Below are 57,671 nucleotides of genomic sequence, written 5' to 3' on the forward strand. Positions count from 1 at the left end.
GTACCGCAGGCCCTCGTTGATTGCGTCGACTCTCCGACCCGGTGGCAAGGCAACGAGAATTCCAATCTGCGAGGCGATGGCTCGGTCGGATCGCAACGTCAGGTCATGCTTCGTCTTCAAGTAGACGAACCCGAGCAGTACCACGGTAAATGCCGCAAAGATGCCGGTTACCAATATGGTCCATCGCAGCCTGTTCGATCGCAAGAACTCGGGCAATTGCATCACGTCTCGCGGAAAAATCGCAGAAATACTCGACAGTCCTGCTGGGCTTGGGCGGTAGCTGCGAAGCCTCGAAACGAGCTCGCACGAGTCCGTTGACATGGATGCATCCTTCGCATTTCGCTCGTCTCAGCCGCCGTCCGGCGCATTCTTGATTCCAGCTACGGGCGCCAGCCTAGCCCGAACAGCGCGAGCGGCTCGATCCTACGGAGGTTGTTCCGACTGTCGTCTTGGTTTGCGAGGCCCCATACCTTCGTTTTGCGTGGGAATTGCATCGAGCGTGTGCTGAAGACGGGGTAAGGCGCCGGCGCGGGCCGCATCAAGATCATGAACCGGCGCCTGTGATCTTAGCCGGCATCCCCGCCACCGATGGCGGCCTCGACATGTTTGATCAAGTCGGGCACCGTAAAGGGCTTTGCCAGGAAGCCAATGGCTCCGGCCTTCCGCGCCTGGTCCCGCACTCGGTCTTCGGGAAACGCCGTAATGAAAACGAACGGCGTACTGTGCCCTTGCGCGCGCATATGGTTGAGGAGCTCAACCCCGCTCATGCCGGTCATCTGCACATCCGCAACGACGCATGCGCAGTCGTGCAACTGGGGTGACTGCGGGAACTCTTCGGCCGACGCAAATGTGTGGACGAGGTATCCTTCTGAACTGAGTAGATTGTCGGTTGCTTCACGGACGAGTTCATCGTCGTCAACAACTGAAATCATCGAAAGCATTGACAAGACGACCTTCCAGGCGCGGGAGCAAGACGCTCGCCCTCCCCGGGCTAAGAATGGGCCGCCAATCGGGATTCTGAAATCATACTTAGGTTTGTCCGCTCGAGTACGTGGTAAGCCAACCAGGCGCCATTTGGTCTTTTGAGACACGTAACGTTGAGGTTTAATACGCGATCCTCGCCCGACGAATGCTAAGGCTTGCCGCGGCGAACTCCGAGAGTTTCGGCTTTTCGCAACAGATCGGCCAGCGATCTCGCATCCATCTTCTTCATGATGTGCCCACGGTGAATCTTGACGGTAATTTCGGCAAGTCCGAGTTCGGCAGCTATCTGCTTGTTCATGAGGCCAGACGATACCAAGGCCAGAATCTCGCGCTCGCGGGGGGTTAAGGTCTGAAAATGGGTTTGCAGGTTCGCGACGATCCTGTCGGCCTCGCGTCGCTTGCGATCCCGTTCGATCGCCAGCGTCACGGCGTCCAGCATGTCCTGATCGCGAAACGGCTTGGTCAGAAAATCGACAGCCCCGCCCTTCATGGCTCTCACGCTCATCGGAATGTCGCCATGGCCGGTCATGAAGATAATGGGAATATGAACGTTCGCCTTGGCGAGTTCACCTTGGAATTCCAGACCGCTCATTCCTGGCAGCCTGATGTCCAGGACCAGGCAGCTGGCGACATCTGGAAGTGTGCTTTGCAGCATTTCGGTTGCCGAACCGAACACCTCGACCTCCAGTCCGATCGATGCAAAGAGATTGCTGAGCGCTTCACGCATCAATTCGTCGTCTTCGACAATTAAGACGAGCGGCTCTCTCGCGCTGATAGGCTCACGCGGTGTTTTGGGACGCTCAGTCACGACGCCTCCTTTTGTCGCGAGGGCAGGACGAATTGAAACGTCGCCCCATGCCCCTGATTGGGCGATGCAGATAGACCGCCCTCATGGGCCTCCACGATCGAACGGCAGATCGAGAGCCCCATTCCCATGCCGCTGGACTTGGTGGTGAAGAAGGCGTCGAACAGCCGGCTCGCACTCTCGGCGGAGATGCCGACGCCGCAATCCGTCACACTCAGGAGTACGCGGTGCGCCTCGTCCTGGCCTGACCGGATCACCAGTTCGCGCGGCCGATCCGTGATCGGCAGCATCGCCTCGATGCCGTTCATTACGAGATTGATGATCACCTGCTGCAAGTGAACCCGATCACCAAGGATCGCAGGGAGAGCGGGCGCCAACTCGGTACGCAATGAGACTAGCTGGCTAGTCAACTCACGCTCTACCAGCACGATAACCTCCTTGACGACGTCATTGAGATCGAGCGGTACTTTTTCGAAGCCGGATTTTTTCGCGAGCGTCCGGACACGCCGGATCACCTCACTTGCCCGGTTGCCACCATTGATGACCCATTCCACCGAACGGCGCGCAGCGGGCAGGTCTGGAGTTTCGCGGTCGAGCCAGCGCAAACAGGCCCCAGCGTTAGCGATGATCGCAGCGAGCGGTTGGTTCACCTCGTGGGCGATCGAGGCTGTCAGTTCGCCCAACGTGGTCACCCGCATGACATGCGCAAGCTCCGCCTGCGCGTTATGCAGCTTCTCCTCGGCCTGTTTGGGCGCTGTAACATCCACCACCGCCCCAATGAACTCCTCCAACTGGCCCGCCTGGTCTCTGACAGCATGGGCGACGACATGGACATATTTGACCGAGCCATCCGGCATCAGCAGCCGATGCTCGTAGTCGAGATCCTCTCCGCCGCGGGCTGCACGTTCGATCGTCTCCTGGACGCGAGCCCGATCCTCCGGATGAGCGCGATCAAGGACGTTTGCAGAGGTAACAGAACCCGGCTCGTCATATCCAAGGATCCGGAAGAATTCTTTGGAGCCGACGCGTTCGTCAGTAACGACATTCCAGACGAAGCTGCCGGTTTGGCTCACTCGCTGTGCTTCGACCAATTTGGCTTCGCTTCGCCGTAACTCCTCCTCCGCCCGCTTGCGGTCCTCTATGTCGGTGGACGAGCCATACCACTTGACAATGTTGCCGTGTTCATTGCGAAGCGGCACACCCCGAAATAGGAACCAGCGATATTCACCGTCGAAACGCCGTAGGCGGGCTATAAGCTCACCGGGCGTGCCGGACGCCCGTATTGCGCTCCACTTCATCAACATGCTCTTCTTGTCCTCAGGATGAAAGGCGCGAGGCCAGCCGGTTTCGGCCTGATCCGGTGAGAGGCCCGTGTAGTCGAGCGCCGTCTGATTGAGGAAATCGGGGACCCCGTCCGGTCCTGCGCGCCAGACTAAGGTCGGGATCGTGTCGATCACAAGTCGAAGCCGATCCTCGGACTTCTTGATTTCGTCAAAGGCTTTTTGCAGCGCCTCCTTGGCGCGGTGCTGCTCCGTGACATCGATGTGCGTACCGACCAGCTCGGTCACTTCACCGTCGTGACCGACAACAGCATGTCCCACGGAGTGCACATATCTTGTCGCACCATCCGGAAGAACGATGCGATAGTCGCCTTCGAAGTCCGTTTTCTCTCGGAGAGCCTGCCGCACCATTTCGATAACCCGGCTCCTGTCTTCGCCGTGAACGCGATCCCACAAGGGCTGCTGTGGTACAGCCTCCTCACCCGGGTCGAATCCCAACATGCTGAGCGCTTCTGGGGACCGAAACACGAACTCTCGCCGACGCGCATCCCAAGCCCAACTTCCGGTGTGGCTCAAGCGCTGGGCTTCGGCCAAATAGGCCTCGCTGCGTCGCAGCTTTCGTTCCGTCTCCGTTGCTGTCGTAACATCGGTGACCGCGCCTACAAACTCGATGCTCCCCGAAGCATTTCTTTCGGCGCGCGCCAAGGCATGAACATGTTTAACCGATCCATCCGGCATCCGCAGTCGATATTCATGATCAAATTCGGTTCCCTCGCGGGTGGCGCGATCGATAGTGTTTTGCACGGCGGCGCGATCTTCGGGATGGGTCCGCTGGACAATAAGTTCCACGGTCGGCTTCGTAGTCCGATCGCATCCGAAGATTCGAAAAGTTTGTGCTGACCAGAAAATATCTCCGCTGGCGACGTTCCATCCAAAACTCCCGGTACCGCTCAATCTCTGCGCTTCGGTCAAATACATTTCGCTGTGCAGGAGCGCGGCCGCAATCCGCTTCTGATCACCTATAGCCACCTGAAGGTCGTGTGCCGAACGCCGAAGTGCTTCTGTTGCCTTCCTCTGGGCCGAGAACAGGAATGCAACGATGAGAGATGTGATGGAGAACAGGATCAGACGCGGTATCTCCGAAATGCCTACAGCGAAAAGGTCATGCTTCCAGGTAAATGAACTGCTTGGAGGCAACAGATAATAATGAAAGGCCAAGAGAGCGAGCGTAACCGCTGATAATCCCGGGCCAAGCCCGCCAACCCACGCAGAGAAAATAACTGCGCAAAGCATCGAGGACGCGATAGCCTCGGCGTTCAGCACGCGTGTGATCAGCTCCGCGGCAACGATCGCCACCGCGACCGACAGGGGGGCTGTCGCGTAGCGAGACATCGCAGAACGCGCCGACCACCGTTCACTGAGACTGGGTCTTGCCATTCAGCTCGCTCGTCCCGCTACGCGGGCGGATGTGCCGCGGGCGCCGTGTCATCGCAGGGGCGCCCGGTGCCCCGGCCTGCAAGACTAAAGCATTTTGAACAGGTTCGGCAATTCGATTGCCGCCGGTCGTCACGCGGCGCATAGCGGAACGCAAGGCAATCCCGCCAAACTTCGGTTTAGCGCAGGTATACCTCTGGTTAATGGAGCAACCGCTCGGCCCGATCTAATTATAAGCCAAGCAGCCTACCCTGGCGCGCTCTCGAATAGCTGCCCTTGCGGACGGCCTGCGCGTTGCCTCTTTCCCCCCGCGAGACAGGTGCAAGCCGTCCGCTCCTTTTTGCGATGCTATCGAAAAGACCCGCCGGGCAAATGTCGGTGTAATGCTGACCAATCCTCCCTGGTTCGCCCACATCTGTGAACCGCAACGTCCCGGGACAACGATCGAGCTGTGCGATCGCTGGTGCGGAACCACGTCAGCCACAACGTGCCAGCACCCCAAACGTCCGTATCATTCGCCAGATCCCTATTTGTGATCAAACGCTTTGCGCCCTACGCTTGAGCGAGCTGCCCCAATTCTCCTAATGTCGCTGCCGGTCCAACAGGCCCCACCCGACGCATAGTTCAAAAAGTTGGCAATCTTCCTAGATCAATCGGTCGGCTATAGCCCCTAACTTTCGCTCGCTTCGGTCTGCGCTTCGCTGTCACGTTGAGGATTGAACGTCCATGTCGAAGCCATGTGTATGACCGCTGACGGCAATATGATCACGAGGTTTGCGGCGCCGAGCTGGTTTGTCGGCAGACCGTGCAAATTCGTTCTGGTTGGCAGCTAAGCCGTCACGCAGTCGGATCGGCCTAAACGCCATTCTCTTGGGCTGGCGGCACGGCCTGCGACGACCGCGCGAATGGTAGCGGTTATGACCTTGAAGCCGAGTTGGGCGACAATAGCGCACTTGCTCGCTTACTCGATTTGTCACCATGTCAGTACTGGAGCGGTCCCGAACACGTACAGGACCGCTACCGGAGCGCTGTGAGAGAAGTACCGAGCCGGGCCGGCAGTCCCGTACTGTTGCCACAATCACTAATCACACGCGTCGTCCCAGTTGCGCGGGACTCGTCGCAGATACTTCGATACTTCCTCCCCTAAATCGCCTTGATAGCGTTCGCTCTTTTGCGGCTCAGCTTGGAAGCTACGGTTGAAATCTACAGAGCTGGGTCGCCAAGCAGGGCTCCCGCGTCGAGCGGCGCCGGAATGTCGGCGTTCCGGCCGGGAGCGGACCAAGGTCTCACGCCGCGATGCCCGCTTGTGACGGCCCCTAGCGGGCATCCTGTGTGAGTGGCGTCCCCACGCTGGTGTTCTCGCTACTGCACTAAATCCTTGTGCATCTGTTGGATAGCGCGTCAAACTTGCCAGCAGCCCAATCCCGCCAGCGACAGCTGGTCATCGCGGTTGTCACGAGCCTTCTACCCACTCGATGCCGGACCACTAGGTCAATGCATATCAAAAGGGAGGACGCACACGTCGTCAACGGGCCTCACCGGCGGGAGTGCATTGGGCGGACTAAGCTGAATGATGCTTGCACTCACCGGCTTTGGTGCGCGGCGGCGCACAACGAACACCACGCCCGAAATAGTGGCTCGCCTCCATACCACTCGACAAGCAACCGTCTTCCGAAGCCCGCTGAACAACAGATCAAACTCGCTGGCGAATATATAATGGGGCGCGGAAAGGCATGCGCCAAAGGCATTGATGTCGCGCACCACGCACGGATGCACCCCCATAATTCCATCGAAGGAAATCAAGGCCGGCACATTAACGATCTCGCGCGGCAGAGCGCGACGTTCCATTAACCTTTCAATCATGGCGAGAACTCCGCACAAGCTTCTTTGCTTCAGTTGCCGGTCCCGCCGGACCTCGTCAAACAAGATACTTCGCGCACTCCGCCAAACAAGCAGTTGCGCTGACTAATTAGAGTTGACTCTAATTCTTCCATAAATGCGGAGAATGGACGGTTCGAAAACTTAGCGCGATCCACGAAAACGCGCACATCAAGGCTGGCTAGGCGGATGCATTGAGAAGCACTTTTGGCAGCTTTTGGCCGTTCTGCGAAGTGGCGACACCCCTAACTCGCGCGCTGAATCGGCGGGGGTTGGCATGACTCGATTGGATTAAGGGGGTATCGTGGGGCAATTTACTTTGTTGCCGGAATGGCTCGACAAGCGGCTTGTAGATGACAACCCGGATCGCTTGATCGACGCCTTCGTTGCAGCCCTCGACCACTTATTCACGAGGTCCGCTCACCTAGGTATGGCAGACCAGATGTGCTCGCGTTGAGTTCTTCGCATTTTGACCCGCAGCGGTCCTTTGCGCTGGTCGAAGACGTAATAGCCTCTCCTCTCTTTTTGCGGTCATGTAGTCGAGGGTCGGGTCACTATGCGCTTTGTGCGGCGAGCCGATCGCGCTGCTGTATGTCACAGATCAGCCGCCGCCAAACTTGGATGGATCATTGTAGGAAGGAGGGTCGTCGTGGTCGGTCCGCAGACCACCCGGAACGGAGTCGTCGCGATAGATCCGTACACCACCTGGAGTGACATAGGCTCGTGAGCGAGTTCCTGGAGGTAGTGTTCTAAGGCCTGATCGTCCGGGGGCCAGGATCGTGACGCCTCTAACAGCAGGGCGAGCAATGGGAAGGTTGTAGTTCAATGTGCCTTCTGCAAGGACAAAGGGACTTGGGACAGCGAGGAGAATTGCTATTCCGATTGTCGTAAGTTTCATAGTGGATCCGCGCATTGTGTCGCTCGGTCGAACAGATAAGACACACCCGCACCCGTTCCATTGAATTCTTCTTCAACAATACAAGCCGCCAAGCCGTTCACCTGCGTGGAGAGCGTTGATCTTCTGAGCACTCGTTCCGCTTAAAGAACCGGTTCGGAATTGCCATCACTTCCACTGTTGCCCATCTCTGACCTCCCGCAGCGCCGACGATGCCCGTTCCCGGTGCTCAACCGCGAAGTAAGCAGCCGGAGATACCGAAAGGCCGCTCGTGGCCCATGCCGGACTCAGGTGCCTTGAGGCAAACTCCTCGAGCGTTGACCAAAGGCCTCGCGGCACCATGGATATCGGCACCCGCCTGATCGAAACCGAAGCCCCGCACCTGGTCGTCACCGTCTCAGCCGGCAGTCCCTCCATTGAGGCGCCGACGGAGCTTCCCGATGATCTCACGCAGGCTGTCCGCATATTCCTCGATGATGCGTCGAGCCTCCTCCGCGCGCGAAGGCTTGGGCTTTGGCGCTTCTTTACCCGGGCTTGGCTCGTCAGGCCGGTTCATGGCCCATCCTCGCGGAGACTCAAACGCGGCCGTTGAGATGAATCGAAGGGCCGGCGGCCAGTAATTCCCGTCTCACGGCGCACAGGTCGAGTCAGTCTCTCGGTGTTCATGACAAAATAAAGCCCGGCCGGAGATCGAGTCCCCGGCCGGGCCTTGTTGAACACTGGGCTGGTGGAGAAGGCCGGCCCAGTGATCAATACAATGAACAGGCTCGCCCGCGCCTCCCTTGATCTAGGTCAAGGCACGCGTATCAGAAGGCGCGCTCGATCACCCGCAAGAAGAAGCCAGACTCGGCATTGTGCGCCACGGTTTAACGCAAGGGAGGAAGCCATGATAAATCTGAAAGTTCTTGGCGCGGTCGTTATTGCGACATCCGCCCTGTCCAGCTCTGCTGCACTGGCGCAGGCGGCTCTCTCCAATCCGGACGAATGCCAGGCTGAATTCGCCAACTGCACCGGTCTTGGAACCGGGACGACCCCCGTGTATCGATATCGGCGAACGGCGTATCACCAGCCCGTGGCAGCGGCCGCTACCGTCCGCGGCTGGAGTAATTCCTACGCCATGTCCGGCGGGATCGGGTCCGGCGGCAGGGGCTACGGCCCCAACGGCTGGTACGGCAACTGGAGCACGTATGCTGCCCGCAACGGCATCACCTGCAGGCCCGGCACCTCGTTCACGGGTGCTGACGGTCTCCCGCATCTCTGCCAATAGGTCATCCGCTCTGAGGCTAATCAGGCGGCCCCAAAGGCCGTCTGATTCATGCCGGACTGTGGTTCTCGTCCTGAGTGGGCCAGCGCGGACGGTGCTAAGCGCTTGTCTGCTAACTGGTGGCCGCTTCGAGCTATCGCTAAATTTTGGTGACGGCCTAGCCGGTCAGGCGGCGGCGGTTATGGACTGACGGTCAGTCGGTTTGGCGATGACCTCGATCCCGTCGTTGAATGTCACACCGAGAATGAGTTTTGGCAACTGGTTGTGGCCATCGAGACGACGCCAGCTTTTCTGCGCGGCCTCGAGCAATTTGAAGACCATCGCGAGCGCCGTCCTGTTGGACAGGCAACCCTTTGTTGCGGTGGCGCACGGTAGCGAAGGTGCTTTCAATGGGATTGGTCGTCCGCAGGTGTTTCCAGTGCTCGGCCGGGAAGTCGTAGAACGCCAGTAGCGTGTCCCGATCCTTGCTCAGGCAGTCGGCCGCCTTCTCGTATTTTGGCGTGTAGCTCTCGATGAAGGCGTCGAACGCCAGTTCGGCGGCGGCCTTGGTTTCGGCCATCCAGATCTCCTGCAACGCGCACTTGGCCTTCGGCTGCTGGCTCTTCGGCAAGTTGGCGAGCACGTTCGCGGTCTTGTGCACCCAGCAGCGCTGCTCGCGCGTTGTCGGCCAGACCTCGCCGGCGGCCTTCCAGAACCCAAGCGCTCCATCGGCGATGGCGAGCCACGGCGGCACCTCGAGCCCGCGCCGCTTCAGGTCGAGCAGCAGATCGCGCCAGTCGTGTGCGCTCTCGCGGGCGCCATCGGTAAAGCCGACCAGTTCCTTGCGGCCTTCCGGCGTCGCGCCGATCAGCACCAGGATGCACTGCTTTTCGTCTTCGAGGCGCGCCTGAAGATGGATGCCATCAGCCCAGATGTAGACATAGCGCTTCGCCGACAGATCGCGCCTCTGCCACGCGGTATGCTCGTCGAGCCAGCCGTCCTTCAGGCGGCCGATGGCGGATGCCGACAACCCGGCTGCATCCTTGCCGAGCAGCGCTGCCAGCGCCTCGGAGAAGTCGCCGGTCGAGATACCCTTCAGGTAAAGGATCGGCAGCAGCGTCTCGATCGACTTCGATCGGCGCATGTAGGGCGGCAGGATCGACGGAGAGAACCGGATGCGGTCGGGGTCGGTCGCGTCCGCCTCGCGATCACGTACACGCGGCTGGCGGACGGCGACTGGACCGATACCGGTCATCACCTCCCGTTCCGGCAGGTGACCGTGGCGCACGACCCGCTGGTGGCCGTCCGCAGTCTTCAAATCGGCATGCTTGCCGAGAAAGTCCGCGACCTCGGCCTCGACCGCAACAGAACACGCGCCCCATTGCGCAAAATTTCGGTGAGTTGATCCTCGACGTTTCCTGGTTGAATCAGCTTGATGATGTTATCTTTGGACACGGCATATCGCTCCTTCGGTGGAGAAGTGGAGGCGTCAAGCACCCCCACGATATGCCGCCTTTCCGATTCCCGCCGTCACCAACTTTCAGCGATAGCTCTGGCCGCTTCTGGCCCGGAGCTGGCCGTAAGAGATGGGCAGAGCATGTCCGCTCCGCCCAGTAGTTCAGACATTCACCTGCTCCTGCTATTGCGAGCGCATCGTCGACTTCAATTTCCAGGTAGCGGACAGTGCTCCCGATCTTCGTGTGCCCCAGAAGCAGCTGCACAGCTCGCAGATTGCCTGTGCGTCGATAGATGAGATTGCCTTGTTGACGCTGCGAGCGCGTTCCGACCTGGTGAAGATCTAACCCTATACCGAAATGCTGCCCCGATAACAGCCGTACATATTGCCGAGTGGTCATGCTGCGTCGCGCGCTTCGATGTCCGGTGAATAGGGAGTCGCCGCGAGAAGACCACGTTTTCCAATCCCTTCGCGTTGGCCGATCAGCTTGCCGACGTCTCCCAATCAAGGTTTTGTTGGACGCCGCCGACCTTCCAATAGCGTAATAACCCCAGCAGCCACCACCGCAATAACGACAACAATGGCGAGCGCCTCGACCGAAACCAAGGTATCGTACCATTTGTTCCAATGCTCAAGCATGCGCTGGCCTCTATTGAGAGCGCACCTACGATCAATAAAACTCACTCTCTAAGAGAAACGTGCCTTTGCGATAAAAATAACAATGCTACCCATCGTCGCGTGCGTTTTGATCGCACGGCGAAATGACTCCCAAATATCGAACGAGATAGAGTACGATGGCCGCGCAGTGAGATCGCCCGCGGCTATGTCGAAGATGTTGGCTGACTGTGAAGTAGTTTACATTCCTGCGTTCTTGCCCGGGCTAATGTGGCAAAGGCTTCTTACTTTGAAGGATGCATTCAATGCTCGCGGCAATCAAATGGAACTCTCGATATAGCGCTCGCGAATGGGTGATGATGGCTGGGCTACTCGTCCTCCAACTCCGCACACTGAATGCAAACCGACACAACGGTGAAAGCAAGCCAAGGCGGCCACTCTGGAAGGACTTCGACGACACCCATCATTGGGACTCAACCGCGGAGGAATGGGTCCCCAACAAGATCGGTGACAGTGCAACGTGGGGTCTCGCAGCCCGAATTCCGAGACACACTTTCGTAATGGGCGCGTTGAGCGGTCGGGTCCCGAACAAGTAGCGCGATCGGGATGTGCGTGCGCCGGCCGCTTGATAACGGTCGAGCAATTGTTTGGGCCGTTCGTCGTCCGCTTTGGTAAACGATTTGGATGGCCGATCCTGGCACCTTTACGGGATCATGGGTTGATATCGTTGGCGGCGCCAAAGGGACGTGCTGGGATGCCGTCGGGATCGACGCGATTGACCCGTGGCGGATATGGCTGTGTTGAGCTATAGAGGCGCAGGATCGACCGTCCTTTTGGCATCATCTGATGGGTCAGCAGGTCAGTGGAGGTCGCTGGTAGTGCGCCCGAAGTCTACGAACGGGAGTTGGTCCCGGCTGTGTTTGGGCCATGGGCTCCCATCCTGATAGACCTCGCCCGACCGAAGCATGGCGAACGCGTAGTCGATTGCTTGCGGCACTGGAACAGTGGCGCGCCTCGCGGCGGTGAAGGTGGGCGCAACCGTGGTCGTGACGGGCGTCAATCAATCCGGGCATGTTGAACGTGGCACGATCTCTTGGGAAGGCCAATGACGCTGCCTCGGTTCAGTGGCAGGAGGCCAGTGCAGACAAACTGCCGTTACCCGACAGCGCGTTCGATGTTGCGTACGGCCAGTTCGGCCCCAGTTCTTCGCCGACCAGCCAGCTGCTTTGCGCGAAATGCGCAGGGTTCTATCTCCAAGGGGAAGGCTCGCCGTCATGGTGTGGTGCGGCATCGATCAAAGTCCCCGGTTTGAATCATTAGCCAAAATACTGGAGCGCCACATTCCCGTTCTCGCGGGCGGGGATCCTTCCAGCGGCGATTACGCCTCGCTGATCCGGAAGTTCGGCGACGTGCCGGACGACCTCAGCGCCCTGTGAAACTCCACTGGGTCCGCAACGACACTCACCTCGATTTGTCACCTGAACGCTACGTCTTGAAATCCTTCGGTGGCCGACCCCGCCGAGCAGCAACCCGCCGTCGACAAAGCTGCCGAGCTGGAGGCTGCCGTACGCGACGCCATCGAGACGTGCGGCGGCGATCCCGTCGATGCGGTGCGCGCGCTGATCTTGATGAACACCGCGCTCGAGCAGGAGCTCGCGCATGTCTATGCGCGGGCGAGCTGCCGATGCGCAAGGACTGATGCGCGTCGAAAAAGTGTTGCTTCGGTCGAAAAACCGTTAGATCGATGGCTTCCTGTCGAAAAACCGTTACATCCGCTCTCGCAGAAAAAGCCGTACTCCCGCAGAAAAAGCCGCATTCGGAGGGCCTCAGGCAGAGAAAGCCTGATTCACGGTCTCCGGCAGAAATCGGATTAGGCCCGCAGAATGCGCGTTGGCCGCAGGGCCCGCGGCAGAAATCGCATTACGTCGGGAAGCGCGCGCGGCGCAAGGGCTCCGGGAGCGTGAAGATGCGCCGGCGGCGGAAGGCGATCGGACTCTCGAAGAACATGTAGGCCCGCAGCGCCGACGACGCCGGCAGAAATGCGGGCTCCGCAAGACCGAAGTGCTGCGGCCGCTGCGTCCATGCGGGCAACGCGAGACCCCACCGCCGCGCCAGGTGCTCGCCGACGGCGCCGAGCCAAGCGTCCTGCAGCACCTCTCCCGTTTCCGGAGGCGCGGTATCGATGCGGGCCTGCCGGGTCGGCGGGTTCAGATAGAAGTCGTCGAGGAATTCATCGACAGCGTGCGCGAACTCCTTGTCGCCGGACAGCGTTGCGGCGACGGCTTCGGCCAGGGTCTGCGGACGAGACATGCCGCGAGCGTAGCACGGACCTCAGGTGTAGGAATCTTCAACGCGGTGTAAATATCTTCAATCCGACGCCCCCGAGTGCGCAATTTTTCAAAGACTCGAAGGTCTTTTGAACTTTGGACGAAATCTGCCCCCTGCCCTCCGGGGCAGAAATCAGGGTCATTTGAAAACGGCTAAGCCGTTTATATCGTTGGTGGGGGAGGCAGGACTCGAACCTGCCAAGCCATAAGGCGGCTGATTTACAGCAAGCTCCCTTGCCATCGAGACCGTCCCCTACCCGACGGCGCATAATCGCACTGAACCGTGCTCGGCGTTGCATCGACAGAGTGGCACCGAGGTGCCAGCTTGAGAGAGGACCACTCGTTCCTCGCGCCACCCGACCCGGAAGAAACTCGTCACGACTGAGAAGTTTTCCGATACCAACGCGGCGCTCGGCGGGTGGCCTGATGGGATAAGCGTTATCAACGGAATGCCGTTGAGCTCACCTCGCGAGGGACGCAAAAAGAAGCGAGCGGATTCGCGAGCAGCCACCGCACAGCGGAGATAGTGGGACTCCCTTCCCCGATGCCGCAAATGCGCGAAAAAACGCCGAAAAACTAGGATTCCAGTAAAGAGCCGACGCGTTTTGTGACCACCGCTGTGTACCATCGAGTCGGCCGCTCAGACCGTCAATCTCGGGCGATTTCGAGGCGCTACGGGAAGCGGCGAACTTCACGGGTGGATTCGTCGGTTTCTTCGCGGCCGTGGTCCTCTGGGAAGAAGCCGGCCGCGAGATCGCTGCGAAGCGGGAACCTATACCGCCGAGGTCTCCACGAAATGCCGATCGTCCTCCGTCAGCATTCCCTCCATCACCGTCAAAAATCCCCTCACGGCGGCGGGGCCGGCCAGATCGAATGCTTTCGCCAAACGGCCGTGTTGGCGGCTGGAGAGCCGAGCGACCAAAGCCTCTCCTTTCGAAGTGATGAACAGACATCGCTTTCGCCGGTCATTACTTGAGTATCGCTGTTCGATATACCCCCTTTGGTTCAGCTGTCTCATGGGTGACTGAACCGCCTGCGGGGTCGGGCGAAAGGGTGCTGATGAGATCGCCGACTGTCGTCCCGGCGTGTCGGGCGACCAGGTAAAGGATTCGATGGTGGGTTCGATGAAAGCCGAGAGAAGCAAGCTCTGCCTCGGCATCGGTGGCCAGGTTCAGATGGACGAACAGAGGTTCGAGCGCCCGCTGGACCTCCGATGTATCGCTTCTTTCCTTGGCGGTACCTTTCTTCAGACGTTTGACCCCTATCCCAGCCCTTGGCCGTCGATGAACCGAAGCTTGGCTGCGGCGGTTTCAGATCCCATTGTAAATTCCTAGCGAGCCTTGGGTGGATCGACGGTCGCAGGGATTATCCCGCGCGCGGCGTTCTGGGTGTTGACACATCAGGTATGATCTCAACGTGCAACTTACGGAGACCATCGATCTCGGCTTCGATTTGGTCTCCTGTACGCAAGTAAGTATCGGAAGCCAAGCCCACGCCTTCCGGCCTACCCGTAAGCAGGATGTCTCCAGGTTCCAATGCAACGTGTTCGGGAAGGAGGGAAACCAGCTCGGTCACGGACCAGATCATGTCTCCGGTGTTGGACTGCTGCTTCACCTCGCCGTTGACGGACAGCCGAAGACCGAAGTTCTTCGGATCGACGAAGCGAGCCGGCACAAGCTTGGGTCCCAACGGGCAGCTGTCGTCGAATCCCTTGCCGGGACCGACGACGAAAACTCAAGGATCGCGGCTGTCAGCGAGGCTGCCAGCGCCGTGCCCCTGCTACGCGACCGCCTTCGCAGGGACGAACTGGTGCAGACCCAGTTCATGCTGGTCTTCGACAACGAGCTCTATGAACCGCACGCGACCCGGCGCTGGCGCGACCTGGCGCAGATGCCGCGTGCGGACTTCGAGGCGGAAGTCGAGGCGTGCCTCAAGCCCGGCGGCACCTTCGCAGCGCTGCGGGCGATCATGGAAACTGGATTCGGTCGGGCTCGGCTCGGATAGCCTCGCGCTGTCGGTCGAGGGGAGGTGGGGCGACCGGGTAGGCGGCGAGCGACCACCAGGCCGGACGTGCCGCCGGAATGTGGACTCGACCTGCCCAGGACGAGTTTGTTCTAGCCGCCGCCCAGAATCTGAGGCGGTTCGTAGGAGCGTTGGCTAATCTCTCCAGCTCTGATCGCTCTGCACTCAAACGCTTCTCAATGAACATGCGACCTTGCGGGCGCTCAATCGGAGCCGACAAGCTTCACTTCCGGTATATTCGGAACCCCAAACATCTTGCTACATAAGAATATCTGACGCTTTGTGCCCATCCGAATCCAACGAGGCCGCCAATTGCGGCGGCGCTCACTGGCCGCCTAGTTGTAGGAAACGCCAGAGCCGAGATCTGCGTCGCATTTTGATACCGGTTTGCGCGATCTCAGTGATCGGCGAGATGTTGATAAGCTCGATCGAACCGCGGTGGCCGCACGATGGTTGTGACTTACTTGATGGCCCGCCAGCGGCGCGCTGCTGCTCGCCAGAGAGCATTGGCTAACCGACACGGGTGGGCGTGAGGGGACCCGCTTTCCAACGGAGGCCGCTTCTATCTGATAAGCAAAATGCTTTCGACATTTGGTCCTCGACGCGCTTAGAGCGTGCACTTATTCAGCTGTCCATTCAGTCCGGGCTTTTTTAAGGATCCTACTCGCGAGACGACGTCTATCGCCTCGCCCCCCTGCACCGCCAGGATCGCGCTCGGTCTTAAGAACGTTAAGAACGCCAGGAACAATAGGGCCCAGACCACAATCGTAATGAAACTACCAAGTTCCTTCACCCCCGCCGCTCTCGATCTACAAGGCGACCGCTTGCGGTAGGGCTTGTCTGCGGTCTCATTTCCCGAAGTACGAGGCGGCGATCAGCTCGCAAATGTAGCTGCGGGACGTTCACCGACATGAAGAGGCGATCCTTTGCTTCCCAAGAGCTGGTGGAGGCTGTCGCACTCGACCGTCGATCCCTATGGTCCTCGCAGCTATAGTTTCAAGCAGCGGAATCCGCGGATCATTGATGCATCCCACTATGCATCTTCAACGAGACTCGCTCTTGTACGCAGCTGTTCGGATTTGGACGTATCTGACGCGCGAGCGCGACACATGCCGCCTCAACTAGCAAGTCGAGCCAGCAACACCTGCCCGAGTGTTCTTCGACGATCAATCCGTTTTGTTGCGCGGGGGTTTAGCGATCGAGGTTGTCGAGATTACGAGGGACACGGGGAATTCGGAGGGATCGCGCCGTTCAGGCACATTTCGACAAGCGGACTTATCAGAAGCGACGCATAGATCCGATGGAATGTAATGACCCTGATTGGAGCTGGTTCCGCATCGGTACAGGTGCTGGACCTCATCGGTCCGGGTAATTCGGTTTCCGTAAACCTAGGTAGTCGGTCAGCGCCTTCGTGGCAAAAGCAGCGCATTTGAGTATCGCAGTAAGAGCCAGCTCCTGAGCCGTTGTCGTCCACGCGGGAAAGGGCCGTGTGTCACCACGTGCGGCAGAAACAACACCCGTCCTCGTGGATGGCGTTCGACCTAACCGTAGGCACTACTATGAAATTGCGAAAGTTGGCATTCGCGGGAGCTTGCTGATGTTGGAAACGAGACTCATCGTGTCGTGATTTTGTCGACCTTCGTGCCTTCGCCGGAGGCGACTGCCAAATCGAATGAAACACCGCACGCGCTAGACGGACACAATTCCGAACTTGAAAGGACGATTGGTCGTGAGCTGGAGGTGTTCCGCAACGCGCAAGTATCCCTGCAGCAGGCAGTGCTGATTGCCGAGAGATTACACACCGAATCGAGAGTTGTTGACATCAGCTTCGATGGCAGGTCGAACCCGCCGGTCTATAGGGTGAAGAACATTCAAAAGGAGCACATTTGGCAGATTTCTGCTTAATCTGAAAAGCGGCTGATAACACGCGCATCTCCAATCACCAGCGCAACAAGCGGTCGCGGCCCCAACGACCCCCCGCTGAATTCGAGCGCCCGTTGAAAGCGACAAGCCCGCCCACCGTGGCGGGCTTTCGTCTACCTCAATGCGGTGGTCGGCTGTAAGGACGAGCGCCATAAACCTTCGTATCGTTCCGTGGCCCCTTTAGTTGCCCGAAGTTTACCTACGTGCAATTGCGCCGCTGACTGCGATCGTCTTAGCTAGGGTATGCGGTAGTGCTCCCGCTATCGCTGCCCCCTTTGGGCGTTTCCTCCCTCAACTTGGGCCGCTTGCGGCAACGCAGGCGGCCTTTTGTGTATGCCGTCACATCCGCAGCAATGCCGCGGCAGTACAGATTTCGATCCACAATCCAGCGGTCGTGCCTGTTTCCGTTCTTGGACATGTGCATTGGGGAAGACATATGGCCAAGACCAGCTATCAGCCGACTTTCCACGGCAACTCGTCGGCATCCGCAAGCGACGGCCTCTAACGTACGCGGTGCTGGTGCACGACGAGGTCGGTGTCCCCTGGGCCCACAGCTAAGTGCCCAATGAGACCAAAGCAACGTCCTCGGCACCCTTGAGCCTGGTTGTGCTCAGCCCATGCTGGTTCTTCTCTGCCAGTGCAGGCTGCAGCCACCATGCTTGCTATTGGCTCACGGTGCCGCTTCTCTGCTTGTCGATTGCGCCTCTCATCTAGCTTGTTGCGCCGGAGCGCTCACCTGATCGGTATTCGCTTAGCCCGGAGGCGATCAGGCGTCGCCAGACATCCGGCAATGTATTCAACATGCCGGCGCAGAACTACGCCGACTTCGGCATGCTCTTCCAGCTTTTCGAGTGCATATGCCCGCGTCGTGTCCAGCAATCGATACCGTGCCTGCGCTTCGTCGGTCCGAGTTGCCGCCAGGTGATTATCCCGAATTTGCCTGCGACATACCGCGCGTCCTCAAGCGTGAATTGACCATCAAAGGGGCTATGCGTCGAGAACAATCCTCTCCCCGCACTGAAGGGCTGCACCTGCTTGCGGGCCAGACTAATCAACCCGACTATCTCATCATCTTTGAGCAACGGCACAAACAGGCTCGTTCGATTACCTGCGTTCTCCACCGAGATCAAAAAATCATCACGATGGTCGCCGTCAACTGCTGTGAAGTCGCTGATGTGGGTGGGCAGCCTGCTTGTGGCCACCCGATCCGGAAGGCTCGCGGCCTGCTGGACGAGCTCCGTGCCCAGATTGCACTGAAGTATCTGCGCACGACCAGGCTTTCCAACGACGACACTGCGTTGGCGCTCGGATTCAGCGGCGCCACGAATTCCGCCGCGCGTTCCATCGCTGGACGAACAAGGCGCCAAGCGACATCAGGGCGGAATAGACCCTTTGGCGATCCCTCGGGTTCTCTCAACCTGCCACTGCGACGACCGGCTTGGCCTTCGGCGCCTTGTCGGCGTTCTTCGACCAGGACCGGTAGTACGCCAGCGCGGTCATCATCAGTATCCCGACAATGCTGACCACGATCTGCATCCAGATCGCGCCGGAAATCTCGACCAACACGACTTGTGCGGCAAAGGAAAGGAATATCCCGGCGCAAAACACTTCGAGCGACTGTTGACCGCATTTGATTGCGGGCCGAAAGATTCGCCATTCCAGCCCCGGCCAATCGCGTGGCAGCAGACGAACGACGAAGAACGCGAACACGACGAAGTGCAGCAGGCGATAAGGTGCGAGGTTGGTCTTATCGTTCGGATTGAAGGCGCCGTAGATCTCCGGCGGGATCAGTGACCGCAGTTCGTCAAACCGGGCCGCCATTGTCATTACCAGAGCGAACAAAAGATAGCCGATGCCGAGCACCAACGCAGTACGCGACCGGATGAACGGCATCGCCTGCGCCGCTCCGCCGAGCGCAAACCAGGCCCCAAACGTGAACAGAAATTGCCATGCGAATGGATTGAAGTACCAGAGGCCAGTTGGATAGGCCACAAGGTTCCAGCCGAAGTACCTGACCGCCAAATAGAGCCCCCCCGAAGCGGCCAGGGTCATGTTGGGCCTGCGCAGCATCAGCCAGAGTATCGGCGGGAAGACGCCCATCAACACGATGTAAAGCGGCAGCACGTCCATGTTCACCGGTTTGAAGCGCAGGATCAGCCCCTCGAACAGGAACTGCGCGGGATTGTCGAGGAAGCCTCGTATGTTGAAGTCATCGGTGAAACCGGAGTTACCAGACCTCTGCGCGACATATCCGATTTCGGCGAGATAGAGCACGAAAAGTAAGACGTGGGCGACGTAGATCTGCCAAACCCGCTTCACAAGCCTGGTTGCGCCGATGATAAACCCGCGTTCGAGCATCATCCGTGCGAAGACGAAGGCGACAGTGTAGCCGGAAATGAAGATGAAGAGATCCGCGGCATCGCTGAAGCCGTAGTTTCGCGTCGTCACCCAGTTCACGATATTGTTGGGAATATGGTCGAGGAAGATTCCCCAATTTGCCACGCCTCGGAACAGGTCCAGCCGGAGATCCCGGCCCTTCGTCGGGAGCGTCGCGAGAATCTTCATCGTCAATGCACCGAAGCTCTAACGCACGGTATCTCTTCCGTCGGTTGCTCGCCTGCGCAGTGCCCCATTTGCAGCGTCTAGAGCCTGCGCCGGCATTTCGACGTGATCGCCCCTAGCATAACTGCCCATAACTGCTCGTATTGTACAATCGTGCGCATGCTGGATGTGCGCTCACTGGAAGACAAGAGACGACGCTGGCAGATCAGCCCCGACTTTCAATTTGCCTCCGGCAATTGCCAGCCTGTCCATGAATCACGACGCGCGACGTGATTGCGCGAGGCAGGTCTCGACGTTGCGCGCCTGTCTATCGGCTCGAACCAGCAGCACGCCTCGACCGAGCTCTGGAGCTCAGCGGGACCGCGGCCTCTTGCCACATGAGTCGATTGAGCCACCCTGGTCGTCTTATGCCTGGCTCGCATGGGTGGATGATAGGCAGCGATCGGCCGGGCATCTGCTTTTGACTTCGCCACGGAATTGGCCACGGGGGCGACGCTCGCTTTATCCGTCGTTTCATCGGGCAGTTGAGCGACCTGATCCCGGGCCGGCGCTGCGTCGATGGATGCCGGCGCGAATGTCGGCTGGCCGGTATCCAGGACAACCTTCTCCGGCCATTTGCGCGCGGATTCGATCCGGATAGTCGCCCCATCGATGTTGTCCCGCCGAACGGGAAACCGATCCGGCAGCTCCGGCAAAGTCCAGCCGGCTATCAGCAGAAGAGCGGCGAGTGCGCCGCCGACGACTGCGAAATACCTTGCCACGGGCAACGCCACAAGCTCCGGCGATTTGAGCAATCTCGATCTACCCATGGCAGCCATACTTGGCCGCACTCATGCCGTGCGGCGAATGGATCAGGCTGCCACACCGCTGCTGCAGCAAAGCGGCCTCGGCTAGAGGAAATTCTGTCTTACCGACACCCACTCGATGTCGCTTTTTCGAGCCAGCCACGCGATCCGACTGAGTGTGTCGCCCACCACGCCGTAACAATGCTTGACGCCTGCGTTCTGCAAGGTTTGACAATGATGTCCGCGAGCAGCTTGCCCATTTCATTCAAACCCGCTGTCAATATTTGCAGTCACAACATGCGCCCAACTGCAGGTTCGGGCTTGTATCGGAATGCGAGGACTTGAACCGGCCTGCGCAGACAGTGACGGTCCGCCGAGGAGACCGATCTAGCCGATTGACCTGGCGCCGAATTGGAGCTGGTCGAGGAGCTCCAGGGCGCGCCTGTGAGAGGGAGATTCAGTTCCCCCTGGCGCTCGCTCAAAGGCCACGCTGAGATGTTTGTAGGCTTCGAGCAAGCGATCCTGTTTCAGCAACAGCCGGCAAGGCTCGTTGCAGTCTTCAGTTCGAATAGCGCGGCGGACTGGCGCTTCGCCCAGTCGATTGCCAACAGCAGGCTTCCTTCGGCTTCAAGACAATCTTCGGCCGATCGGCAGGCCAAGATGAGTCCTTTCATCCTTAACAAAGCGGGCATATGCAGAAGCTTGCCCGCGCGCTGCTGTTGCTCGATTGCATTCACGATCAGGGTTAGCGCTTGTTCGTGCTCACCAAGGTCCGCAAGAGCCGCAGCCAGATCGCAGGTAAAATCCATATTCAGCATCTCCTGATGCTGGGCGTGAAGCCCCTCCAGCGCTCCCTTGAGCAATTGGACTGCGTCGACGCGGTTGGCCTGAAGGAGCAACCATTGCCCCTTCAGGCCGATCGCTATGGCTCGATACGGCGTCAGGGAATGAGCGGCGGAGAGATCACTTAGTTCACCAATGTACCGATCCGATTGCCTCAAGTCTGCCATGGTCAGAAACACCGGAAGGACCAAGGCCAGGGATCGGCAAAACGTGGTGGGGTGGCCTGACCTCTTGCCTTCCTCTCTGGCGCGGTTTGCATAATGCACTGCTTGGTCGAGCAGGCCTTTGTACAGGAGAGAACGTGCCATGCCGACGAGCAGGAAGCTCGTATAATGAAAAAGATACGGTTCCGTTCGAGAGCGTGGTCCGGACGCCAGGTGCCGGAGGCCGGATTCGCAATGCAATTGGGCTGCGAGGTGATTTCCCAACAGATGTTCGGAGGCCGCCAACATGGCTTCCGCCAGCGCCATGTCGTCGTGCTCCCCCGTCCTCAACGCCAGCTTCTTGCTTCGGACGGTCGCGCCTCGAATGTCCATGGTCCAGTGCGAATACATGAAGAGACCGCTTAGAATCCTCAGCTCATAAGCGAGATCTTCCTGTTCGATCGCAATCTCCAGCGCATTCGCAAAAGCGGTCCGGACGTGTTGATCGTTACCTTCCGTATGCATCAAGGTCAGAGGTATTGATGCAGAGATTTGAATTGCGCGGCGAGGATCTTGAAGCGGATTGCCAAGGCTTGCCATCGCGCGTTCCGCCCATGCGTGGCACTCGATCAGCAGTGACAATTCCAGAAACACCTGCGTGGAAGCGGCGGCCAGTCTCGTTGTCGTCTCGGCATCCCCGTGCGGGCCAAAGCTCCATTCGAGCGCCGCACGGACATTGCTCAATTGGTCCGAATAGGCTGCAACTCTTTCAGCACCGGGCAGGGCTGACAGATTCTGCCTCAGCGATTCGAGGTGTCCAGCGAGGTATTCTGCATGCTGGCCGAAGACCATGTCGACTTCGGCATGTTCCTCCAGTTTTGCGAGTGCATACGCCCGGGTCGTGTTCGACAACCGATACTGCGCCTGCGCCGCATCGATCCGGGTTGCTATCAACGACTTCTCAACCAGGCCTGCGACCGCGTCGAAGATTTGCTGAGCGCCGACGCCGGCTTCACCCGCTACAAACCGCGCGCCATCCAGGGTGAAATGGCCGACGAAGGAAGCGATGCGTCGGAAGACGATCCTGTCTGCGTCGGTCAGCAGATCGTAGCTCCAATCCAATGTCGCCTTGAGCGTCCGATGTCTGGCAACTGCCGTCCGATGGCTTAGTTTCAGCAATTCCAACCGGGACACCAGGAGGTCAACCGTGTTCTTGAGGCCAAGGGCCGCCACCTGACCCGCCGCCAACTCGATTGCCAACGGAATCCCGTCCAGCTTTCGGCACATTTCCGCGACGAATGGAGCTTCCTTGTCGGTGAGAACCACACCACCTGCTCTCGCGGCCACACGCCGTACGAACAGCTGCACTGCCGGATATCGCAGCACCGCATTTGCCGTTTGCTCTGAGCCGTCTGGCGGACAATCAAGTGGGAGAACCCGGCAGCAATACTCACCCTCGACTTTCAACAATTCTCGGCTCGTGGTCAGGACATGAACCTCTTCCGTTTGCCGGTAGAGTTGTTCGGCAAGCGAGGCGACCGCCTCGATCACATGCTCACAGCTATCGAGTATGACGAGAAGCTTTCGCGACCGAATGAGGTCGACCAGCTCCAGGCTTGGATCTTTCGATTCGAGTGCAAGTCCCAGGGAGGTCGCGACGGCCACAGCGACATGGTTCGGATCGGTGAGGCTTTCAAGATCGACAAAATAGATCTCGCTGCCGAACCCCTCAGCGACGGCGCGGCCGACGGCCAAGGCAATGGTCGTCTTACCGATGCCACCGGGACCGAGCAGCGTCACAAACCGATCATTTCGAAGCTTGTCGCTGACCTCCCTGACCACCGTCTCGCGTCCGATCATCGTGATTGGTCGCACCGGAAGCCTGCCTTGGTGCGGAGATCTGGCGCTCCCGCTTTCCGTGGCGCCTCCGAGGGGAATCACCGTGCCGGCGAACGAGTAGCCCCGTCCCTTGATGTTTGCGATGAAGCGGTTGCCGAACTGGCCGTCACCCAGCGCCTTGCGGATCGCGGCCACGTGGACCCGGATGCTCCCCTCCTCGACGGTCACGTCCGGCCAGACGTGATCGATCAACTCCTGCTTTGCGATCACCTCACCGGACGCTCGACAAGGTAGATCAGGATGTCCAGGGCCCTGCTGCCGAGGGGCAGCACCACGCCGTCGCGCCGAAGTTCCCTCTTCCTGCTCGAAAGCTCAAAGTGGCCAAACAGTAGATTTCCACGAAGCTCATCGTCAGCCATGGCTTTTGGTACAGGCTTGAGGTGCTTTTCCCGGATGTTCAATGATCCGCTCGAAACCCAAGCGTGCGTTCTTGATAGACATCGGCTTGCCTTCGGCCCCACGCGCGGATTTGAAGGGATCAGCACGTGGCGACCGGCATGCGGACTGCATACAACCAACGATGCCCGGCGCTTCCCTCTCGCTAACAGAGATCGTACACTTTCACCATTATGTGCATCGCCCGAATGGGGGGAGGACCGATGTGGGTAGGGCGAGCCTTTGATCCAGCCGCGCTCCAGCCATCCGACACGTGCAACGGGCACTTTGCCCGCGGAGGGCAGCTGCCATTCCTTGCGACCAAGATCCTGCCGGCACGGTTCGGGGGGCTGGTCGCACGACCCCGGCTTCTCGCCATCTTGTCCGAGCTCCCAGCCAAGCGACTCGGCGTCATCAAGGCGCCTGCGGGTTTCGGCAAGAGCTCACTGGCGGCCACCTGGGCCGAGACGCTCGAGCAAAACGGCGATGCCGTTGCGTGGGTGACGATCGATTCAGACGACGATGAGGCCACGCGGTTTCTATTCTACGTCTCGCAAGCGCTGCACCAGGCCTGTCCCGACGTCGGTGCCGGCGCGATCGGGCTGATCCTCGAGAACAATTTGATCGACCCTATGGCGATCCTGTCGAGCCTGATCAACGATCTGGCGGAGATCGAGGATGATGTTTGCCTGTTTCTCGAGGACTATCACTGGGTCAGCGCTCCCTGCATCCATCAGACCGTCGCGTATTTTCTGAAGCACTCACCGTCCCACTGTCACGTGGTGCTGACGACGCGCACCGAACCTCCGCTGCCGCTCGCGACCATGCGCGCCCAGAACCAGCTGATCGAGATCGATGCCGAAGCCCTGCGGTTCGACATGCAGGAGACAACGGCATTTCTGGACGGCACCAAACCCGGAGTTCTGGAATTCCCCGACGTCCAACTCTTGCAGCGCAAGACCGAAGGGTGGCCCGCGGCGCTGCGGATTATCTCATCCATGCCTTCGCAGTCCGGATCCGGCCTGAGGGAGTATGTCCACAATCTCTCGGGTTCGCAGCGCCCGGTTGGCGCCTACCTGACGGAGATGCTCGACGCGCTTCCGGTCGAACTGGTCGACTTCATGCTGCGAACGGCCGTTCTTGATCGGCTCTCCGGTCCTCTGTGCGAGGCTGTCACAGGCTTGAGCGCGAGCCGTGCAATCCTGGCATCGCTCGCCCAGCGCCAGATGCTGCTCACGCCGCTCGACAATGATGGTGTCTGGTTTCGCTATCACACGCTGCTTGCTGAATATCTGAGACGGCAGCTGGAGGCAGACCGCGGGTGAAGTTCCTGAACACGGGCGTGCGGCCCTTTGGTATGCCTCCCACGAATTGTGGACCGAGGCGGTCCAGCACGCGATTACAGCTGGCGCTCCTGATCGCGCGATCGGCTGGATCAACAATTGCGCGATGGCGTTGATTAAGAGAGGCGATCTCTTCACCTTGCTGGAATGGCAGCGGCAGTTTCCCGACGAACTCATGCGAGGTCAGTGCGACGTCCGATTGGCGATCGCCTGGGGATTGGCGCTCGCGCTTCATTTTGACGAGGCCCTGAAGCTCGCAACCGACATCGAAGGCGATATCGCCAAAACGCTTCTACCGAACAGCAACCTGCTGTGCGAATGCCAGGCGATCCGCTCGGTCGCCATCGCGCTTAAGGATGACAGCGAAAGCGCGCTGCCTCTGGCGCAGGATTGCGTGAACCGTTCATCCGATCCTTGGACCGCGAACGTTGCTTCAAACGTCGTGCGCTTCAGCCATATGAAGGCGGGCGACCTTAAGCAATTTCATGCGACGCCGTGGATTCCCTATTCGGTCGAGGAGGATCGCAGAAATGTCTTTGCCTCGGTGTATCGGCACTGCCTGAACGGGCTTGCTGAGGAGCGGCAGCTACGTCTCACGCCGGCGGACGAGCACTACCGCGAGGGCTTGCGGATTGCCGAGCAGGATGTCGGCCCGAACTCAATTGCCGCGGCCTTGCCAGCAAGTCTGATCGCGCGAATCAAATACGAGCAAGGCGAGCTCGATGAGGCGGAAGCCTGGGTCATCGATCGCATCCCGCTGATCAACTCAGGGACAATGCTCGACTGCGGGTGGAGCACCTATTTCGTGATCTCCAGGGTCGCCGCGGCTCGGATGAACTTCGAGCGAGCCCGCACCCTCCTGGAGCGGGCAGAAAATCTGGGCGTCGGGCGGAATTGGGGCAGGCTCTCGGGCGGCGTGATCGCGGAGCAAGCACGGCTCTACCTGAAGGATGGCCGGCTGGACGAAGCCGCCGCATGCGTCGATCGCCTGGAACGCCTTTCGCGAAAATACCCTGCGCCGAGGCCTGGCGCCTGGTCGGAGATTGAATGGTACCACAAATTGACCCGCGCTCATTTGCTGGGCCAGCAAGCTCATCCCGAAGAGGCCATTTCAATGCTGCAACAATTGCAGCACCAGTCGAAGCAATGGAAAACCGTCAATTCCTGATCTGCATTGCGATCCGCCAGTCGGCCGTCCAGCTCAGCGCGGGCAACCGCGGAGGCCGTGAGCCGCTTCCGCCGCGTCCTTGTCGCGTCTGGGGCGGCCGGCCTTTATCAGACCGTTCTGGACGAGGGACCGGTCATTTCCGAGCTTCTTCGAGCCACCCGAGAGGGGGGAAACCTCAGAACGGATCTGATCCCATACGCCGATCGGCTCGCGGCGGGTCTGCAGCGAGCACGACAAGATCGTTCGGCGCCGAGCTCAAACGCACGGATTCTCGGCGGATTGAGCAGTCGCGAGACTGACATTCTCACGCTGATCGCGGATGGATTGTCCAACAAGCAAATCGCCCGAAGCCTTGATATCGGCCCCGAAACCGTGAAGTCGCACCTCAAGAGCGTTTTCACCAAGCTCGGCGTGGAGAAGCGCGCGCAGGCCGTATCACGCGCACAGACCCTTGGCATTGTCACCACACAATGACGCTTCGCCCCTTCATCCGGCTTGCCGCGCAAGAACACTCGTCTGTTCGAGGACTAGCCTCGCCAACACGAGATCCGGCGTTTCGAAGCCCTCGATAAACCGGCTGTAGATGGCTCGGATGAGCTCATGTGCCCTTCGGATTTGACCCCGATCAACCCAAATCCGCGCAAGCTCCAATCCTGCCCGCAGTTCAAACGAAAGCGCCGATTGTCGCGCTGCCAGCGTCATTGCGTCCTTGAAACACCCCACAGCCAAATCAAGCTGCTGGGATTCTCCGCACGCAAGGGCCAAGCCCTTGGCCAAGAACAGAGCCGGAACGTGAAGAGGCCTGTTCGATCCAAGCTGCGTTGCGATCGACTCATCAATGAGAGCCAGCGCTTCCGCGCGTTGGTTTTGATTTGCCAGAGCCACGGCCAATTCGGAGACAAAATCCGTTACAAGCATTTCGTATCGCAGGCCCCGCAGCTTTTCCAAGCTGTCCCGCAGATGACACATGCCATCCTCTGCCTGGCCGACGCGGACCAGATAGCGCCCCTTAAGTCCCACGGCGACAGCGCGAAATGGCTCCAGTGAATATTTCTCGGCGGTGAGCTCGAGCGCAGAGAGGTTCCGCGCGGCCTGTCCCAGCTCGTCAGTCCAGAAATAGAGAGGCATCGTCAGAATCAGGGCTCGACACAGCGCGATCGGATGGTCCGATCTCTCTGCTTCCTCGATGGTTCTTTTGGCATGACTGGCGGCCCTGTCGAGATTGCCGGCGAACCAGTGCGATCGGGTCAGGTTGAACAACGAGGTTGTGCGTAGATCAAACAGATACTGAGTTGCGTTGAATCGTCGGGAAGCCGGCGCTCCGCTCAGGGCCCGTTCGAGGTATTTTGGCGCGCGAACGTGGTCCGCAAGCATATAGTACGCAGCTCCCAGCATCGAATCCACAAGCGCCGCATCCTCCGGATTTCCGGTCTTGTTCGCGACGGCCTCTGCACGTCGCGCAACCTCAAGGCTGCCCGCCGCGTCGATCGTACGATGAAGATACATCGACAGCCCGCTGAGAAGACGCAGCTGCTGGTAGGCATCCTCGAGCTGTTCCGCGAGCGTCAACGCGGTATTGAAGGCATCGCGAACCCGTTCGCTGTTGCCGGCGGTGAACATCAGCGACAAGGCGAGCGAAGCGTGGATTTCCATTTGGTCATGCGGGTCGTCGTCCGCAGCAATCCGATCGATCGCCTTCTCCATCCAATCCCGGCACTCTATGAAAAGCGACCTGGCGAGAAGCAAGCGCGAGGCTGCCGCTGCCATTCGTGTGGCCGCGCGATCGTTTCCATTGGGACCAAAACTCGATTCGAGCGCGGCACGGATGTCTCCAAGATTGTGCTGCGTCGCGTCTGTCAGAGCTTGTCCGGGCTCCAGATCGAAGAGATTCCCGCGGTTGTCCTGCAACGATCGGCTCAGATGGCTCGCGTGGCGCGCCGCCATGGAATGATGCTCACCGTTCTCGGCCAATTTATCCGAGGCATAGGAGCGTGTGGTGTCGAGCAATCGATAAAGCATCCGCCGGTAGCTGGGCCACGCCACAATGAGCGATTTGTTAACAAGGCTTTCGACCGCGGCCTCGATCTCGGACCGGTCAACTCCTCCCTGCTCCGCAACCGCGCACGCCGCTTCCAATGAGAAGTGCCCGATGAAGATTGCGACACGTCGCAGCACAATTCGTTCGACCTCGGAGAGGTGATCGTAGCTCCAGTCCAGCGTTGCCTTGAGCGTCTGATGCCGCGGATTCGCCGTGCGGCGACCAAACTTCAGAAGATCGAGGCGCGAACCCAACCTCGCCACGGTATTCCCGACACCGAAGACAGCGGCTCTTCCGGCGGCGAGCTCGATGGCGAGCGCAATGCCGTCGAGCTTGCGACAAATCTCGGCAACCAAGGGAGCTTCGTCGTCACTGAGCGAAAAGTTGCCGCGGCGAGCACCGAGGCGTTCGGCGAACAACCGTGCTGCCGGATAGGCAAGCACCTCTGACGCGGTCGGTCGCGGCTGCTCTGGCGGGCAGTCCAGTGGACAAAGACGCAATACGCGTTCACCGGGAACGCGCAAGTTCTCCCTACTGGTCGCCAGTATGTAGATTTCGGGGGCATTCCTGAAGATATAGTCGGCGATCTCCGCGGTTCTCTTAATGACATGCTCGCAACTATCGAGAATGACAAGCGCCCTGCGCGCGCGCAGAAAATTGAGCAATGCCTCCCTTGGATCGACCAATTGCGGGGCGAGCCCGACCGCGGAAGCGAAGGCGCCAACGACCTGCTCATTATCGCTTGACGTTGAAAGATCGACAAAGAATACCGCCCCGGAGAAGTCGGCCAGCGCCCCGTGCCCGACTGACAGGGCAACGGTTGTCTTGCCTATGCCCCCAGCACCCAAAACTGTAATCAGGCGCTGTTCCGTCCGAAGCATCCGCTGGATCTCAAGAACCACGTTGTTGCGACCAACCATTCGGCCCAGCGCGGGCGGCAGGTTGGATGATCCCGAAAATGCACTTCCCCTGCCGCGGTCCGCGGGGAGTCGCAAGACCGGCGCGATGAAGCTATAGCCGCGGCCCTGGATGTTCGCGATGTACTTGTTGCCGAACTGGCCGTCGCCCAGTGCCTTGCGCAGCGCCGACAGATGGACGCGTAGGCTGCCCTCCTCAACCGTTACGTCAGGCCAAGCCTTCGCGATCAGATCGGACTTCGGGACGACTTCACCGGCGTTTTCCAGCAAAGCGATCAGGATGTCGTACGCCCTGCCACCCAGTGGAATGACCTGGTTCGCCTTGCTGAGAGAGCGCTCGGCGACACTCAGCTCAAATGGGCCAAACCAGATCCGCACTGCACTCGGTGAACCAACTTGTTGGACCGACATTTATTTTTCCGCCAAGACCGACGATTTGGTTGCACCATTCGCCGTCAGTCTCGTGCAAACGCACTCCCAGCCCCTAAGTGGTATCCGAAACCACCTTTTGCAACAAGCCTGTCACTGCATCGACTTGGCGGTGCCATCGTGCGAATGCGAAACGGTCAATACCTGCTTAGCAAGCCGTAGATCGCGGCTCTCAAGATCGTCCCGAAACTTCCCGAAAGTGGCTTGCAAAGTGCGCCACGCAGCTTCCTTTCGTCCGGTTGACCGTTCGGCAATGGCGAGGCTGGTCGCTGCCCTGAGCGCCCACGACAGGCTTGCTTGCTCGTTTGCAAGCTCGAACGCTCGCTGAAAGTATTGCCTGCCAGCCGCCAATCCCTCGCCGCTGCTCAGCGCCAATTCGCCCCTGATGCGGTACAGCTCCGGGCCATACCATCGGCTTTCGCCGAGATCGATCGTCGCACGCTCGAAAATATCAAGCCCTTCGCTCGGCCGGCCCACGAGGGCCATACCCATCGCAAACTCCGCCTGCAAGAACCAATCGAAAATTCCATAGCGGGCCGCAGACAGCTTCTCGAGGCCTGCGTAGAGCATTGCGCAGGCCGCACTGATCTGCTCTCCTCGTCTGATTTTGTAAATGGCCTGCATGCCGAGACCAAAGCCCTGGTAGTTATGCAGAGCGTATTTCCCGGCATAGGTGACGAGTTCGTCCACCAGTGCCTCGGCTTCGCCGTCATCCGGATTGGTCAAATATGCGATGAAGCCCGCAAAGGTGAGCGCCCCGCAAAGATTCACAGTCCGATTGGATTGGCGCGCCTCGGCGACGGCCATCCGGTTGAACCTGCGGGCTTGATCCGGAGAGCCTCGCAACCACGCCAAGGTCGCAAGACCGGCCAGGTTGTCGACCTTGCGATCATAGCCAAACCGCTTGATCAGCAATTGTCGTGCAGCCTCATCATCACGATGGAGCGACAATTCCAGCAGGCTTTGGGCTTCCACAATTCGGCCGGCATGGTAGTAAACTATACCGCGCATATAGTTGGCCGTCGCGATGGCGCCGATCCGACCTGCTCCTTCCGAAACCTCGCCGCCGCGGTCCGCCAACCTGATCGCTTCTGCGTAATTCGGAACGCGCAACTCGTGAGCCCACAGCACGAGCAGCGCGTCCATCTGATAGTCGATATCGTTCAGGCCCTCTGCGAGAAGCAACGCCTTGGCCCAGGTCGCGTATGATTTTTCTGTCATACCACCGGTGAACATCACACAGCTGGCGAGGGCCGACTGAAGAACCATCTCCTGTCGTGTACCCGAATTCTCGTCATCGAGATGACTAATGGCCCTCCTCATCCATTCCACGCATTCGTTGAGCAGCGCCATGCCCATCCAGGCGCTTGCCGATGCCGCGGCGAGTTCGACGCCGATTTTCGCATCGCCGTTGGCTGAAAACGCCCAATTCAGAGCAGCCCTGAGATTATCGACCTCGATTCCGAGGGCCTTGGGCCAGCCCGATGTGTCAGCCGCCGCGCCCTGCCTAAACAGGTCGGTGAAATAAAGGGCGTGACGGCAGCGAAAAAGGTCCGGCTCGTCAGTCCTCGCCAATCGCTGCAAGGCAAATGCGCGGGTGGGGTCAAGCAAGCGAAGTCGGCCCTCCTGTCCCTGGGCGGCAATCATCGACTTCGAACGAAGCTCCCAGATGCAATCCGATACACTTGCTTCATCGACCATCTCATCGGCGACAACGGCAACCGCCGCTTCGAACGTGAATCCGCCGCCAAATACGCTCAGTCGATTCAATATGCGCTTCTCTGCCTCGCCGAGCAGATCGTAGCTCCACTCTAGTGTGGCGTTCAACGTCTGGTGCCTCGACGGGGCGGTCCTGCGCCCCACCCATGACAGGTTCAGTCGTTCGTCGAGCAGGCTTGCGGTCTTGCCAAGGCCGAATATGTCGACCCTGCAGGCTGCGAGTTCGATTGCCAAGGGAATACCATCAAGCCGCCGGCAGATTCTTGCGGCAATCGGCGCATCCGCGTCCGTCAGCTCGAAGTCACTTCGCACGGCCCGCACGCGATCAACCAGCAGCTGAACAGAAGGGTATTTCAGCGTATCCCGCGCCGACAAGTCACTATCTTCCGGAGGGCATTCAAGCCCACCGAGTTCGTAGACATGCTCACCCTCGACGCGCATCGCCTCCCGGCTGGTCGCGAGCAAATGCAATGTCGGAACACGGCGAATCAGTTCCTCGGCGACGGCGGAGGCGCCACTGATCCGATGCTCGCAGCAGTCGAGAACGATGAGCGTTGGCCTTTCCTGCAAACGATCGATCAAAGCCGGCACGACATTGCTCGTTTGCACCGACATGCCGAGTGACGTTGCGATGGCCGGCGCGACGAGTGAATCGTTGGCGAGCGCACTCAGATCGATGAAAAGAACATGGCTGTCGAAAGCTGCACACATTTCGTGGGCGACCGCGACCGCCACCGTGGTCTTGCCGACGCCGCCAGGCCCGACGATCGTGACAAACTTCTGCCCGGCTAGCTTCGCTTGGATCTCGGCCACGGCGTGTTCTCGTCCGAGCATCCGCATCAGGCGCGCGGGCACTCGGGGCCTCGGAGGCAGCTTGGCATTCTCTGACACTTGTGAGGCACATGAGGTAACTGGTACGATGAAGCTGTACCCCCGCCCGGGTATGTTCGCGATGTATCGCCTGCCGGGGTCGCTCTGATTGAGCGCCTTCCGCAGCGCCGAAATATGGACACGCAGGCTGACTTGTTCGGCTCCCTTCTCGGGCCAAACGCGTTCGATCAGAGTTCTTCCGCCGACGACCTTGTTTGCCTGCTCCACCAGGACGATGAGAATATCTATGGCACGCGCGCCGAGCGGCACGATTTTCGCTTCATTCGTCAGGAGCCTGTTTGCGATCGATAGTTCGAAGGGACCGAAGCTGAGGACTGTCCCCTGCTGACCGCTCATGAGATATTCTCGTCCATGTCGGCTCTCGGAGTGGGCTCGCAGGGGATTACGAGCTTGCGTCGCCAGTTGGCCGGGCTTTGACCAAAGGCGTGCCTGAAGAGCCTGCATAGATGTGCTTGATCGGAAAAGCCCACGCTCAGGGCTATCTCGCTCAGTGACGCCGCGCTGGTCATCATCAGGTGGCAGGCTCTTTCCAGGCGCCTTCTCACCACGTAGGCATGCGGCGAATCACCAACGGCCTGTTTGAACTTTCGGGAAAAATGCGCCGGGCTTCGACGTGCGACCGCACTGAGATCCCGAATGTGAATGGTGCGGTGCAGATTGCTGTCGATGTAAGCTCGCACGCGCAGGATCTGCCACGCCGCCAGACCGCCCCTCGTTGAGCCGTTAGCGCCCGAAAAGCGCTCGATCTCCGCTTGCAGGATGTGGGATGCAGTGGCCAGTGACACCTTGGCCGCATCTCGATCACGTTCCAGCTCTCGCCTTGCTGTTTCAAGCAGCATGGCGAGGCTGTTCGCAACCAGATTGAACTGTTGGTCGGATGCCAAAGAAGATCCTGGTGCGGTAACCGAAAGTCCTGCCATAGTCATTCCCTCGACGATCAGCCCCACAGCCTGGATCGGCGAAAGAGTGCAGCACGGGGAGCTTCCTGGCTTGTTAAGTAGTGTTCTGAACTGTTAAATGCGGGCAAATGCTCTGTTGCTGGGCAACCATTCGAAAAATGAGCAAAAGTCTTTCATTTCCAGATAGATCGCTTACGAGCCCCGGTCTTCAAGAACCTTCAGATCGCTAATCGAGTAGGAGAGTGAATAGCGGAATCCCGCCTCGATCCGCCTCGGCGCGAGCGTGTGGAGCTCTTCGCCTTTCGTTTCCGGAAAGTTGAGCTCTCCCGTCCCGATCCATGGGCCGGCAACGATGAGATTGTCGGTGACCGACATCGTCAGCTCGTCGACCGCAGGCTTGTCCTGAGATCCAGCCACCAGTCGCGGGAAATATCGCAGCAAAACCGTCGGGCGGCTGAACAGAGACAATCCGTCCTCAACCGGCTTGCGCAGGGTAACGCATGCCTCCGCAAGACGCTGGCCATGCGTCGAGAGGCTGGCGCCGAACCGGCTTCCGGGCGCGATCGGCGCCGCCGCGGGCCCTGAGGCCACAAAGGAGCGCGTCTGAAAGATGCTGCCCATCTTCTTCGGAAATCCCTGCGTCCACCCGCGCGCGAGCGCAGCGTCGTTATCGACGTAGATGTACGGACACCACATGACCGGCACGTCGCGATACATTGCATCGACCAGGACAAACGCCTCGCGATATTGATAACGGGCCGGCTCGAGATATTCGTCGTCCTGGGCGGTGAATTGCCAATCCACGAACATCATGACGGCGTGGCCGTTTGACTTCGGATCGGGAGAAAGACCGCTCGGCAATGTGGCTGCCGTCGCGTCGGGGTCGGTCCAGAACTCGACTCCCATAGCATCTCCGGCATAGTGCCAGGGTGGCGGTGGAGTTAGAGCTGCCTGGCCGAATGGCGACTTTGGAACTGTAAAGCCCTTGAGCATTCCCGCGTCCTGAGTGCATCGCTTTCGACGCAGAGGCTATCGGAACCTGCGTCGCTGGATTTGATTGAAATGCGTCGACTTGTCTATTCCTGCCGCAATCCGGAACACCTGTTGGCATCGACCCATTGCTAGGCAGTCAGGTCTGCCAAAACCTCGATATCGGTGACGGAATAGGAAAACGAGAACCGGTATCCGCGCCCCACCTTGAGCGGCCCCAGCATATCCAACTCCTCGCCATAGGCTTCCGGAAAATTGAGCTCGCCCTCGCCAATCCAGACGTTCGTGATCAGGAGGTGGTCCAAAACGCATCGCACGAGCTCATCGACGGCAGGCTTGTCGTGCAGGCCCGCGGAAAGCCGCGGAAAATGGCGCCGTCCGACAATCCGCCGATCGAGCAAGCCGACGAGATGGTCGGCCTTTTCGCGCAAAGTGACGCCCGCCTGCACCAGCATGCGGCCATGTGCGGACATGCAGGCCGAAAATCTGCCATCCTGGACGACGGCCGCCGACGCCATGCTCGCAGCGGCGAAAGTCCGGGTCTGGTGTATAGCGCCGAACTTCCTGGGGTAGCCTTGAATCCAGCCTCTCATCAATGCGGCGTCGTTGTCCACATAGCAGTATGGGCACCACGCTATTCTCGTCCCGTTCCACATCGCGTCGAGGAGAACGCTGAATCCGCGACACTGATATCTGGCCGGGTCCAGATGCTCATCGTTCTGCGCGGTGAACTGATAGTCTGTGAAGACCGCAACAGAATGGCCCCGGCATTGCTCATCAAGCTCCACACCCGTGGGAAGGATATGGACTGATACATCGGGATCATTCCAGAACTCCACCGCGAGCACGTCACCCGCGAAGTGCCAGGGTGGCGACGGGACCAGCGCAGCAGCCCCGAGCGGCGACCGAGGAGCAGTGAATCCTTGCAGCATTGTCCTCGCCCCGCCACCAGTCCGTATCAGGCGTGTCATTCCAACATAGAACGTTAGCGTTGGTGTCAACCTCAACGCTTGGACAAACGTGTAATGACTTGGTGATTTCTGCGTGTCCGACGTTGGCACAAACCGGTCGAACCAAACAACCTCCGCGTCTGCGAGCCCACTCTCCAGGCAGGGCCGCATCAGGATCGGAAGCTACAAACGATGACGTTTGGCGACAAGCCCCTGCTCCAACGATCGCGTATCGATGTCTGCGTGATGAGGTCTAGTGTTGGCTTCGATTAACCACGCGAGACATCTAATGAAACCGAAAGGCCAATATAGATGACACCGTCGTGGTCGAGATCTTTGGTGCGTCATGCCTGTCCCTGTGCTTGCTGCTCGCAACGACTTGGCCCACCCGCTCGTCCTCGCAAGGGACAGCGGAACAGCGCCAGGTATGCACGCCCGACGTGTTCAGACTTTGCAGCTCGTTCATCCCCAATGCCGATGGCATAGCGGCCTGTCTCAGAGAGCGCGGGTCCGAACTAAGCGATGCATGCAGGCAGGTGATCCAGGTGGACATCACGCAAATGCCCCGCGCGAGAGATGGCAATAGCACTCGCAAGCGTACAACAAGATAGACGGATCGAGCAGATGGCCATTCCGACAATGAAGTTTGTGGTCGTGAACAACATGGCGCCGCGCAGTTCAGCTGTTTGCGCGGCGTGTTCGCGACCGCTGGAACGGGCCTACTTTCACGATCTTTCCAGCTCAAAGCACTATTGCGGGATCAAGTGTTACCCCAGACGGACGACGGTGTGCAGCTTCGCCGGATCGATCGCTACAATGAACCTGTATGAGCTCGCGATCGCCTGGCCGACGCTGACCGTCGACGTCGCCTCAGCCCTGTTCGACAGCGCATGGGGCATCAATCGCGTCTGACGCTTAAGACGCAATTCAACCCACTCTGCCCTGAAACGACGGTCGCGCCGCCAAGACCGGCGGGGCCGCCAAAACTATCGCAAACGCGCTGCGTAGGGACGGCATGCCCGATTGGCAGCAGCCACCCTGCGACGCTCTTCAATGTTGCATCCTCATGCTCATCGGCGCGCCCGACGGCATCATCATGTTCGTATTCATATCCGCCACGATCCACATCGTACCGGCGATCACGACGAATACGATGAGAACGCCAAAGGCGAGCGCGAGCACGTTGTTGGTGCTTTCCGGCCCGCTGCTGATGTGCAGGAAAAACACTAGGTGAATACCCATTTGGGCAATAGCGAGGACAGCGAGCCCGAGGAATACGCCGCCCGGCCAGAGCAGCGTCGTGTTTGCAGCCCAGAACGACGTGGCGGTGAGAAGAATTGCTAGAAATAGGCCGATCGAATAGACCAGAAACTCGGAGGGAGACGATGCGGGCATCTCGCGGCTCGGCCTGTCTCCGGGCGCGCGTTCGTGTCGAGCTTCAGTCATGAACTCACTCCCATCAGATAAACCACCGTGAATACCCCGACCCATACGATGTCGAGCGCGTGCCAAAACAAGGAGAAGCAGAGCAGGCGATGCTGCTCCCTCGCAGCGAATCCAAATACCGCCACCTGCACCATCATCACGATCAGCCAGATCAGCCCTAGCGCGACGTGCAGCCCGTGGCATCCGACCAGCGTGAAGAATGCAGACAGAAACGCGCTTCGCTGCGGCCCCGCACCGATGGCGATCATGCCCAGGAATTCGCGGATCTCGAGGCTAAGAAATATGGCTCCGAGTGCCAAGGTGATCAGAGCCCCTACATAGGTCCCGAGGTAGCGGCGCGAATTGATGGCCAAGGACATCAATCCGCAAGTGTAGCTCGAAAAGAGAAGGCAAGCAGTTTCGATCGCGACCGTCGTCTGGTTGAACAACTGGGCGCCAGTCGGTCCACCTGCCGTGGAGTGCACGAGCACCGCGTAGCTCGCGAACAACGCTGCAAACATGACCATGTCACTCAGCAGGAAGATCCAGAAGCCATAGGTGACCACAATCCTCTTTGCAGCAGGTCCCGCTTCACTCGCACCTGGCAGTGCGTCTGGCGGACTCTGATCAATTGCGACGGCGATATTCATACTGCGGCTCCTGCCTGGTGGGATCGTACGAACCGGGCGATCTCCTCGGCTGACACCTCAGTTTCATTGTGGCGGCGGAACGAGAAGGCAAGCAAGGTCGCGAATGCGCCCATCACTCCGACGATGGCCAGCCACCAAATGTGCCAGATGAGCGCAAAGCCGACGACCACAGCAAAGAAGGCAGTAACAAAGCCGGTGGCGCTGTTCTTCGGCATTTCGACGGGCTCATATTTGCGCGTCGGCGTCGGCTCGCGCGTTGTCGCTTGCGCGAGGTTCTTGCTGCTCCAGAAAGCGTCCAGTCCGGCGACCTTGGGCTGGAACGCAAAGTTCCATGCAGGCGGCGGCGACGCCGTCGCCCATTCGAGCGTACGACCGTTCCAGGGATCACCGGTCACGTCGCGCAGCTCCTCGCGATGACGGATCGACACAACGAGTTGCACGACTTGGCAAACGACCCCAACAAGGATGATAGCAGTGCCGACGGCCGCCGCTATCAACCATGGCTGCCAGGACAAATTGTCGTAATGTTGCATGCGCCGGGTCATGCCCATCAGGCCCAGCACGTAGAGGGGCATGAAGGCGACATAGAAGCCGACGAGCCAGCACCAGAACGAGGCTCTGCCCCAGCGTTCGTCGAGCTTGAACCCGAATGCCTTGGGGAACCAATAATTGTACCCCGCCATCACGCCGAACACGACGCCGCCGATCGCGACGTTGTGGAAATGCGCGACCAGGAACACGCTGTTGTGCAGCTGGAAGTCGGCCGGAGGTACCGCCATGAGCACGCCGGTCATGCCGCCGATGACGAAGGTCACCATGAAGCCCATCGACCACAGCACTGGCACCGAAAACCGAACCCGGCCGCCGTACATCGTGAACAGCCAGTTAAAGACCTTCGCGCCCGTCGGCAAAGCGATAATCATGCTCATTACGCCGAAGAAGCCGTTGACGTTTGCGCTGGCACCCATTGTGAAGAAGTGGTGCAGCCAGACCAGGAAGGAGAGGATGCAGATGGTCATCGTCGCGGCTACCATCGAGCGATAGCCGAACAGCGGCTTGCCGGAGAAGGTCGCCATCACTTCCGAGAACACGCCGAACGCTGGCAGGATCAGGATGTAGACTTCGGGGTGCCCCCATACCCAGAAAAGGTTGGAGTATAGCATCTGATTGCCCTGGCCTTCGAGCGTGAAGAAGTGAAAGCCGAGATAGCGATCGAGTGCCAGCATCGCGAGCGTCGCGGTCAGCACCGGAAAGGCCGCGACAATGAGCAGGTTAGCGGCAAGCGCGGTCCAGCAGAAGACCGGCATGCGCATATAGCTCATCCCTGGCGCGCGCAGTTTGAGGATTGTCGTGACGAAGTTGATGCCCGCCAGCAGGGTGCCGATACCGGAGATTTGCAGCGACCAAAGATAGTAGTCGACACCGACGCCTGGCGAGTATTGCATTTCGCTCAGGGGAGGATAGCCCCACCAAGTGGCTTTGGAGAACTCACCGACCGCCAACGATATGTTGACCAACAACGCGCCCGAGGCAGTCAGCCAGAAACTAACGGAGTTGAGCGTTGGGAACGCGACATCGCGGACACCAAGTTGCAGCGGGACCGCAAAGTTCATGAGCCCCACCACGAACGGCATTGCCATGAACAAAATCATGATCGTGCCGTGGGCCGAGAAAATCTGATTGAAATGCTCCGGCGGCAGATAGCCTTGTGCACCGCCGGCTGCCAGCGCCTGCTGCGCGCGGATCATGATCGCATCGCTGAAACCGCGCAGCATCATGACAAGCGCCAGTATGCAATACATGGCGCCTATCCGCTTGTGGTCGACCGAGGTCAACCATTCGCGCCACAGGTAGAGCCAGGCTCCCTTCGCCGTGACGAACCCGAGAACAACCACAACGACCAGGACCATGAAGCCCGTTGCGCCCATGATGATCGGCTCATGGAGGGGAATTGCGTTCCAATCGAGCTTGCCAAGGAGATTCATCGCTCTGCCCTCTGCGAGGTTGAACAAATTGAGAGAGAAGATTCTTGGGTGCCCGTGCCAGCGCTTACGATGCCGCTGAACAGATCGGGGACGACGCTACGATAGGTGAACGGCGCGACCGCCTTGGTCGGCTTGACTAGATCGGCATAAGCCGGCCTATCGAGTACCGAACCAGTTAGGCCAGTCTGCCGAACCCATTGCGCAAATCCGTCGTCGGTCACAGCATCGACAGTGAAGTGCATGTCGGGAAAGCCGTCACCGCTGAACATGGCGGATATCCCCGCATAGGTTCCGAGATGGTCCGCCTGCAGATGAAGGCGCGTGGCCATTCCGGACATGGTGTAGATCTGACTCCCGAGCTGAGGCACGAAGAAGCTGTTCATGACGCTCGATGAGGTCAGTTCGAAGCTGATCGGCGTACCAACCGGAACGACCAACTTGTTAACGCTGGCGATCCCCTGTTCTGGATAGATGAACAGCCATTTCCAGTCGAGTGAGACAACCTGAACGTTGACAGACTTGACCGCTGAGCTGATCGGCTTGCCCGGATCAAGGTCGTGTGCACCGATCCAAGCGACGCCGCCGACCAGGAGCACCGTCATCGCGGGGATGGACCAAACCAGCAACTCCAGGCGTCCCGAATATGTGAAATCCGGCCGATAGTGCGCACGCTCATTTGATGCACGAAACCAGAAAGCAAAGCCGAGTATCGCAGCGATCACTGGGATCACGATCGCCAGCATGATACCTAGGGCGTTGAATAGAATTTGGCGCTCTGCCAGCGCAATCGGTCCTTTCGGATCGAGCACGCCTTCGCAGCCGCCGAGGGTCGCGGCACCGATCATGACGATTGCAAGTAAACCATAGCGCATGTCAGGCCTCTCTGAAGTTGACGATGCCATTCTGCGATGCGTGCACGAAAGACAAAGACTCGCCTCGATGGTCGACCAGGAGAGCCGCGAACAGCACGAATAGATAGGCAATAGAGAATACAAATAGTCTTGGAGCGGCGTGGCGATCGGCCTCGACGCTCCGGTTCAAGCGAACCGCGAGCAGAAGGAAGATCGCTCCACCGATGGCGGCGATCGCGCAATACATCGTGCCTGCAGATCCGATCGCCCAGGGCAGCTCCGAGGCGAGAGCCAGAAGGCTGCTGTAGAACAGAATCCAACGCGTTGTCGCAGCGCGTCCCGCGACAACCGGCAGCATCGGCACGCCCGCACGCGCGTAGTCGTCGGTGCGGTTGAGCGCCAACGCCCAAAAATGCGGCGGCGTCCACAGGAAGATGATGAGGAAGAGCGTCAGCGGCTCCAACCCAATTTGTCCGGTTGCCGCGGCCCACCCAACCAAGGGCGGAAGCGCACCTGCGGCGCCGCCGATGACTATGTTCTGTGGCGTCGACCGCTTCAGCCACGCCGTGTACACGACGACGTAAAAGAGGATCGTGCCAGCCAACAATGCGGCTGCTGTGAGGTTCGTCGCCCAGGCGAGAACCACCACAGCCAGACCACCAAGAACGAACCCAAGGATAAGCGCCTCCAACCTGGAGATCTTGCCGAGGGGAATTGGCCGCATGGCAGTGCGGCTCATGACTGCGTCGATATCTGCGTCGTACCACATGTTGAGGACGCCGGCGGACCCGGCCCCGGCGGCGATGGCAATAACCGCGGCAAAAGCGGTGAGCGCATCGGGGCGAGCCGGCGCGACACTCATTCCGACGAGCGCGGTGAAGACGGCAAGCACCATCACCCGCGGCTTGGCGAGCGCGGCGAAGTCGGATGCGCTGCGATGTCCAGCCTGCGGACGAGAGGTAGGCGATGACGCAAAGCGCCCCCGTCTCTCCTCAGCCTGGACAGCGGTGGATTTGAAGTTCATCTCGCTGCTCCGTGTTCTCTCACGAGTGTTGCCCACGTGTTCGGTTCGAACGGCTGTCAATGCGTGGGGGCAATATGCATTCGCCCCCTCAGTGGCGATTGAACGCGGCTGCTCGATTGGGGCTAATCATGCTCAAAATGGTCCGCCGACGAATTCCGACATGGCGACACGCGTTGCGATGTACAGTTCAGGACAATCTGAGCACGTTTCAACAAGCACCGGGCGTCGGCTTTTTCTAAATCAGATCATCGTTCGGATACCCGCAATGCACGACTTGGAGGACCATCGATGAAGATGTCGCCGATCTGGATGATTGCACCCGTCTGCCTCATGGCCGTTGCACCGGCCGCGCAAGCGCGATCCGCCTATGACGGCTCCTGGGATCTCGTCTTCGTGACGCAGAGGGGCGCATGCGATCCCAGCTACAACTTCACCGTCAATATTTCCGACGGCATCGTGACCCATCCCAATCTGGTGAAGTTCAGGGGATACGTTGCGCGATCCGGTTCGGTTCGAGCGTCAGTGACGGTTCACGAGAAATTCGCGTCCGGCACGGGTAGGCTTGCGGGGACCTCGGGCGGCGGCAGATGGAGCGGTCACACGGCAAGTGAGCGATGCTCCGGCTTCTGGACCGCGCAGCGCAATTAACCAATCTGAAAAGGGATACACCGTATCCCGAGCCGCCGGCCTGCGAGGCGGCATCGGAGATGACCGCGCTGGCGGCCACGCTTCTGTTTACTCACGGTCAGACCACGGAACGGACGGTTGGCGCCGCCGAGCGCCTTGCGCGCGTGCTCGGCGTGGCGGTGAAGGTGTTGCCATATTGGGGCGATCTCATCGTCAAGGTCGACGGCGCGCCCGTCTCACACATCGTTCCTGCCAAGCCACTCGGTGTCGACATGGGCAGGGCCCTTGCGGTCACGCGCGTGATTGATCAGATCTGCCATGGCAAGCTGCCGGTCGCGGCTGCTCAATCCGCACTCGAGTCGACTGGCCGGCTGCCGACGGCGTCCACGCCGCGCTTTACCTTATTCGAAGCGATCGGCGCGGCATTGCTGGGTGTCATATTCGGCACGCTCGATACGACGGGCCTTCTGCTGATCGCATCGAGCGCCGCCATCGGGGCGCTTGTCCGCCGCTGGTTGTCCGGCTTCAGCCACAATCCGCTCATCCAGCCGCTTTGTGCTGCGCTGATCGCCGGAGTCGTGGCTGCTGCAGTCGGCCGTTTCCAGCTATCGAATGCAGCAACTATGGTCGGCTTCTGTCCCTGCATGGTGCTGGTCCCCGGTCCGCATATCCTCAACGGCGCGATCAACCTTGCTCGTACGCGTATCGCGCTGGGGCTCGCTCGCTTAGCCTATGCCGGCATCATCGTGCTCCTGATCTGCGCCGGCGGCCTGTTCAGGTTCACCGCCGCCGGCGGCGACCTCGCGATCGCTGGACCGTCTCCGCCTGTTCCCCTGGTCATCGACGTGATCGCGGCAGGATGCGCCGTCGCTTCCTTCGGCACGTTCTTCTCGATGCCATGGCGTCTGCTGGCATTCCCGATCGCGGTCGGCATGCTGGCGCATGCGGCCCGCTGGGCGCTGATCTTTCTCGCCGGGGGAAGTGCTCCAAGCGGGGCGCTCGTCGCCTGCATACTCGTCAGCATTCTCAAGACGCCGCTCGTCGACCGCCTGCATCCGCCCTTCGCAGCTGTCGCCTTCTCCTCCGTCGTCTCGTTGATGCCGGGCTTCTTCCTGTTCAATACCGCGACGGGCCTTGTCGAATTGGTCTCAATCGGTCCGGACGCGCCGGCGGCTCCGCTGATCAGTATCGTAGCGAGCGGTGCCACGGCATTTCTGATCATCATGGCCATGGCCTTCGGGCTGGTCCTCCCGCGCATGCTGTACGAACGCCTTTCGCCCTCCCCCGCATGATGAGGCACGGCCGTTCAATGCAGCGCAGCGCCATCCAAGAATAATCTGCAGCTCCCCAGTATCCATCCTAACGGGCCGCTGGCCCAAGAGAGTCGGTACACCCATGACGACAGTTCTGACCAAATCGTTCCCGCAGGAAAAGCAGCCGTCGACACAGGCGGCGCCGGGCAAAAAGCGCGTCTTGATCGTCGGCGGCGGCTTTGCCGGTATCGCGGCGGCGCGGGCCCTGAAACGGGCCGATGTCGACATCACGCTGATCGACCGGCGCAATCACCACATCTTTCAGCCGCTGCTGTACCAGGTCGCCACCGCTGTTCTGGCGCCATCCGAGATCGCGGCGCCGATCCGGCAGCTCGAGGCGAAACAGAAAAATCTCAGCGTGTTGCTGGCCGAAGTCAAGGGCATCAACCTGGGAGCGCGTACCGTCGAGGCCATCTGCCCGGAGATTGGCAGTCGAAAGCTCGCGTACGAGTTCCTAGTGATCGCGACTGGAATGCGTCCGAGCTATTTCGGTCATGGTGAGTTCGCGCGGTTCGCACCGGGCCTCAAGAGCCTGAACGACGCCGAAACGATCCGGACCAAGATCCTGAGCGCGTTTGAATTGGCGGAAGCAACCGATGACGAGCAGGAACGCGCTCGCCAAATGACTTTCCTTTTGGTGGGTGCTGGGCCGACCGGCGTCGAGCTTGCCGCTTCGATCGCTCAACTGGTCTCGGTGACCCTGCGCAACAACTTCCGCAAGATCGACCCGGCCAAGAGCCGAATTGTCTTGCTGGATGGCGGCACGCGCATTCTGCCGACCTTTGCGGAATCGCTGTCGCGAAAGGCCGCCAAGCGACTTGCGAAACTCGGCGTCGAGGTGTCGACGGGGGTCAAGGTCGAGAAGGTCGACGACCAGGGCGTGATCGCGGCCGGCGTCCGCATTCCCAGCGCCACCGTGCTGTGGACGGCAGGCGTCAGCGCCTCGCCGGTCGTGAAAATGCTCGGAACGCAGACGGACCGCGCCGGGCGCGCATTCGTTGGCGCCTTCATGGACATCGCGGAGGACCCCAACGTCTTTGTAGCGGGAGATGCTGCCACGATGACCCAGGATGGTCACCCCGTCCCCGGCGTGGCGCAGGCAGCTATTCAGCAGGGACGATTCGTCGGGCATGTCATCGCCAACCGTGTCAGCGGACACACGGATGGTCGTCCGTTTCGGTATCGCAACAAGGGCAATATGGCGGTGGTCGGCAAGAACTTCGCCATCCTCGAGGCCGGTCATTTGCGCACCAGCGGCTTTTTGACCTGGCTGGTGTGGGCCGGTCTGCACGTGCTCGCGCTGCCGCAGCTTCAGAACAGGTTTCGAGTTCAGACACAGTGGTTCTGGTCGTATCTGTCGGGGCAACGGAGCTCACGGCTGATTTCCGAAGGGCCGCGGTCGTCTGCGTCATAGTCGAAAGCCAGGCCCGATAACCGTTACTGCCGGCCTCTCCAGCCGGTTGGAGATAGCACCTGTGGACGCCTCAATCATCTCCGCGCTCGCCGCTCTCACGGGAGCAGCCGTGGGCGGCTTGACGAGCGGAATAGCGAATTGGCGGAGCCAACGAAGCCAGGTCCGCGCCCAGTGGGTTCTTCACGAGGAGACTCGCCGACAGACCCTGTACAGGGATTTCATCGAAGACGCCGCCAAAAGTTACATCGATGCGCTCCAGCACGATAAAGCCGACATTCCCAACCTGGTCAGTCTTTACGCCAAATTGAGCGCGATGCGGGCGATATCATCAAAGCCGGTGGTCCATCAAGCCGAAGACGTCGCCCGAAAAATCCTGGACACCTATCTGGAGCCGGACAAGAGCTTCGTCGAGCTGCGTGAAATGGCCATCGATGGCACGATCGATCTGCTGCATGACTTCAGCCACGCATGCCGCGCCGAATTCGAACAAATGCGGCCATTCCATTTCTGACGGTTTCCCTGTGGTTTCAGCTTGCTATTGCCCCACCGCGTCAGACGCGCTGCCCCTGAGATCGGATCGTGTCAGCCCAGTTCGCGAACGCCTGCATGAATCCTTCGAGAAATTTGCGGATGCTGTCGCCGGCGAGCTTGCCGTGCTCATCGAAGAGCTTGTCGACATGGCCAAGGTAGGCCTCAGGCTGTTGCAGCGTCGGCACATTCAGGAACACGAGCGACTGCCTGAGATGATGGTTGGCGCCGAAGCCTCCGATCGCCCCGGGCGAGCCGCTGACGATCGCGCCGGGCTTGCCGTCCCAGACGCTGCTTCCGTACGGCCTGGAGCCGACATCCAGCGCATTTTTGAGGACCGCAGGGACAGACCGGTTGTACTCAGGCGTGACAAACAGAACTGCGTCGGCGGCCTTGATCCGCTGGCGGAACGCGGTCCATTGCGCCGGCGGAGCTGCGGTCTCGAGATCCTCATTGTAAAATGGCAATCCTCCGATCTCGACGATGTCGAGCTTCATTGAGGATGGCGCGAGCGAGATCAGTGCATTCGCCAGCATCCCGTTGAACGAAGCCTTCCGCAGGCTTCCAATCAATACGCATACATTCATCGGGTTATCCATGGTCATGCAGTCGCTGCAGATTTGACGGTCCTAGCGAAGTCAGGCTTGCGCTTTTCCGCGAAGGCCGTGAACGCCTCTCTTGCGTCTTCGGAGCGGACTTGCGTGCTGAACTCTTCGTTCTCGGCCTTCATCGCGGCCTTAATCTGCTCGCGAAACGGTTGCTTCATGAGCCTCTTGCTGGCCTGCAACGCAGCGGCCGGCTTCGTTGCCAATTTCCGGGCCGTGTCGGTTGCTCTCGCCCGAAGATCGCTGTCGGGAACGACTTCGGTGGCCAGACCCAACTCCACCGCGCGCCTGGCATCAAAGGGAGTTCCCAACAGAATCAGCTCGGCCGCACGGACGTGACCAATCCGCGCCGGCACAGAGCAGCTCGATCCGAACTCCGGAACGACAGCCAGATTGATAAAGGGCATCTGGAATTTCGTGCTCTCGCCCGCGTAGATGAAGTCGCAGTGCGTCAGCATGGTCGTGCCGCCGCCGATCGCGGCGCCGTGTACTGCGGCGACCAGCGGCTTGCCGAAGTTGAGCAGCGCGTCCATCAGCCGGGCCTGCGGCGATTCTCCCGGGCCCGGTGGATTTTTCAGAAAGTCCTCGATATCGTTGCCGGCACAGAACGAATCCCCCGCGCCATGCCAGAGGACGACACGCGCACTCTGGTCATTCGCCGCCGCGTTGAAAATATCTGCGAGAGCCACGTACATGGCTGACGTCATAGCGTTCCGTTTTGTCGGGCGGTTCAACTGGATGCGCAGAATGCCCGCGGCTTGTTCGGTAACGATTTCATCCATGGTCAAAATCCTGGTCTCTCTGGTGAATTTCACTGTAGGTTCGAGGCGGCTTGCCGCCCCGATCATGCCGTCGCGCTAGGCCGCGTGTTCCTTTGCCTTCGGAATGGCACCGCTCGCACGCAGACCATCGATTTCGGCCGCGCTGAATCCCAGTTGCCGGAGAACTTCGTCGTTGTGTTCTCCGATCTTCGGGGCGCGCTTCGCCGACACCTTCGCGACGCCATGCACCTGAAGCGGGCTGGAGATCGTGGATGTCAGCTTGCCGCCGGCGCCCTCGAGCGGAACGATGATATCGTTCGCCCGGAGCTGGGGGTCGTTGATCACCTCCTGTGGCCCCCGCACCGCTCCGAATGTCACGTGCACGCCGTTGAACACCTCGTACCAATGTGCCATCGGCTCGGAACAGAAGGTCTGGTCGAGAATCGCCGTGAGCTCCGTCATGTTCGCCGTCAGCTTGGCCGGGTCGGAGAATCGCGGATCAGTCAGGAGATCGGGGCGGCCAATCGCCTTCGCTACGGCCTCCACCTTGTCGGGCGTGATGATGAGAACGAACCAGGTATCATCCTTGGCGCGATACACGTTCATGGCCGCATTTGCTGGGTGCATACGATCATGCAGCCCGAAGAAATTCGCATCGCAGAGTGCTGCCTGGATCGAGACGCTGGCGGACCACACGCCTTCGGCGAGCAGTGAGGTCGTGACATGCGCCCCCTCCCCCGTGCGCTCGCGACGATACAGGGCGGTGACGATCGCCGAATAGAGCCCGACGGCGGTGGCATTGTCGCCGCTTCCGGCCACCGGCCAGGTCGGCGGCGCACCGGCATCGCGCGTCATCGACAGCAAGCCGCTGCGCGCCCAGTATGACGTGATATCGAAGCCGGGAAGATTCGCATCCGGTCCCTTGTCGCCGAAGCCCGTGAGGTCCGCGTAGATCAGCCGCGGGTTCCACCCCACCACATCTTCATACTCGAGCTTCAATTTCTTGCGCGCGGGATGCGGCGTGTTGACGATGAGAACGTCGGCCCATTTGACGAGCTTCTCGAGAACCTGATGGGCGCCCGGAGTTTTCAGATCAAGCGCCATGCCGCGCTTGTTGCGATTGGCCAGATGCCAGGGATAGGCATCGTCAGCGACCGGCTGCGGTGGCATATGGTTCGCGTGTCGCCACAGCTCGCCGCTCGGCGGCTCGACCTTGATCACGTCGGCGCCGAAATCGGACAAGATCACGGCGGCGCTGGGACCCGCGATGAAGCTCGCGAGGTCGACCACCTTCAGCCCGGAGAAAATGTTGTCGTTTGCCATGGGCATCCTTTCCAACTCCTCGTAGAGAGCGGCCTTGTTTTAGTGTCCGCGAAACTGCGGCGCACGTTTCTCGAGGAAGGCGGCGGTGCCTTCCTTCTTGTCTTCGGTGGCGGCGCAAATGCCGAAGAAGGAGGCTTCCAGCACAAGGCCTTCGCTCTGGCTCGTCTCCATCCCCTTGTTGGCGGCTTCCAGCGAGAACTTCACGGCGATCGGCGCGTTGGCCATGATCTGCTTCAGAATTGTCTCGGCACGATCGATCAGGCTGGCTGCGGCAACGACTTCGTTGACGAGGCCGATGCGATAGGCTTCCTGCGCGGAGATCGTCTCGCCGGTGAGGATCAGCTGCAACGCACGACCCTTTCCCACCAGGCGGGGCAAACGCTGCGTACCGCCACCGCCGGGCAACAAGCCCAGCTTGACCTCGGGTTGCCCGAACTTGGCATGTTCGACGGCGATCCTGATGGTGCAAGCCATCGCCGTCTCGCAGCCGCCGCCAAGCGCAAAGCCATTGATGGCTGCGATCACCGGCTTGCCGAGATTTTCGATGAGATCCAGCACGCCTTGCCCGAACCGGCTGGACTCCTCCGCCTCGTAGGCGTCGACATGCGCGAGTTCACTGATGTCGGCGCCAGCGATGAAGGCCTTGTCGCCCGCGCCGGTGAGGATGACGCCGCGCACGGACGCGTCGGCCTTTGCGTCCTCGAATGCGGCGTGCAGATCGGTCCAGGTCGGCGTGTTGAGCGCGTTGAGCACTTTGGGTCGATTGACCGTGACGTAGGCGATCGGACCTTTTTTCTCGTACTGGACGTTTGCAAGGGCCAGCGCCGCTCTGGGTAGAGAGTTTGGTGCTGTTGTAGGCGAAGGGGTGAACGGTGCAGTTCCCGAAACCATAGTCGTGTCTCCTGGGTGGGGGAGCCGGCGCTGGTGCGCCGGCCCGCTGAGAGGTCAGAGGAAAGCGCCGTGACCGGTGATGGCCTTGCCCACGATCAGATTCTGCATCTGATAGGTGCCTTCGTAGGAGTAGAGCGCCTCGGCATCGGCGAAGAAGCGCGCGAGATTGTAGTCGGCGACGATGCCGTTGCCGCCCAGCACCTCGCGGCCCCATGAAACCGTCTCGCGCGATTTCGAGGTGCAGAACGCCTTCGCCAGTGCGGCATGATGGTCGCCAAGCTTGCCTTCGTCATCGAGCTGCGCCAAGCGGAGCATTAGGCACTGACACGCGGTCAGATTGCCAAGCATCTTGGCGAGTAGATCCTGGATCAGCTGGAACGAGGCGATCGGCTTGCCGAATTGCAGTCGCTCCTGGGCGTATTTGAGGGTGGCTTCGTATGCGCCCATCTGGATGCCGGTCGACGCCCAGCCCACCATGTATCGCGTCATCCGCAGCACGCGCGCGGTATCGCGGAACGAATTGCCCCCCTGGAGGCGGTTCGCCTCAGACACCCGTACGTCCTTCAGCGTGATCTGGCCGTTCTGGACCACCTTGAGCGCGATCTTGTGCTCGATCTTCTCAACACTGAAGCCGGGCGTCGACTTGTTCTCGACGATGAAGCCCTTGACCTGATTGTCGGCGAGATCGCGCGCCCAAATGATGGAGATGTCGCACCACGGCGCGTTGCCGATCCACCGCTTCTGTCCGTTGAGGATCCAGGTATCACCTTCACGCTTGGCCGTCGTGGTCAGACCGCCGCTCGTTCCGGAACCGACCAGCGGCTCGGTGAGGCCGAAGCAGCCGATCTTTTCCCAACGCGCCATCGCCGGCAGCCATTTCTGCTTCTGCTCTTCGGAGCCGTCGAGATAGATCGAGCCCATGGCGAGGCCGCTGTGCACGCCGAAGAACGTGCAGAACGAGGCGTCGGTGCGCGCCAGTTCCATCGCGACGAAGCCGAACAGCTTCTGGCTCCCGCCCGCGCAGCCGTAGCCCTCGAAGCCGAGTCCGCCGAGGCCGAGCTCCTTGAACGACGGCAGCAGCTCGAACGGGAACGCATCGTCGGACCAGTACTTGTTGATGAGCGGCTGAACCTTGGTCTCCATGTAGGCCCGCACCTTATGGACGAGCGCTCTCTCCTCACCGGTGAGAAGGTCGGCCAGCTGGTAGAAGTCGCCATTGGGTGCGGGCGCCGGCTTTGTCGCGGCGCTTTTGCTTGCTGGGGTTGCGGTAGACATTTGCGATCTCTCCTCGCTGCGGCTCGGAAGCCTGAAAAGTGATGGACGGTTCGTGTGATTCATTTTGCTGAGGCCACCGATTTCGTTAGGTTTGCTTGGTAGCTTTCTTGCGCAGCTCGATCAGGCCCAGCAGAATTTCGTCGCGCTCCGCCTCCAGCTCCGCGATGGTGCGCGATCCGGCCTCGGCATGGACGCTGTCGATGAGCTTCTTTTGCACGTCCGGAGTCAGCACCGGCGAGCCGAGGGTCTTCCACCAGGCCGTCATCGGACCGGTGAACTGCTGGAAGAAGTGCTCGATGCCACCCGGACCGCCACCGAGATGGTTGAGCATCAGGCCGCCCATGACGCCCCAGCGCAGGCCTGGACCCCAGGACAGGGCGGTGTCGACGTCGGCGGCGCTCACCACCCCCTCGGCGACGAGGTAATAGATCTCGCGGCTCAGCGCCGCTTGGAGCCGGTTGGCGACATGGCCCGGCATTTCCTTGTTGACGCGCACCGTCCGTTGCCCGATCGACGTGTAGAATTCTGATGCTCGGCGGATCGTGGCTTCCGATGTCTTTGCTCCGCCGACGATCTCCGTCAGCGGAATCAAATGGGGCGGGTTGAACGGGTGGGCGATGACGCAACGTTCCGGATGGGATGCCGCGCCCTTCTGGATCTCACTCATGGTGAGACCCGACGAGCTTGATGCGATGATCACATCGGACGGCAGCAGCTCGTCGAGCTGACCATAGAGCTTCTGCTTGAATTCGATCCGCTCCGGCCCGTTCTCCTGGACAAGGTCGGCGCCGGCGAGTGCCTTGGGAAGATCGGCCGTGAACATCAGGTTCGACTGTGACGCTCCAGGCGACAGGCCCAAGCGCTTCAGCGCCGGCCAGGCGGTGTCCACGAACTTCCTTAATGCGGTTTCAGCGTTCGGTGCGGGGTCCGTTGCGACGACCTGCAGTCCTTTGGCGAGAAAGAGCGCGCTCCAGCTCGCACCGATCACACCGGTGCCGATGATGGCGATGCGGCGAATGGGCTTGGTGTCGGTCATGTCATTCTCTCCAATGCGTTGTTAGACTTCGGCGTAGGCGATGCCGGTGAGGTTTCCCTGGGCGAAGAGGAAGTTACGCTCGCCGGAACCATCGAGTTTTGCGGAGTAGATCGAGCCGGCGAAATCGGTCACGAACATGCGATCGTTCGAGACGTTGAGCGCGATGCCGATCCCCTCCATGAGGTGGGTCACCACGATCTCGGACTCGGCAGGCTTGTCGTCGATCGAAGCCCGGTTCACCGTGTTGCCGCGCGGCGGGTCGCCGCGATCGGTCCAGTAGAGAATCCGATTCTTGTGATCGATCTCCAGGTCGATCGGCTCCGGCAGACCGTCATAGAAAATCTCGATGTCGGATCTGGTGGCTGCGGTCTGGCCTGCGGGAATTTCGACATTCGCGCGGAAGATACGGCCGAGCCCGGCATTATCGGGGCCCTTTTGCGTCCAGTAGATGCGCCCAAATTTCGGGTCGATCGCCAGCCCAACGCACCATCGCGTCTGGTCCTTGCTATCGGCTTCGCCATGCCCCGCCTCGACCAGCGTCTCCAGCCGCGAACCGTCGAGGTTGCAGCGCATGACGCGCATGCCCTCGCGATCGCACCAATAGAGCTTGCCGGCCTTGTTATCGAGGATGATCTGTTTCGGCGTGTGGGTATGTCCCTGCGGGACGATTGTCTTGCGGTTCTTGCCGTCGATGTCGGCGCGCTCGATCGACCCGTCGTCCAGGCTCGGGATACCCATGTTGGTCCAGTAGATGTGACCTGCCTCGACATCCACGACGATGCCGTCCGGAAGGTGGCAGCCGGTCACAATGGTCGTTCGTTCGGAGCCATCCGTGTTCATGGCGTGAATGCAGCCCGCATTCAGCTCGAGAACGAAGAGACGAGGGACTGTGGGGTTTGATTTCGTGACGGCGTTTGGCATGTCGCACCTGCATCCTGGCCCGACCACGGACCGGGTCAGGTGACGCGACTATGACGCGATCGCCGTCATTGATCTTGGACAGGAATGTCACCGCTGGAATGGGTCTGCTGTTTGATCCCTCGCTGTCCCTCCCGCTGCATCGAGACGACCACCGATGCGAGAGCAGCAGCTTTCAACAAGTAACGGCATCAAATGTCCAAGCGCGGGCAACGGACAGGCCACATGGTCGGCTGTGGTTCAAAAAATTCAGTGCCGCGCGATTGCGGTTGGGCTGGACAACCGAACAAAGTAAAAGGCCATCCGGTCATGAGAAAGGGAGTCAGGCATGGACGTGCCGAGCTCTGACAAGGACATTCAAGCGATGCCCGAAGCGTCGTGTGACGGACAGACGAAAGCTGTGCGCAGCCCGACACGCACGCCCTCCATCATCGTCGGTGTCGTTGCGGCTGCCGCGGTCGGGCTTTCCGTCTTCTATCTGTTGCGGCCTCAACCCTTGCTCGTCCAGGGCGAGGTCGATGCAACGCGGCTCGATATCGCGGCGCGCGTGGACGGACGAGTCGGCAAGATTCCCGTCGAGCGCGGCCAGAACGTTGCTGCGGGCGCAGTGCTCGTCCAGATCGACAATCCCGAGACACTGGCCAAGCACGAGCAGATGAAGGCCGCCAAGGCTGTTGCGGATGCGCAGCTTGCCAACGTGCTGGTCGGAACGCGGGTGGAAGTGATCGCGGCACGGAAGGCGGAAATGGAGCGGGCCCAGGCCGCACTTGTGCTGGCGCAGAAGACGTACGACCGCACGCACACTTTGACCGATCAGGGCAACGCGCCGCAGGCCCGCCTCGACCAGGCCACCGATGCTCTGCATGAAAGCGAGCACGCGGTCGATCAGGCCAAATCGGCCTATGAGCAAGCGGTCAACGGCTACACCAAGGAGGAACGGGCCATTGCCGGGAGCAACGTCGAAAAGGCCAGCGCCGACATCCAGAGCGTCCATGCGATCATCGATCAGCTGGTCGTCTACGCGCCCATCGCCTCCCAGGTCTACCAGCGCAACGTGGAGCCCGGCGAATACGTGTCGCCGGGCGTCCCGCTCGTCACCTTGATCGATCTGGCCGACCTCTGGGTCCACTTCGATCTTCGCGAGGATCTCGTCAAAGGCCTGAAGGTCGGCGATCGCTTCGATGTCCGCATTCCGGCACTCGGCGACCGCTCCGTCACGGTCGAGGTCAAGCTGATCGCCACCAAGGGCGAATATGCAAGCTGGCGGGCGACGCGCGCGACCGGCGATTTCGACCTGCGGACGTTTTCGATCCGCGCCTATCCGGTGCAGCCGGTGCCCGAGCTGCGACCGGGAATGAGCGCCTATCTTGACTGGAAGTCGCGGCCATGAGGCCAGCGCCAAAGCCCGGATTCTGGCTAGTCGCACGGCGTGAGTGCCGCTGGCTGTTTCGCGATCGCGTGGCGCTGCTACTGATCTTCGGCGTGCCTCTGTTTGCGTTCGTGGTTCTCACGACGGTCTTCAGCCATCCGGTCATCCGCGGTCTTGGCGTGACTATTGTCGACGAAGACAAGTCGGACGCCTCGCGTGCGCTGGTGGAATACGTCGCGGCCTCGCCGAGCCTGAAGATCGTCGACCGCTCCGGGACGCTGTCCACTGCCGTGCAGGACATCCGCTCCGGCAAGGCGATCTCGGCCATTCACATCCCGCCGGATTTCGAGCGCGATCTGAAGGCTCAGCGCCGACCGCAGGTCGTCGGGTTCTATAACCAGCAATTCCTGACGGCGGCCGGCATCGCCTCGTCGGGTCTGAGCGATGCGCTGTCCGCCGCGGCGGCCGTGGCCGCGCCCGCCAGGCGCGCCGCGCCCGCGGCGGCTTCGATCGGGACGCTCTCGACCGAGACCATTGCGCTGGTCAATCCGCAGAAAAACTATGCGCAGTTCCTGCTGCGCGCGCTGCTGCCGACGATCATCCATGTGGTGATCACGCTGGCCGCGGGCTATTCGGTCGGCTCCGAATTCCGCCGCCGCGATGCGCGGGCTTGGCTCGCGAGCGCCGGCGGCGATCCGGTCGCAGCGCTCGCCGGCAAGCTTGCGCCGCTGTTTTGCATCTTCTTCCTGATCATGCTGGCCGCGGCGCTTGTCATCGAAGGCGTGCTGCAAGTCCCCTTTAGGGGAGACTTGCCGCTGATGGTCGCCGCCGGTTCGCTCCTGATCATCGCCTATCTGTCGCTGGGCGCCCTGCTCCAGCTCCTGGTCCGCGACCTCGCGACCGGGCTCGGGCTTGCCGGTCTCATTGCATCGCCCGCCTTCGGCTACGCCGGCGTCGGCTTTCCCACCATCGGCATGAACGCGTTTGCGCAGGGCTGGGGTGCGATCCTGCCTCTGCGCTGGTACATGGCCGTTTTGCTCGGACAAGCCGCGCGGGGGCTGCCGGTCTCGGATTCCGCCATTCCTTTCGCGGCGCTCGCGGGGCTGGCGGTGCTGTTTGCCGGTCTGGCATGGCTGCGCATGGCGAGCCTGACGCGCAAGGGCTGGTTCGAGACGGCGCAACCTGCCGAGTCCCCCGCGATCGAGCCCACGCCGCGCGGCATCGGCCGCGCCTTCACCGCGGAGTGGCGGCGTGTGCTGGGAACGCGGAGCGCTTTCAGCGTGCTGTTCCTGGCGCCGCTGGTTTACGGCATTTACTATCCGCAACCCTATCTGAACCAGATCCTTCGCAAGCTGCCTATCGCGGTCGTCGACAACGACCTCAGCGATCTCAGCCGCCGGATGGTCGAGACGCTGGATGCGAGCGGCGCATTGAGCGTTGCGGTTCGCGCGCGCACGCTCGCGGAGGCGCGCACCGCCGTCAATCGCGGGCACGCTTTTGCCGCCGTCGAGATTCCGCCTGACACCGAGCGCGACGTGCTCAAGGGCATCACCGCGCACATCCCGGTCTACGCCGACGCCACCTATCTGTTTTTGTTCAGATCGACCGCAAGCGGCGTGGCCACGGCCGTCGGCGCATTGACGTCCGAGCTGGTCTCGCGCGGCGGACGCTCGGACGGGAGCCTGGTCAAGGCAAAGCTCGCGAGCTCGAGCCCAGCCGACGTTCTGCTGCAACCGATCTTCAACCCGGTGGGCGGTTATGCGAGCTATGTCGTACCGGCAGCGTTCGTGCTGATCCTCCAGCAGACCCTGCTGATCGGCGCGGCGATGCTGACCGGCTCGGCGCTGGCGGGTGCAGGCGGCGCCTTTGCCGGCGTGCTCGGCCGCGGCGTCGCGCACCTGACCATCTACCTGCCGGTGGTCGCGCTCTATCTCATCGTGCTGCCGCGGATCTACGGTTTTTCGACGCTCGGCCATCTGCCGCAAGTCCTCGCGGTCGCGACCATCTTCCTGCTGGCAACGAGCTTCATGGGACAGGCGATCGGGGCCTGGTTCACGCGGCCGGAGAACGCAACCATCCTGCTGCTGGCGACCAGCCTGCCGCAGTTTTTCATGGCCGGCTTTGCCTGGCCGCGCGAGGCTATTCCTGACGAGGCCCTCGCGTTCGGTCGGATTTTTCCCGCCGACTCCGCGATCGACGGCCTCGTCCGCATCAACCAGCTTGGCGCCGGCATCTGGGAGGTCACGCATGACTGGCTCGGCCTCTGGCTGCTGGCGCTGGTCTATTTCGCGCTCGCCGTGATCTCGGCTTTTGTTGTCAAGAGAGGACAGCGACATGCACAAAGCTAGGCTTGCCGCCGCCGTGGCGATCCCGCTTGTCCTCGTCGCGGGCGCCCTCATCTATTCCGCAAATCGTTCCGGATCGCCGCCTGTACTCTTCGGTGTCGTGCGCACGACGGAAATCAGGGTAGAGCCGGAGGTGACCGGACAACTCCAGTCGATTGCGGTCGAGAAGGGCGCCACTGTGCGCGCCGGCGATATTCTGGCGCGGCTCTCCGCGGTGGAGTTGACGGCACAGGCGGACCAGGCACGCGCTGCGCTGGCGTCGGCAACCGCCAACCGCAACAACGTCTATGCCGGCGTCCGCCGCGAGCAGGTCGATTCGCTGAAGGCCGCCATCGCCAAGGCCAGTGCCCGCCTCGACTTCGTGCAGGCCCAGCTCACCAGGACCAGCACACTGGCGCGCCAGAGCTTTGAATCGCAGCAATCGCTCGACCAGGCCGAGAACGACGTAGCCAGTGCACGCGCCGGCGTGGCGGAGGCCCAGGCCAATTACGATGCGGCCGTGGCGGGACCGACCCGGGAGGAGCGCGCAATCGCCGACGCGCAGGTGCAGGCCGCGGCCGCCGCGGTCGCCGTGCTCCAGCGCCGCCTTGACAAGATGGCCTTGCGTGCGCCGGCCGACGGAGTGGTTAGCGTCGTCGCCGCCGAAGTCGGCGAAAACGTTCGCGCGGGTCAACCAATCCTGATGGTCGAGGCGGCGGGCAAGCAATGGCTTTCGTTCAATGTGCGCGAGGATCGTCTCGATCGTCTCGCGATGGGAGAAACGGCAAACGTGATGCGGCACGGTGCCGATACCGCAACCAAGGCGGTCATCACCGAGCTGCGGCCGCTCGGCGCCTTCGCCACCTGGCAAGCCGAGCGGGTGATGGGCGATCATGACCGCAACACGCTACGCCTGCGCCTCGACCCAGAGGCAGAGGTGGCAGGCCTCGAGCCGGGCATGACGGTCTCGATTGAGAAGTAGAACCGAGCGTCGAAATCATTCGGATCGCAGTCGCGACATCGCGATCTCGCGGCGCATTTTCGCCCAAGCTTTGCTTCGTCGCTCCACCCTCTCAAAGCCAAAGGGGCGCAGGGAAGGCCGGGTGCCGGCTGGCACCCGCGGTCCCGCCCCGTCTCTCCGGATGCTCTCGATGACCTCGGCAAGTTCGACCAAATGTGGCGCAGCCTTGATCATTGCGGCGATCGCAACCGCGAGAATCGCCAGGTCAGTTTGAACTTACGAGAGAAGTGCGCCGCGCTTCGGCGCACGATAGCGCTGAGATCCCGGACGTGGATCGTGCGATGTAAATTGCTATCAATGTAAGCTCGCACGCGAAAGATCTGCCAAGGCGACAGACCGCCCATGGTGGGGCTGGCGCCCGAACAGCGCCCGATCTCTGCCTGCAGGATGTACGATGCTGCGGCCAGCGGCGCCTCGGCCGCCTCCTGATCACGCCCAACTCTCGCCTAGCAGTCTCCACCAGCTTGGCCAAGCTGCTCGCAACCAGGTGGAACTGCTTATCGGCCGGAACGACGGGCTCTGGTGTGGTGTTGCGAAGTCCTTCCATAGTCACTCCCTAGACAAGGTATCCCAGGCTTCAGGTTCGCGGGAGCGTGCAGCAGGGGACTCCTTCTGCCTTGTTAATCAACGTTATGGAAGGTTAGTTGCTCAGCACGACGCAGCGAATTGAGCGTTGAATATTCGCGCCTTTGCTTCCGGAGAGTTGAGTACGCCCCACCCGATCCATGCGCGGCCACCGAGAGATTGTCGGTGACCGACATCGCGCGCTGTTTGACATCGAAACCCGCCGCAATTGATTTGATCGACGTGCGCCGAGTAGTACATGCTTCGGAAATGTTGTGGATCGCAGCATTCCATTCACGACGCAGCGGCCGAATGAGCCGGCGCAGTGAAACGAAAGATCGCGCCACGTGGCACATTGGGGCTCGCCCACAATTGTCCGTTGTGCGCTTCGATGATCGACCGGCAGATCGACAGCCCAAGCCCCAAACCGCCTGGCTTCGTGGTATAGAACGCCTCGAACACCCGTTCGAGAGCCCCCGGCGCGAAGCCCGGACCTGAATCCCGTACCTCGACCGACACGCCTTCTGGTTCGTTACGGCTGCTGATGAGCAATTCCCGCTCCTCTTCGCCGACGTCGCGCATCGCTTCGATTGCATTGATGATCAGGTTAAGCAGTACCTGTTGCAGCTGGACCCGATCTCCCCGGATATGCGGCAGGCCTTCCGCCAGTTGCGTCCGCACCGAGGCGTTATTGTCTGCGGCTCCGGTACGGGTGAGAGCAATAACCTCGAGAATCGCGTCGTTGATCGCTACGGCGTCCCTTCGTGGGGGCGCCTTCCTGATGAGCGCGCGGATTCGCCCGACGACCTCACCTGCCCGATTCCCCTCCCTCACAATAAGAGAGAGCGCGTCATCGACCTCGCGAAGGTTTGGTGGCTCAGCGCTTAGGAAACGCCGAGCAGCTAACGCGTACGTGACCGCCGCGGCGATCGGCTGATTCACTTCATGCGCGAT

At 60.4% G+C, this 57,671-nt stretch carries 46 protein-coding genes and 2 pseudogenes (1 of these 48 running past the window's edge); 16 read left to right on the plus strand and 32 right to left on the minus strand.

Annotated elements, in window-relative coordinates:
* The 5 genes and pseudogenes from ABIB66_RS35330 to ABIB66_RS35350 all read right to left on the minus strand — a co-directional run.
* Positions 1-222, minus strand: a pseudogene (locus ABIB66_RS35330) (two-component sensor histidine kinase); the annotation flags it as partial.
* A gap of 344 nt (positions 223-566) precedes the next feature.
* On the minus strand, positions 567-941 hold the full coding sequence (locus ABIB66_RS35335) for a response regulator transcription factor (RefSeq protein WP_354211642.1): 375 nt from the start codon (positions 939-941) through the stop codon (positions 567-569).
* Between the two features lie 191 nt (positions 942-1,132).
* Positions 1,133-1,792, minus strand: a complete 660-nt coding sequence (locus ABIB66_RS35340) for a response regulator transcription factor (protein ID WP_354214132.1) — start codon at positions 1,790-1,792, stop codon at positions 1,133-1,135.
* Entirely contained in the window at positions 1,789-4,461 is a 2,673-nt protein-coding gene (locus ABIB66_RS35345) for a PAS domain-containing protein (RefSeq protein WP_354210779.1), read from the minus strand. Before ABIB66_RS35345 ends, ABIB66_RS35340 begins: the two co-directional genes overlap by 4 nt.
* A gap of 1,533 nt (positions 4,462-5,994) precedes the next feature.
* Positions 5,995-6,429 carry a hypothetical protein gene (locus ABIB66_RS35350; RefSeq protein WP_354257837.1) on the minus strand — a complete coding sequence of 145 codons (435 nt, stop codon included), beginning with the start codon at positions 6,427-6,429 and terminating at the stop codon, positions 5,995-5,997.
* Between the two features lie 1,733 nt (positions 6,430-8,162).
* Between ABIB66_RS35350 and ABIB66_RS35355 the strand changes: the two genes are divergently transcribed.
* The gene (locus ABIB66_RS35355) at positions 8,163-8,543 is read left to right on the plus strand and encodes a hypothetical protein (protein WP_354210781.1); all 381 of its coding nucleotides are present in this window, start codon (positions 8,163-8,165) and stop codon (positions 8,541-8,543) included.
* Between the two features lie 162 nt (positions 8,544-8,705).
* Here the strand turns inward: ABIB66_RS35355 and ABIB66_RS35360 are convergent.
* Together ABIB66_RS35360 and ABIB66_RS35365 are read right to left on the minus strand one after the other, a co-directional pair.
* Positions 8,706-9,974 (minus strand): annotated as a pseudogene (locus tag ABIB66_RS35360) (IS256 family transposase).
* Positions 9,975-10,479: 505 nt separating this feature from the next.
* On the minus strand, positions 10,480-10,614 hold the full coding sequence (locus tag ABIB66_RS35365) for a hypothetical protein (protein WP_354210782.1): 135 nt from the start codon (positions 10,612-10,614) through the stop codon (positions 10,480-10,482).
* Between the two features lie 1,047 nt (positions 10,615-11,661).
* Between ABIB66_RS35365 and ABIB66_RS35370 the strand changes: the two genes are divergently transcribed.
* The 3 genes from ABIB66_RS35370 to ABIB66_RS35380 all read left to right on the plus strand — a co-directional run bounded on the left by ABIB66_RS35370 (position 11,662) and on the right by ABIB66_RS35380 (position 12,464).
* Positions 11,662-11,910, plus strand: coding sequence for a hypothetical protein (locus ABIB66_RS35370; RefSeq protein ID WP_354210783.1), 249 nt, complete (start codon positions 11,662-11,664; stop codon positions 11,908-11,910).
* Positions 11,865-12,026 (plus strand): hypothetical protein, encoded by a 162-nt coding sequence (locus ABIB66_RS35375; protein ID WP_354210850.1) that lies wholly within the window; start codon positions 11,865-11,867, stop codon positions 12,024-12,026. The genes ABIB66_RS35370 and ABIB66_RS35375 overlap by 46 nt, the downstream gene beginning before the upstream one ends.
* Positions 12,027-12,095: 69 nt before the next feature.
* Positions 12,096-12,464 carry a hypothetical protein gene (locus tag ABIB66_RS35380; RefSeq protein ID WP_354210784.1) on the plus strand — a complete coding sequence of 123 codons (369 nt, stop codon included), beginning with the start codon at positions 12,096-12,098 and terminating at the stop codon, positions 12,462-12,464.
* A 46-nt stretch (positions 12,465-12,510) separates the two neighbouring features.
* Here the strand turns inward: ABIB66_RS35380 and ABIB66_RS35385 are convergent, their stop codons facing one another.
* Entirely contained in the window at positions 12,511-12,900 is a 390-nt protein-coding gene (locus ABIB66_RS35385; RefSeq protein ID WP_354210785.1) for a hypothetical protein, read from the minus strand.
* Between the two features lie 1,382 nt (positions 12,901-14,282).
* Positions 14,283-14,591, minus strand: coding sequence for a fumarylacetoacetate hydrolase family protein (locus ABIB66_RS35390; RefSeq protein ID WP_354257924.1), 309 nt, complete (start codon positions 14,589-14,591; stop codon positions 14,283-14,285).
* Between the two features lie 96 nt (positions 14,592-14,687).
* On the opposite strand from ABIB66_RS35390, the gene ABIB66_RS35395 reads away from it, so the two are divergent.
* Both ABIB66_RS35395 and ABIB66_RS35400 read left to right on the plus strand, forming a co-directional pair.
* Positions 14,688-14,921 (plus strand): hypothetical protein, encoded by a 234-nt coding sequence (locus ABIB66_RS35395; protein WP_354210786.1) that lies wholly within the window; start codon positions 14,688-14,690, stop codon positions 14,919-14,921.
* A gap of 1,641 nt (positions 14,922-16,562) precedes the next feature.
* Positions 16,563-16,844 (plus strand): hypothetical protein, encoded by a 282-nt coding sequence (locus tag ABIB66_RS35400; protein ID WP_354257840.1) that lies wholly within the window; start codon positions 16,563-16,565, stop codon positions 16,842-16,844.
* Positions 16,845-17,677: 833 nt separating this feature from the next.
* Here ABIB66_RS35400 and ABIB66_RS35405 read toward each other — a convergent pair.
* The 5 genes from ABIB66_RS35405 to ABIB66_RS35425 form a co-directional block, all read right to left on the minus strand.
* Complete coding sequence (locus ABIB66_RS35405; protein WP_354257843.1) at positions 17,678-18,064, minus strand: GAF domain-containing protein; 387 nt, start codon at positions 18,062-18,064, stop codon at positions 17,678-17,680.
* A 211-nt stretch (positions 18,065-18,275) separates the two neighbouring features.
* Positions 18,276-19,427, minus strand: a complete 1,152-nt coding sequence (locus tag ABIB66_RS35410) for an OpgC domain-containing protein (protein WP_354210789.1) — start codon at positions 19,425-19,427, stop codon at positions 18,276-18,278.
* 215 nt (positions 19,428-19,642) lie between these two features.
* A complete protein-coding gene (locus tag ABIB66_RS35415; RefSeq protein WP_354210790.1) occupies positions 19,643-20,218 on the minus strand; it encodes a hypothetical protein in 576 nt (191 codons plus the stop codon).
* A gap of 518 nt (positions 20,219-20,736) precedes the next feature.
* A complete protein-coding gene (locus ABIB66_RS35420; RefSeq protein ID WP_354210791.1) occupies positions 20,737-23,304 on the minus strand; it encodes an ATP-binding protein in 2,568 nt (855 codons plus the stop codon).
* Positions 23,301-23,495, minus strand: a complete 195-nt coding sequence (locus tag ABIB66_RS35425; RefSeq protein WP_354210792.1) for a winged helix-turn-helix domain-containing protein — start codon at positions 23,493-23,495, stop codon at positions 23,301-23,303. The genes ABIB66_RS35420 and ABIB66_RS35425 overlap by 4 nt, the downstream gene beginning before the upstream one ends.
* 354 nt (positions 23,496-23,849) lie before the next feature.
* Between ABIB66_RS35425 and ABIB66_RS35430 the strand changes: the two genes are divergently transcribed.
* The 3 genes from ABIB66_RS35430 to ABIB66_RS35440 are packed head-to-tail and all read left to right on the plus strand — an operon-like array spanning position 23,850 to position 26,454.
* Positions 23,850-24,794: a winged helix-turn-helix domain-containing protein gene (locus tag ABIB66_RS35430; RefSeq protein ID WP_354210793.1), complete on the plus strand. Its 945-nt coding sequence runs from the start codon at positions 23,850-23,852 to the stop codon at positions 24,792-24,794.
* Between the two features lie 46 nt (positions 24,795-24,840).
* Positions 24,841-25,980, plus strand: a complete 1,140-nt coding sequence (locus ABIB66_RS35435) for a tetratricopeptide repeat protein (protein WP_354210794.1) — start codon at positions 24,841-24,843, stop codon at positions 25,978-25,980.
* Positions 25,981-26,037: 57 nt separating this feature from the next.
* Positions 26,038-26,454, plus strand: coding sequence for a helix-turn-helix transcriptional regulator (locus tag ABIB66_RS35440; protein WP_354257846.1), 417 nt, complete (start codon positions 26,038-26,040; stop codon positions 26,452-26,454).
* A 12-nt stretch (positions 26,455-26,466) separates the two neighbouring features.
* On the opposite strand, the gene ABIB66_RS35445 is transcribed toward ABIB66_RS35440, so the two are convergent.
* From ABIB66_RS35445 to ABIB66_RS35490, 10 genes are all read right to left on the minus strand, one after another.
* Positions 26,467-29,346, minus strand: a complete 2,880-nt coding sequence (locus tag ABIB66_RS35445) for an ATP-binding protein (protein ID WP_354210796.1) — start codon at positions 29,344-29,346, stop codon at positions 26,467-26,469.
* 111 nt (positions 29,347-29,457) lie between these two features.
* A complete protein-coding gene (locus tag ABIB66_RS35450; protein ID WP_354257849.1) occupies positions 29,458-32,310 on the minus strand; it encodes an ATP-binding protein in 2,853 nt (950 codons plus the stop codon).
* The gene (locus ABIB66_RS35455; protein WP_354210798.1) at positions 32,307-32,921 is read right to left on the minus strand and encodes a helix-turn-helix domain-containing protein; all 615 of its coding nucleotides are present in this window, start codon (positions 32,919-32,921) and stop codon (positions 32,307-32,309) included. Before ABIB66_RS35455 ends, ABIB66_RS35450 begins: the two co-directional genes overlap by 4 nt.
* Before the next feature lie 144 nt (positions 32,922-33,065).
* Positions 33,066-33,866, minus strand: a complete 801-nt coding sequence (locus ABIB66_RS35460; protein ID WP_354210799.1) for an acetoacetate decarboxylase family protein — start codon at positions 33,864-33,866, stop codon at positions 33,066-33,068.
* Positions 33,867-33,994: 128 nt separating this feature from the next.
* Positions 33,995-34,795, minus strand: coding sequence for an acetoacetate decarboxylase family protein (locus ABIB66_RS35465; RefSeq protein WP_354210800.1), 801 nt, complete (start codon positions 34,793-34,795; stop codon positions 33,995-33,997).
* Positions 34,796-35,863: 1,068 nt separating this feature from the next.
* Positions 35,864-36,259, minus strand: coding sequence for a cytochrome o ubiquinol oxidase subunit IV (cyoD, locus tag ABIB66_RS35470; protein WP_502917416.1), 396 nt, complete (start codon positions 36,257-36,259; stop codon positions 35,864-35,866).
* Positions 36,256-36,888 (minus strand): cytochrome o ubiquinol oxidase subunit III, encoded by a 633-nt coding sequence (cyoC, locus tag ABIB66_RS35475; RefSeq protein ID WP_354210801.1) that lies wholly within the window; start codon positions 36,886-36,888, stop codon positions 36,256-36,258. Before cyoC ends, cyoD begins: the two co-directional genes overlap by 4 nt.
* Entirely contained in the window at positions 36,885-38,873 is a 1,989-nt protein-coding gene (gene cyoB / locus ABIB66_RS35480) for a cytochrome o ubiquinol oxidase subunit I (RefSeq protein ID WP_354210846.1), read from the minus strand. The genes cyoC and cyoB overlap by 4 nt, the downstream gene beginning before the upstream one ends.
* Positions 38,870-39,745, minus strand: coding sequence for a ubiquinol oxidase subunit II (gene cyoA, locus ABIB66_RS35485; RefSeq protein ID WP_354210802.1), 876 nt, complete (start codon positions 39,743-39,745; stop codon positions 38,870-38,872). The genes cyoB and cyoA overlap by 4 nt, the downstream gene beginning before the upstream one ends.
* Before the next feature lies 1 nt (position 39,746).
* Entirely contained in the window at positions 39,747-40,748 is a 1,002-nt protein-coding gene (locus ABIB66_RS35490) for a heme o synthase (RefSeq protein ID WP_354210803.1), read from the minus strand.
* Between the two features lie 288 nt (positions 40,749-41,036).
* On the opposite strand from ABIB66_RS35490, the gene ABIB66_RS35495 reads away from it, so the two are divergent.
* The 4 genes from ABIB66_RS35495 (at position 41,037) to ABIB66_RS35510 (ending at position 44,613) form a co-directional block, all read left to right on the plus strand.
* Positions 41,037-41,396 carry a hypothetical protein gene (locus ABIB66_RS35495; RefSeq protein WP_354210804.1) on the plus strand — a complete coding sequence of 120 codons (360 nt, stop codon included), beginning with the start codon at positions 41,037-41,039 and terminating at the stop codon, positions 41,394-41,396.
* Between the two features lie 59 nt (positions 41,397-41,455).
* Positions 41,456-42,667 (plus strand): threonine/serine exporter family protein, encoded by a 1,212-nt coding sequence (locus ABIB66_RS35500; RefSeq protein WP_354210805.1) that lies wholly within the window; start codon positions 41,456-41,458, stop codon positions 42,665-42,667.
* Positions 42,668-42,770: 103 nt separating this feature from the next.
* On the plus strand, positions 42,771-44,102 hold the full coding sequence (locus ABIB66_RS35505; protein ID WP_354257852.1) for an NAD(P)/FAD-dependent oxidoreductase: 1,332 nt from the start codon (positions 42,771-42,773) through the stop codon (positions 44,100-44,102).
* A 61-nt stretch (positions 44,103-44,163) separates the two neighbouring features.
* Positions 44,164-44,613, plus strand: a complete 450-nt coding sequence (locus tag ABIB66_RS35510; protein WP_354210807.1) for a hypothetical protein — start codon at positions 44,164-44,166, stop codon at positions 44,611-44,613.
* 40 nt (positions 44,614-44,653) lie between these two features.
* Here ABIB66_RS35510 and ABIB66_RS35515 read toward each other — a convergent pair whose 3' ends face one another.
* The 7 genes from ABIB66_RS35515 to ABIB66_RS35545 all read right to left on the minus strand — a co-directional run bounded on the left by ABIB66_RS35515 (position 44,654) and on the right by ABIB66_RS35545 (position 51,361).
* Positions 44,654-45,229: an NADPH-dependent FMN reductase gene (locus tag ABIB66_RS35515; RefSeq protein WP_354210847.1), complete on the minus strand. Its 576-nt coding sequence runs from the start codon at positions 45,227-45,229 to the stop codon at positions 44,654-44,656.
* Positions 45,230-45,231: 2 nt separating this feature from the next.
* The gene (locus ABIB66_RS35520) at positions 45,232-46,017 is read right to left on the minus strand and encodes an enoyl-CoA hydratase (RefSeq protein ID WP_354210808.1); all 786 of its coding nucleotides are present in this window, start codon (positions 46,015-46,017) and stop codon (positions 45,232-45,234) included.
* 75 nt (positions 46,018-46,092) lie between these two features.
* A complete protein-coding gene (locus ABIB66_RS35525) occupies positions 46,093-47,325 on the minus strand; it encodes a CaiB/BaiF CoA transferase family protein (protein WP_354257855.1) in 1,233 nt (410 codons plus the stop codon).
* A gap of 33 nt (positions 47,326-47,358) precedes the next feature.
* Positions 47,359-48,210 (minus strand): enoyl-CoA hydratase-related protein, encoded by an 852-nt coding sequence (locus ABIB66_RS35530; RefSeq protein WP_354210810.1) that lies wholly within the window; start codon positions 48,208-48,210, stop codon positions 47,359-47,361.
* 54 nt (positions 48,211-48,264) lie between these two features.
* Positions 48,265-49,485 (minus strand): acyl-CoA dehydrogenase family protein, encoded by a 1,221-nt coding sequence (locus ABIB66_RS35535; protein ID WP_354210811.1) that lies wholly within the window; start codon positions 49,483-49,485, stop codon positions 48,265-48,267.
* A gap of 85 nt (positions 49,486-49,570) precedes the next feature.
* Complete coding sequence (locus tag ABIB66_RS35540; protein ID WP_354210812.1) at positions 49,571-50,521, minus strand: 3-hydroxyacyl-CoA dehydrogenase NAD-binding domain-containing protein; 951 nt, start codon at positions 50,519-50,521, stop codon at positions 49,571-49,573.
* Positions 50,522-50,542: 21 nt separating this feature from the next.
* Complete coding sequence (locus ABIB66_RS35545; RefSeq protein WP_354210813.1) at positions 50,543-51,361, minus strand: 3-hydroxyacyl-CoA dehydrogenase; 819 nt, start codon at positions 51,359-51,361, stop codon at positions 50,543-50,545.
* 406 nt (positions 51,362-51,767) lie between these two features.
* On the opposite strand from ABIB66_RS35545, the gene ABIB66_RS35550 reads away from it, so the two are divergent.
* From ABIB66_RS35550 to ABIB66_RS35560, 3 genes are read left to right on the plus strand one after another with little or no spacing between them, the layout of a single operon-like run.
* Positions 51,768-52,829 (plus strand): HlyD family secretion protein, encoded by a 1,062-nt coding sequence (locus ABIB66_RS35550; protein WP_354257859.1) that lies wholly within the window; start codon positions 51,768-51,770, stop codon positions 52,827-52,829.
* Positions 52,826-55,156, plus strand: a complete 2,331-nt coding sequence (locus ABIB66_RS35555) for an ABC transporter permease (protein ID WP_354210815.1) — start codon at positions 52,826-52,828, stop codon at positions 55,154-55,156. Before ABIB66_RS35550 ends, ABIB66_RS35555 begins: the two co-directional genes overlap by 4 nt.
* The gene (locus tag ABIB66_RS35560) at positions 55,143-56,114 is read left to right on the plus strand and encodes an HlyD family secretion protein (RefSeq protein ID WP_354257862.1); all 972 of its coding nucleotides are present in this window, start codon (positions 55,143-55,145) and stop codon (positions 56,112-56,114) included. Before ABIB66_RS35555 ends, ABIB66_RS35560 begins: the two co-directional genes overlap by 14 nt.
* Before the next feature lie 897 nt (positions 56,115-57,011).
* On the opposite strand, the gene ABIB66_RS35565 is transcribed toward ABIB66_RS35560, so the two are convergent.
* Positions 57,012-57,671 carry the final stretch of a trifunctional serine/threonine-protein kinase/ATP-binding protein/sensor histidine kinase gene (locus ABIB66_RS35565; protein WP_354257865.1) on the minus strand. The gene runs 4,812 nt beyond the window's last position, so 660 of the gene's 5,472 nt are visible here — the last part of the coding sequence; its start codon lies beyond the right edge, outside the window; the stop codon is at positions 57,012-57,014.

The sequence above is a fragment of the Bradyrhizobium sp. F1.13.3 genome (assembly GCF_040548265.1).
Lineage (GTDB): Bacteria > Pseudomonadota > Alphaproteobacteria > Rhizobiales > Xanthobacteraceae > Bradyrhizobium.

Bases quoted from the DNA above. Each gene is read 5' to 3' on its own strand.
- ABIB66_RS35335 (WP_354211642.1), bottom strand. From the start codon at position 941: ATGCTTTCGATGATTTCAGTTGTTGACGACGATGAACTCGTCCGTGAA.
- ABIB66_RS35345 (WP_354210779.1), bottom strand. From the start codon at position 4,461: ATGTCTCGCTACGCGACAGCCCCCCTGTCGGTCGCGGTGGCGATCGTT.
- ABIB66_RS35355 (WP_354210781.1), top strand. From the start codon at position 8,163: ATGATAAATCTGAAAGTTCTTGGCGCGGTCGTTATTGCGACATCCGCC.
- ABIB66_RS35365 (WP_354210782.1), bottom strand. From the start codon at position 10,614: ATGCTTGAGCATTGGAACAAATGGTACGATACCTTGGTTTCGGTCGAG.
- ABIB66_RS35370 (WP_354210783.1), top strand. From the start codon at position 11,662: ATGTTGAACGTGGCACGATCTCTTGGGAAGGCCAATGACGCTGCCTCG.
- ABIB66_RS35375 (WP_354210850.1), top strand. From the start codon at position 11,865: ATGGTGTGGTGCGGCATCGATCAAAGTCCCCGGTTTGAATCATTAGCC.
- ABIB66_RS35385 (WP_354210785.1), bottom strand. From the start codon at position 12,900: ATGTCTCGTCCGCAGACCCTGGCCGAAGCCGTCGCCGCAACGCTGTCC.
- ABIB66_RS35410 (WP_354210789.1), bottom strand. From the start codon at position 19,427: ATGAAGATTCTCGCGACGCTCCCGACGAAGGGCCGGGATCTCCGGCTG.
- ABIB66_RS35445 (WP_354210796.1), bottom strand. From the start codon at position 29,346: ATGTCGGTCCAACAAGTTGGTTCACCGAGTGCAGTGCGGATCTGGTTT.
- ABIB66_RS35450 (WP_354257849.1), bottom strand. From the start codon at position 32,310: ATGAGCGGTCAGCAGGGGACAGTCCTCAGCTTCGGTCCCTTCGAACTA.
- ABIB66_RS35460 (WP_354210799.1), bottom strand. From the start codon at position 33,866: ATGCTCAAGGGCTTTACAGTTCCAAAGTCGCCATTCGGCCAGGCAGCT.
- ABIB66_RS35465 (WP_354210800.1), bottom strand. From the start codon at position 34,795: ATGCTGCAAGGATTCACTGCTCCTCGGTCGCCGCTCGGGGCTGCTGCG.
- cyoD (WP_502917416.1), bottom strand. From the start codon at position 36,259: ATGACTGAAGCTCGACACGAACGCGCGCCCGGAGACAGGCCGAGCCGC.
- cyoC (WP_354210801.1), bottom strand. From the start codon at position 36,888: ATGAATATCGCCGTCGCAATTGATCAGAGTCCGCCAGACGCACTGCCA.
- cyoB (WP_354210846.1), bottom strand. From the start codon at position 38,873: ATGAATCTCCTTGGCAAGCTCGATTGGAACGCAATTCCCCTCCATGAG.
- cyoA (WP_354210802.1), bottom strand. From the start codon at position 39,745: ATGCGCTATGGTTTACTTGCAATCGTCATGATCGGTGCCGCGACCCTC.
- ABIB66_RS35490 (WP_354210803.1), bottom strand. From the start codon at position 40,748: ATGAACTTCAAATCCACCGCTGTCCAGGCTGAGGAGAGACGGGGGCGC.
- ABIB66_RS35495 (WP_354210804.1), top strand. From the start codon at position 41,037: ATGAAGATGTCGCCGATCTGGATGATTGCACCCGTCTGCCTCATGGCC.
- ABIB66_RS35500 (WP_354210805.1), top strand. From the start codon at position 41,456: ATGACCGCGCTGGCGGCCACGCTTCTGTTTACTCACGGTCAGACCACG.
- ABIB66_RS35505 (WP_354257852.1), top strand. From the start codon at position 42,771: ATGACGACAGTTCTGACCAAATCGTTCCCGCAGGAAAAGCAGCCGTCG.
- ABIB66_RS35515 (WP_354210847.1), bottom strand. From the start codon at position 45,229: ATGGATAACCCGATGAATGTATGCGTATTGATTGGAAGCCTGCGGAAG.
- ABIB66_RS35520 (WP_354210808.1), bottom strand. From the start codon at position 46,017: ATGGATGAAATCGTTACCGAACAAGCCGCGGGCATTCTGCGCATCCAG.
- ABIB66_RS35525 (WP_354257855.1), bottom strand. From the start codon at position 47,325: ATGCCCATGGCAAACGACAACATTTTCTCCGGGCTGAAGGTGGTCGAC.
- ABIB66_RS35530 (WP_354210810.1), bottom strand. From the start codon at position 48,210: ATGGTTTCGGGAACTGCACCGTTCACCCCTTCGCCTACAACAGCACCA.
- ABIB66_RS35535 (WP_354210811.1), bottom strand. From the start codon at position 49,485: ATGTCTACCGCAACCCCAGCAAGCAAAAGCGCCGCGACAAAGCCGGCG.
- ABIB66_RS35540 (WP_354210812.1), bottom strand. From the start codon at position 50,521: ATGACCGACACCAAGCCCATTCGCCGCATCGCCATCATCGGCACCGGT.
- ABIB66_RS35545 (WP_354210813.1), bottom strand. From the start codon at position 51,361: ATGAACACGGATGGCTCCGAACGAACGACCATTGTGACCGGCTGCCAC.
- ABIB66_RS35550 (WP_354257859.1), top strand. From the start codon at position 51,768: ATGGACGTGCCGAGCTCTGACAAGGACATTCAAGCGATGCCCGAAGCG.
- ABIB66_RS35555 (WP_354210815.1), top strand. From the start codon at position 52,826: ATGAGGCCAGCGCCAAAGCCCGGATTCTGGCTAGTCGCACGGCGTGAG.
- ABIB66_RS35560 (WP_354257862.1), top strand. From the start codon at position 55,143: ATGCACAAAGCTAGGCTTGCCGCCGCCGTGGCGATCCCGCTTGTCCTC.